This window comes from Nonomuraea maheshkhaliensis, assembly GCF_039529435.1.
In the GTDB taxonomy this organism is placed as follows: Bacteria; Actinomycetota; Actinomycetes; order Streptosporangiales; family Streptosporangiaceae; genus Nonomuraea; species Nonomuraea maheshkhaliensis.
Window position 1 is genome coordinate 1 of the sequence record NZ_BAAAMU010000001.1, and the last position, 56035, is coordinate 56035.

A 56035-nucleotide genomic window follows, 5' to 3' on the forward strand; every position below is an offset into this window, starting at 1 on the left:
GTTCAGCACGGCAACCTACGCTCGTTCACTTTTACACCGCACCTCGGACGCGACCAGATGCTCAAGAGGTCTACTGGATCTTGGAAATGCGTGAATGCGTGGTAGGTGGTGGCATCGCGTCTGGTGAGGGCGCGCGCGGGTGTACAGAACGATCCTTGCCCGAGATTGTCGTTCGCCGTCGCTACAGTCCGGTCGTGGATGACGATCTGAAGGATGGGCTCATCTGGTGGTCCACTGGCCGCGCCACCGTTGGACTGGTCGTGCGTGACGGCGTTGTGGTCGAGACTGCCCCGTATGCCCGGCGGTGGGCGAAGGGGCGCGACGCCCGCGAGATCTATCGCAAAGGGGAGCAACAGGAAGGCGTCTCTCTCATATGGGTGCCGGTGACTGAGGCTGAGCAACCATGAGGGCTGAGGTGCGCTTTTGCCCTCGGCCAACCGTACCCCCGGGTCGGTTCAGGTTCAGAGGGCGGATTGCTACTGGGCGCGGTGCTTGAGCAGCCAGTCTTCGAGAGGCTGGAGGCGGGGGTTGAGGGTGCGGATCAGGTTGAGGTCGCGGTTGCCGACGAACGTGGCTGCTGCTTCGGTGAAGAATTGGAACATGTTTCCCAGCTCTTCGGCGTCCGGGAAGCCGGCGGCGCGTAGCTGGTCGTGGGTCATGGGGCGGTAGGCGACCGGTTCCCCGAGGACCTTGGTGAAGAGGGCGGCCAACTGCCTGCCGGTGGCGTGGGTGCCGGCCAGGCCGATGGTGCGGTTGATGAAGCGGGCTCCTGCCTGGAAGATGCCGTAGGCCGTGCGGCCGATGTCCTCGGCGGCGACCAGGGCCATGACGCTGTCGCCCATCGGCAGGGTGAGGGTCGCCGCGCCGTCCGGGCCGCGGCGCGGGCTCAGGCCGGCGTGGATGAACATCTCGTAGAAGAACGAGGTCTCCAGGAATGTCGTGGGTACGCCCAGGGCGGTGAAGTAGGCGTTCGCCTCGCTCTTGGCGTCCAGGTGCGGGACCTTGTAGCCGTCGCCGATGGTGGGTGGCTCGCTGCCGAGGATCGTGAAGTGCGGGCGGGTCCTCCAACGTCGACCAGATTACGTGCTTGAGTCCGGCTGCCTTGGCGGCGCGTGCCGCGTTGGCGGCCTGGTCCAGTTCCATTTGGGCGCGGCTGCGGGTGGCGGTCTGGTCGTCGGTGAGTTGTTCGCGGTAGTTGGTGACCACGAACGCGCCGTAGGCGCCGTCGAAGGCCGTGCGTAGGCCGGCCTCGTCGTCGAGATCGACCTGTACGACTTCTGCGCCGCGGGTGGCGACCCGCTGCCGCCTGGTGTCACGCTCGGTCCGACTACCGCAGGTTCCAAGCGGCACCTCGCCCGCCGACCGTCGGAAACCTCATGACTCGATGGACTCATCCATCGCCGGTGGCCGCGGCGCGCAGAGCCGCGGCGACGACTCGCTGTCCTTGCGACGGTTCGGGCCTGGTCACGGTCAGGGTGGTGCGCCCGGACCACGCGGGGTCGTCGACCTCGACGATGGCGATCCCGGCGGGCAGGCCGGGAACGGCGATCCGGGCAACGGTGGTGATGCCGAGTCCGGCGGCGACGAAGCCGAGTCTGGCGTTCCAGTCGCGGATCCGGTGGGCGATCCGGGGCTGCGGCAACGTCGGCCACGCGCCGAACTGCGGATCGCCCCGCAAACCCGCGCCGACGATCCAGGGCTCGCCGGCCACGTCGTCCACCGTGACGCGCGACCGTCCGGCCAGGCGGTGCCCCAGTGGTACGGCGACGACGCCCATGCCGCTGTCCGTCAGGCGCTCGGTTCTCAGGTCGTGCAGGTCGTACTCGGGCAGCCCCTGGCCGACGGCGATCACGGCGACGTCGACTCCGCCGGCCCGTACCTGGCGCAGGAGCGCCGGGCTGGAGGCCTCGTGCAACTCCACGGCCAGCGCGGGGTGCTCGCCGGCGAGCGCGGCCACCGTACGCGGGATGAGCGACCAGGTCGCGGTCGGAAAGGCCCCGAGCCTCACCTGCTCGGCGAGCGTGTCAGAGAGCAGGGCCAGGTCGCGGTTCATCGCGTCGAGCTCGGCCAGCACGACAACCGCGCGGCGCGCGACCGCCTCGCCGGCCCGGGTGGCCGCCACCCCACGAGCCTTACGTACGAACAGCGGCATCCCGGCAGCCGCCTCCGCGGCCGCCACCTGCCGGGAGATCGCGGACTGGGTGTATCCGAGGAGGTCGGCCGCCGCGGTGAAGGATCCGGTTCCCACGACGGCGTGCACGACGCGCAGCGCGGGAACGGTGAACTCCGCCATGCGAGCAACCTAATCCATGCGTACTCCGCATGTCTAATATGCGGAAGACTCGTTTGTGGAATGGCTTGAGCGCCGGGATGCTGGAACCACAGAGCTGAATGGAAGGGAATGATCATGATGTCCAAGATCTGGTTCATCACCGGCGCCTCTCGGGGCTTCGGCCGCCTGTGGACGGAAGCCGCCCTGAAGCGAGGTGACCGGGTCGCGGCCACCGCCCGGGATGTCACCGCACTGGAACCGCTCGTGCGGCGGTTCGGGGACGCCGTCCTGCCGCTGGCACTCGACGTCACCGACCGGAAGGCGGTGTTCGACTCCGTGGAGCGAGCCGTCGAACGGTTCGGAGGTCTCGACGTCGTCGTCAACAACGCCGGCTACGGACTTTTCGGCATGGTCGAGGAACTCACCGAGGCCGAGCTGCGCGCCCAGATGGAGACGAACTTCTTCGGCACCGTCTGGGTCACCCAGGCGGTCCTGCCCGTGCTCCGGGCCCAGCGTTCCGGCCGGATCATGCAGGTCACGAGCGAGGGCGGCGTACGCGCCTATCCCGGGATCGGCGGATACCACGCCTCCAAGTGGGCGGTGGAGGGCCTGTCCGAATCGCTCGCCCAGGAGGTCGCCTCGTTCGGCGTCCACGTGACCGCGGTCGAGCCGGGCCCCTATGCCACGGATTTCGGCGCCAGTACGAGCATGCGAACCACCGACCGTCACCCCGATTACGCCGGCGTCCACGAAGCGACCGACAAGGAGTGGATCCTCGGCGACCCGGCAGCGACCGCGGACGCGATCTTCACGATCGCCGACGCCGAGAATCCTCCCCGGCGGATCGTCCTCGGGCACACACTTCCCGAGATCGAGGACATCTACGCCGAGCGGCTTCGTGTGTGGCGGGAGTGGGCACCGGTCACGAAGGCGGCGTTCGGCGAGCGGATCGTTCCCGAGCCTGCCTGACGAAAGCGACTCGGCTCGACCGGAAGCAGCAGCTGAGCTTCCGTGCGCGAAAGCGTCCCATCGCGAAGGGCGGCTCCTGCTTGCGAACCGGCCTGGACTCCATCCTCCTCCCAAGCCGTCGGCCCAAGACGGGAGTTCTCGATCAGATAGGCCTGGCAGGATCATCTCCATGACCGGGATCGATGACCTTTCACGGCGAGTGCTCGTGAAGGCAGACGCGACCACGGAACGGCTGTCTCCCCCCGCGACAGAGGAGGAAGTCGAAAATGCGGAGCGCATTCTGGGCTTCAAACTCCCTCCGGTGCTGGCGCGGCTCTACGGTGAAGTGGCCAACGGCGGTTTCGGCCCCGACTATCACCTCTAGCCGCTCACAGGCAATGGGCGTACCGCGGTAAGCGACTATCGCGAGGAACGTGCGACGCGGAGGTCCGGTGAGGCATCCTGGCCGGCAGAGGTCCTGCCGATCCTGGATCGGGGATGCGGCATGTACGCCGCCGTGGACTGTCGCAGTCCTGAGGGCACCCGTGTTGCTCTTCGAGCCGAACGGCATCTGCGCTGACTGGCACAGCGCGTGGTACGTCGCCGCCGAGAGTCTGACCGACTGGTTGGAGACGTGGCTCTCAGGGACGGGCTGGGACGAAGAAGATGCCGAATGCGATGACGCGCAGGAACCAAGGCCCTGGAGGATAGCTCGGCAGCGATTGTCAGAACCGGAATGATTCGGCCGCCCCGCGTTGGTTCGATGGGAGCCTTCGAGACCGTCTTCGGGGTGCTGTATCGCCTTGATGAGCCGGATCTCGCCGAGGACGATGTGCCGGAGACGCTCCAGGAGCAGCTCCCAAGCTGGCTTCTGGTCGAGGTCGCCGGAGACGATCTGGTACCGACCGGCCGAACCCTTGTAGGGCTGCATGAGGATCTGGTGGGTCTGGATCCAAGCGGACGGAACGGGCGTCCAGAGCTGCCGGTCGAATGACGGCGGTATCTGGCGGGCGGCGGGCCAGGCGTTCAACAGAGCGCCATGACGATGTGGCGGCTCGTTCCGCGGATCAGATCCAGCCTTCCTCCCAGGCGCGGCGGGCGGCGGCGTGACGGGAGCCGACGCCCAGTTTGGCCATGGCCGCCGACAGGTAGTTGCGCACCGTGCCGGGCGCAAGGTGCACCTGGGCGGCGATCTCGCCGACCGACGCCCCTGTACGGCAGGCACGCAGCACGTCGAGTTCCCGGTCGGTGAGCGGGCAGGGGCCTTCCGTCAGGGCGGATGCGGCGATGTCGGTGTCGATGTACCGCCGGCCCGCGGCGACATCGCGGACGATCTCGGCGAGCCGGGACGCCGGCGTGGTCTTGGGCACGAACCCGCTGACGCCGGCCGCCAGGGCGCGGCGCAGCACTCCCGGCCGCGCGTGCCGGGTGACCAGCACGATACGGACACCGGGCAGCGCGGCCATGATCCGTGCGGCGGCGTCCAACCCGTCGGCCGGCGGCATCTCCAGGTCGAGCACGGCGATGTCGGGGCGGTGCTCGCGGGCCAGCCGTACCGCGTCGGTGGACGTGGTGGCCTCGGCCACCACGGTGAGGTCGGGTTCCAGCGCCAGCAGCGCGGCCAGGGCGCTGCGCAGCAGGTCCTCGTCGTCGGCGATCAGCAGCCGGATCATCGCGCCTCCGCGCTCGCGTCGACCGGCAGGCAGGCGGCCACGACGAAGCTTTCGTGTTCGTGCTCCCAGGTCAGCTCGCCTCCGGCGGCCCGCAGCCGGTCGGCCAGGGTGCGCAGCCCGGTGCCCGCCCCCGAGCCGGGTGGGCCGGTCGCGCCGTCGTTGCGTACCCGCAACCGGGCCAGGCCGTTGGTGAGGCGGTAGTTGACCTCGGCGGCGCGCGCCCGGCTGTGGCGCAGCACGTTGGTGGTGGCCTCACGCACGACCAGCCCGAGCAGGTGCCGGCAGGCGTCGGGGAGCGGCCCGGTGGCCGCGGCGGGCTCGACGTTCATCTGGACCCGGATGTCGGCCGCGGCGAGCACCCGGCCCGCGTTGGCCAGCTCCGCCTCCAGCGTCGTACGGCGGTAGCCCTGCACGACGGCCCGCGTGTCCGAGAGCGCGTTGGTGGCGAGCCGCTGCACCTCCAGCATCTCCGCGGTCGCGCGGGGCGGGTCGGCCGCCGCCAGCCGCGCGGCCAGTTCGCTCTTGCGCGCGATCACCTGGAGATGGTGGCCCTGGATGTCGTGCAGGTCGGCGGCGAACCGCAGCCGTTCCCGGGTGACGGCCAGCTCCCCGTCGAGGCGCCGCGCCGCGTTCAGCCGTTCCGCGATGTCCCACGCCCACAACGAGCCGAGCGTGACCCAGGCGCTGAACGCGACCAGTCCCGGCGGGAACAGCACCGCGCGCACCGGGTCGTCGCCTCCCGCGACCGCGCCCGGCACGGCCGCGGCGGCCATCGCCACGGCGATCAGCGCCCACCGGCGCGCCCGCGGCAGGAACGTCGCGACGACCGACACCGTCATCGCCGGGGCCAGCGCCCACAGCGCGTCGTCCCGTACGGCCAGCAGAACGCCGCCGAGCGTGGCCGTACCGGCGGCACCCGCGGCCATCCACGCCAGGAGTGGGCGGCCGGGGCTCTCGCCGGGTGCGGCGGCGGGGTCGAACGCCAGCCGGCGGTGCAGCAGCACCGCGCAGCACACGGCTGTCACGGCCAGCGCGGCGGCGCCCGCACCTCTGGCCCAGACCGGTACACCGGAGGCCAGGAGCCCCGTGCCGGCCACGGCGACCAAGAAGAACGCGGTGCTGCCGGTGAGGCTCCACCAGGTGTAGCGGCGGAAGCTCCGGAGTGCCGCCGTCCCGCCGTCGGTCCCGTGGTCGCGCACGCAGTCATTGTGACAGCACGCCGCGCCGCGGGCCGGTCGCGATTTCCGCCGCGGTCAATTCATGACAGTTGTCACGAGATCGAGTGACAAAGCCACGCGCACGCCTGCGGTTTCGGCACTACTGGCCGCTGCCTCCAGCGGCCAGGCTGAGCGCGGTAGATACCCGGCCCCCGTAGGGAGGAACCGCATGGACGGCCCGCCCGCGCACCCCGATCCGTCATTCGTCACCCCATCACCCCACCAGGAGGCCTCCATGGCGAGCGTGCCCCATGGACGCCGGCACCGGGTCCGCCGGCTGCTCGACCGCTGGCCCACGGCGCTGGCGCTGGTACTGTCCGCGGTGACCTTCGGCGGCACCGAGTCGGACGAGGCGGTGGCGTCGTTCGCGTCGATCCTCGTGCTCCTGCCGTTGCTGTACCTGGTGGTCGCCAAGCTGGAAGCGCGCCGGGCGACGTGGCCGCTGCTCGTGGTCGGGCTGGCCGGCGTCGTCGCGCTGCGCGGGCTGGACGTGATCGAACCGGCCGCCGTGTTCTCCGCCGTCGCGCTGACCGTCCTGCTCTGGAGCGTCGTGGACGGGCATGTGTTCCGGTCCGGGACGTTCCGGGTGCAGGCGCTGGGGATGCTCGCCTTCGGTGCGCTCGGGCTGATCGGGCTGGCCGTGCATCCGGATCTGGGCCGTTACCTGGTGGCGGCCGGCTGGTTCTTCCATGGCGTCTGGGACTTCGTCCACCTCCGGCGGGACAAGGTGGTGGCCCGGTCCTTCGCCGAATGGTGCGGCGTCATCGACGTCGTGATCGCCGCAGAGTTGATCTTCAGGTGGTAGGGCGGGGTCGGGAACGGCGGGACAGCCGCTTTGGTTGCTCCGGGGCGCAGACGTACTCTGCGCCTTCGCGCGCCAGAGGCGCGCAACGGCGGGGCAGCCCGAGCGGAGCGAGGACCGCCACCTGGGCGGAGGACAATCCGCGAGTGAACGTGATTGACCGCTGCTGACCGCCCTGAATGGCACGCTAATGGCACGACGATCACGCCCGCCACCTCGGCACTTTCGCGCGACGCGCACACCCCCGCCCTGATCATCCCGTCTGCCGTCGACCCGCCCGAAGGGGAAGCGGGCCAGGGTCACGGGGTCAAGGTGGAGCGCCCCACTGGACGAACGACCTTGGCCCCGTGGCCCTGGTCTGCTCGGCTTGTCCCGGGTCGATGGCGGGCGGGATGATCAGGCTTCACCTCAGCCATCTACGGACATCGCCAACGAACGTAGCCTTAGCGATCATCCCGGAGCCGGAGTGCTCCCGCCGGAGGCTGCTTGTTCGGGAAGACACGGTGAGGAGCAGCGGGTCCACAGCAGTTTGTGCACCTTGACCGTGGTGGGGGTGCAAGTGACGCCCAGCCAGGGGGCTCGAATCATGATGACGGTGCCGATCGCCAGTAGCGGCACCGTCACGACAGCGCCCGCGGCCAGGCCGGACGGTGCCGCGTTGAACAGCGGGTCCAAGTGCAGAAGGGTGATCGGCGCGTCGAGGGCGGTGCTCATCCATGATTGCGCGAGCGATATCAAGATCAGCCCTGACACTGCGGCGCACCCGCGCACTATGGGGTGGGCCCGGAGTTTCATGTTTCCATGGTCCGGGCGGATTGAAGGGCTGTCCAGGTGGTGGCTCAGTGGGCAGGGAGTGTTGGGTGGGGAGTGTCGGGGACTATGCCGTGCATGTCGTTGGTGAGGGCCCAGCGGTCGTGGCCGCGCCAGGCGCCGTTGATGAACAGGAGATCAGGGGAGTAGCCCTCGTTGCGGAAGCCGTGGCGTTGCACCAATTTGATGGAGGCGTGGTTGTCGGGGCTGATCTGTGCTTCCAGGCGGTGCAGCCGTAATGTGCGGAACGCATGGCGCAATACCAGGCCGAGGCCTTCTGTCATGTATCCGCGATTGGCATAGGGCGGGAAGGCGGCGTAGCCCAGTGAGCCGTTCTGGAAGCGTCCGCGGATGATGCTGTTGATGTTGACATTGCCGGCGATGGCGCCGGTGTCGCGCAGGCAGATCAGCAGGCCGTCGGCGGATCGGCCCTCGTCGAAGCGGGCGAGGAACGTCTGGAACGCTTCCGGGGTCGCGGGCAGGTTGAGGCCGTTGCCGGCCCGGACCCCTTTGATGAACTCGTCCTGGTCGTGGCTGGTGAGACGGCGCAGGATGACTCGGAAAGAGCGCTCCAGGATTTCGCCGGATTCCGTGGCAGGCTTGAATTCATCGCTTTCTGTCACGGACGGAACGATATCGCGGGGCAGCGCTTTTCCAGCAGGTCAGTCGTAGTGGTGATAGCGGGCGGCTTTGGCCTCCTTCTCCTCGCAGAAGAACACGTCGTGGAGCGGTGTCACCGTGTAGTCCTCGTCCCCGGGGACGGTGTAACTCATGGCGGCGGCGAAGCGGGAGGCGACGATGGGCAGACCGCCGCATCTGATCACGTGGTACGGATAGCGGACCATCGGGCTGACCAGCGGCGTGACCGACGCGATCGCGTACACGAGCACCCCCGCCACCAGCGCGCGCAGCCAGTTTGGACAGAAGCGCAGCAGGGCGAGCAGGATCAGGCCCGCGAGGTAGGCCAGCCCGAACAGCAGCACGTACGTCGCCGAGAACATCATCCACGACCGCCCCCGCACCGCGATGATCACGGCGGCCACGCCCAGCGCGGGCAGGCCGGCGACGAACAGGGCCAGCCACGCGCTCGCTCGTGCAAATGACCCCATGGGTAGTGAGATGGTGGGATTCGTGGGCTGGTTCCAGGACCGGGCAGATAGGCAAGCAGTTAGGCAGGCAGTCCGGTTGTAGGCCGTCTCACTGAAGAGTTACGGCCGAGCGTTTCCCTGTGCCTTGGGGGACCGATGATCGTGGCGTCAAGGCGTTGGCGGGCCTGAGGGCATGGGTGGCGAGTCCTCGGCCGGCTGCTCTCCGCTGCCGGTCAGCTCGTCAGAGGCTCCGGTGAACTCGGCGATGGCGGCGGGGTGGCCGTCCAGGGCGGCGCGGCGGAACCAGCCGGCCGCCACCCAGGGCTCGCCTCTGCTGCGGTGGGCGCAGCCGAGCTGGTACGCGGCCTCCACATGGCCGCTGTCGCCCGCCAGGCGGTAGAAGAACATCGCCATGCTCAGATGGCCGGGGCGCTGCCGTTGGAAGTCCTGGCCGTACTGATAGGCGAGTTGGGCGGCCAGTTGCCGGTGGTGAGGGCGGTTGAGCAGCTCGGTGGCCTGAGGGTGGCCGGCCTCTTCGGCGCGGCTCAGCCACGGGCGGGCGTCTTCCGGCCAGTCGCGGAGCAGGGCGATGACGGCCAGGCGCATGCAGTCCTGGGCGTTGCGGGGGTTGCTGGCGAACAGTACGCGGATGCCGCTTCGGCCGAAGACCCGGAGGAGGTACTCCCTCGATGGTGAGGGTGAGGGTGGTGTCTCCTCCTTGTCCTCCTCCTTCTTCCTCTTCTTCTCCTCCTGCTCGTCGGTGAGTGGAGGAGTCGGGCGGGTGGGGTGGTTGTCTCGGGCCGCGCGCCACAGGTCGTGCCAGGCCTTCACGTCGTTCAGGGGTTGGATGTCCAGGCCGGTCTGCTCGGCGGCGGTTCGGCAGGCGGTGACGAAAGAGAACACCCAGGGCCATTCTGGTGCTCGCTTGCGTTTACCGGCCAAAATGTCGTGCGTGGTGCTTTCTGCCAGTTCCCTGCTGCTGTTTCGCGAAAATTTTCGCAGGTCGGACAGGGAAGGGGATCCCGCCAGTGTGACCAGCTCATTCAACTGGTCGACCAGCGTGCACAGTGCCAAGTCGCGAGGTTGTTCAGCCATCGCCCCAAGCCGGAAATGAGTGATCTTCGAGATCGGTGTGTGACGGTGGTCATATTGGCATCATCTGGCGGTCAATCTGGTGCAGATCGCATATTCAGCCTCATTTCAGATCGGTGACGACTGAGTCGCCACTCAGGATTGGGGATCTTGTTCTGGGTGGGCGGCAGTCGGGATCGGGGCTGGGGTTGGGCATGGTGGCGGGTGGGGGGCAAAGGGCGGTCTTGGGTGCGTGGTGGGCGGCGTGGACAAGGTTGATGAGCAGGGGCGCCAGGGGTGATCGGTGGGGATGTAAAGGGCTGGCGGAGAGGGTCGGATGAGGTCGGACGAAGCCGGACGCGGCAGGTCGGACGGGTTCGGGCGGGGGAGTTGGACGGGTTCGGTCAGCGCGCAGATCAGCGGCCTGTGGAGGGGACGTGATCGTGCGGGTGGATGAGGATGTCGGATGGGGTTGGACTGGGGGCGTTGGGTGGGTTGGTCGAGGGGCTTAGGGGCATTCGGTCCGGGATCGTCCGGAGTTGCGAGGGGTGGTGGACTTGTGACTCGCCGCTGCCGCAGGATCGGTGACCGCAGCCCTCTCCGCAGTGCTCACCAGCCACGTGAGTCAGGTGGGCGGAAGGGGGTGCTTCTGCTCGCAGCCGACGTTGCGCGGGGACAGCAGGTCGGGAGAGGGTGCCTTCGCTCGTGTGGTGGAGGGTGGCCGGCTCGCCTGTGGCTCGCGAGGGCGTCGGTGGGCCTCAGTGGGCGTCGGCGGGCGTCCTGGGGTGGCGGGTGAGGGTGTGCTGGAGGGCGCGGAGGGGTTAAGGGGGGAAGTGCGGATGAATCGTGCTGAATCAGGATAAGTCGGTGCTTTAGGAGGTGTAGGTGGATGAACTGCGAGTATGGGGATCGGATCTATGCCGAACCATTATGACTACTTGAACAGCAGCCACTAATCATGCTTCAGTGCCTACACTCCGCATCAAAACAGTTCAAACTGACTCGGCACTTGACCGAGTCGCACAGGATCGGGGACAGATGGAAGACCTCGCAGGTGAGGGGGGGAGGGGTCGTACCAAGCGCCAGCGGCTGGCCGGTGAGTTGCGGCGGCTGCGGGACCTCGCCGGCATCTCCGGGCGGGATCTCGCTCACCGCATCGGCATCAGCCAGTCCAAGGTGTCGCGGATCGAGTCCGGCAGCGTGGTCCCGTCGTTGCCGGAGGTGACGGCGTGGGGTGAGGCGGTGGAGGCGCCGACGCCGACGCGGGAGTTCCTCGCCGACCTCACCCAGGCGGCCTTCACCGAGATGCACACCTGGCGGGAGGCTCTGCAGCGGCAGACGCATCTGCAGGACGAGATCCGCGAGCAGGAGGACCAGGCGCACGTCGTGCGGGTGTACCAGCCGACGATCGTTCCCGGGCTGCTGCAGACCGCGGAGTACGCCCGCCGCGTCTTCTCGCTCTTCGACCCGCCCTACTCCGAGGGCGACCTGCCCATGGTGGTCGCGGCGCGGCTGCAACGGCAGCTCGCGCTGTACGACGAGAGCCGCACCTTCGAGTTCCTGATCACGGAGGCGGCGTTGCGGCTGCGGCCGGGAACGCCGCGTCTTCTGCTGGCCCAACTGGACCGGGTCGCCTCGCTGAGCACGCTGGAGAACGTCCGCATCGGGCTGATCCCGCAGGACGGTGAGGCGCTGGTCTGCCCTTCGAACGGATTCACGCTCTACGAAAGTGACGGCAGCGCGGGTGACAGTTTCGTGGAAGTCGAGGTTACGCACATGAGGTTGACCGTTCGCGATGCCGATGACATTGCCACGTACCATCGGCAATGGTCCGTGCTGGCCGCGATGGCTATTTACGACGACGCGGCGCGGCAATTTCTCGCGAAACTGAGCGCCGATATTCGTGACATGGCCCGATGACCCGCCATGCGCGCCCTCGCGGCCTCGGGGCCCGGCACTCCTGCGCCGGCCCCGGGGCCGGGGGAGGCGCCGCGGGCCGCGTACCGCGGCGTCTCCCCTGGGGGCGATCGCCTGTTACGTCAGGTCGAACTCCCCGGCGTACACGCCGGAGAGGAACGCGTCCCACTCCGAGTTGCTGAAGTTGAGCGTCGGCCCCGTCGGATTCTTCGAGTCGCGGAGCCCGACCCAGTTCTCGCCGAAGGCGACCTCGACGCAGCCGCCGCCGTGGTCGCTGAAGGTGGCCTTGCGCCACCCGGCGCCCGTCGACTCATTCCGCCTGGCCTCGTTCATTTCGTTCTCCTTTTTCTGGGGGATGCTTTGTGCGTCCCTCTGGAATTAAGGATCGAATAGCGAGTCAGAGACCGGATGAGCGGGCTGATGTAGGGCCCGTCATAGGTCCTTCATAGGTCTTTCATGACAATTCCCGAGTGGAGGAAGTGGCCGTGAGATATCAACTGCTCAATGGGATGCAGGCATTCCGGGACGACCGGCCGGTTCAGCTCGGGGAGCGGCAGCAGCGGCTGTTGCTGGCCCTGCTGCTGCTCGCCGAGGGCAAGCCGGTCACGATCGAGCAGGCCATCGACAAGATCTGGGGCGAGAAGCCGATCAGCAGCGCCCGCCCTGTCCTGTCGCAGTACGCCAGTGACCTGCGCGGCCGGCTCGGCCGCACGCCCAAGGGGACGCTCGTCCTGCCCACCCACACGACCGGCTACCTGGTGGTGGCCGAGCGGGACCAGGTCGACGTGCATCGTTTCCACGACCTCGTCGGCGCGGCGCGGCCATTGCTGCACAAGGACGACGCGCGTGCCGTGGAGCTGCTGCGGGACGGCCTGAGGCAGTGGGGCGGCGACGGCCTGCGACCCGGTGAGCCGCTCAGCGGGCTGCCGGGCCCTGGCGCGGCCAACGCGCGCACCAGGCTGCTGGAGGAGCATCGCGCCGCGGTCGTCGAGTGCATGGAGGCCGAGCTGCGGCTCGGACGCCACACCCAGGTGGTGCCCGAGATCCAGGACCTCGTGGAGAGACGTCCGCTGGACGAGGAGGCGACCCGGCTGCTGATGCTGGCGCTGCATCGCGTCGGCCGGTCGTCGGACGCCCTGGCCGCCTGCGACGAGCTGCGGCGCAGGCTGGGGCACGAGCTGGGGACCGACCCCGGCGTACGGATCAGGGACCTGCGGCAGCGGATTCTCGAGCAGGACCCCAGGCTCGAACCACCAGCCGATTCCACCGCCATCGATTCCTCTGGAGCGAACATGAGATCAGTCGCGGAGCTCGGAAAAGACGCCGCCCACCTCGTCGCCGAGGCCGTGAGAGACGGGGGAACGGCGCACCCCGAAGAGCGGACGGTGAAGGACGGCGTGTCCTGGGCCGAGGCGTCCTGGGATCGCCACTCCGTCCAGCTCCTGGAAATGGTCCGCGTCCGCTTCGCCGGGGACGCGGCCGCGACGGGCGCGCTGGCCCGCGTCGAGGCCGACCCCGTCGACCCGACGGCGCTCGCGACCCTGGAGCGGGTGCTCGTCGCCCGCCTCGGCAGCGACCGCGCCTTCCTGGAAGGCGTTGAGCGCCTGGTCAGGCGGCTGTCGCGGGCGAAGGACGGCTCGCCGTCGATCGTCGCCGACACGATCAAGAACGCCAGCGTCTACCACGCGCCCGTGCACTTCTCGGGCGACTTCACCATCTCCTGAATGCCGCGGAGGCCGGAACATGAGCCAGTCAGTCGAGGACCCTCCGATCGAGGAGGCGGGCGATAAGGCGGAGGCGGAGCAGCCGCCCCAGGCCCGACAGGACAAGGATGACAAACCGCTCAGTGAGGAGGACGCCCTCCGGGCACTCCACCGCAAGGGCGAGAGCGAGGACGAGGCCGAACGCGCGGAGGCGGCGAGGGCCGCCGCGATCGCGGCCAGTGTCATGGAACGGCTGAACGCCGACCCGTTCGGCATGCGGATCGGCACGGTGGCGCTGTTCAACGACGCGGTCAGCTTCGGCGGTGGGATGAACCTCGGCGACGGCGCACGCCGCACCGGGCAGCCGACGGCGCGGATCAGCGAGCGGCGGCTGGCCCACTGGACCGAGGGGCATCTTCCGCTGCCGCGCTTCGACGAGGCGCTGCGGATTCTGGTCGAGCGCCGGCTGCTGATCCTGGCTCTCCCGCCCGGCGGGCGGAAGGCCACAGGGGTGAACCTGCTGGTCAAGGCCGTAAGGGAGCAGGCCGTAAGAGCGCAGGCGGTAAGGGACCAGGCGGTAAGGGAGCAGGCCGTAAGAGCGCAGGAGGCAGGGCAGGCGGTGAAAGGCGGTGGGTGTCACGAAGTGCTGGACGCGTCGGCGCTGCGGGACGCGCAGTGGCGGCCGCCCGAGCGGAACAGCGGCTACCTCCTCGTCCTCGACGACGCCACGCCCGGCCTGACCCCCCATCTGATCGACGAGCGGTGGATCGACGACCTGACCGCCTGCCTGAACGAGCACGCGAGCTACCTGGTCCTGGTGACGGGCCCGCCGCGCGGGGCGCTGATGGAGGCCGAGCGTTCTGGGCAGGTGCTGACCACGCTGGGCGGGCTCGATCTCGTACGTCTCATCGAACGCCGCGTCCACGACCGCGAGCCGACCCCCGAGGAGTCGGCCGACCTGCGGCTGCGCCTCATCGAGGCGGGCGCGCTCGAACTCCTGCGCGAGGACACCCGCCCCCGCACCGCGCTGCACCTGGCCACCGTGATCCGCGAGCGGGCGGACCTGGCGGCCAAGGTCAAGGAGTTGCGCGATCCGACGGGCCGGGTGCATGACTGGTTCAGCCGTCATCGTACGCCCGAGGCCATGTGCTTCGCGCTGGCCGCCGCGACGCTGGAGGACGCCACGTACCTGACGGTCTCGGACGCTGCCGCGCAGCTCTACGATCTGCTCACGCCGGCCGCGGAGGCGCCGCCCGACCTGCGCTTCCGGGAGCGGATCGGCTCCGACCACCCGTGGATCGACGTCTCGGTGGGGTCGGGCGGGCCAGGCGACGTGGCGCCGCGGGTCCGTTATCTCAATCCGCTCGTCCGGCAGGCGGTGCTCGGGTACGCCTGGACCTATCTGGACGGGCAGCGCTCGGCGTTCCTCGCCTGGATCCGCCGGCTGGTCGCCCATCCGGACATCGGCGTACGGGCGCGCACGTCGGTGGCCGCGGGAGTGATCGCCTGGAGCGACTACGACCATGCGCTGCACCGGTTCCTGCGGCCGTGGGCCAGGCACGGCTCCGTCGTGGTGCGCCAGAGCGCGGCCACGGCGCTCGACGTCGTCGGCGGGCACCCCGACCTGGCCGAAGCCGTGTGGCTGCTGCTCGAAGCCTGGGTGGCGGAGGGGGACACGGCCGAGCAGCGCAGGCAGGGGCTGACGGCGGCCGCGGTGCTCGGCGGCGGGCTGGGTGCGGCTCAGCCGCGACGTGCGGTCAAGGCGTTGCGCGTGCTGCTGGACCGCGACGACTGGGGCACGCTCCTGCCGGTCGGTCACGCTTTGTCCGGCCTGATGGAGCGCGGGAGGGTGGCCGAGGTGCTGGCGGCGCTGGTCGAGTGGTCGCAGCCGCGGGACGCGTCGCCGATGGTGACGAAGGCGCTGGCGGCCTTCGTTTTCGTGGCCGCCCAGCCGGTCGCCCAGCCGGTCGCCCAGCCGGCGGCCCGATCGGCCGCCCGATCGGCCGCACAGCCGGCGGGAGAGGCGTCAGGACAGGGCCATCAGTCGCTGCCGCTGCTGCTGGCCGGCGCGGAGGAGCACCGGTCGCAGCTGATCGAACTGTGGGCCCGTGCCCTCGACCGCAGGCCGGCGCAGCAGCCGGCTCTGGAGACGCTGCGCGAATACGTGGACGTGCACGCGGACCGCGACGGGGCCGCCTACCGCGGTGTCCGCGACATCGTGCTCGCCGTGGCCGCCCGCTCGGGCCGGCACCGGGAGCGGCTGCACCACCACCTCGACGACTGGGCCAGGGCCGCCGGGCGTCGTGATCATCCGGCCGCGCGGCTGCTCGCCGAGCTGGGCCGTTCCTCGTACGCGAACGGAAGGACCTGACGTGGAGCTGTACACCTACAACCCGATCACGAAGAGCACCACCCTGTCGCTGCTCCTGCCCCGCATGCCCCTGCGTCCGCCCGCACCGGGGACGGCGATGGTCCTGGCTCCGCGCAAGGGCGACCTGCTGACGATCCGGCACGGCGAGTCCGTCCCCGACGCCTGGTACGGCACGTACCGGCAGGTCTACGAGGTGGACGTGACCGAGCACCGGCTGGTGCTGAGCATGCCGCTGCTCAGCAGGGATCCCGCGTTCGGCTTCCCGAGCCTGGTGCGGCTCAACTGCCGGGTCGCCGATCCCGCGGAGATCGTGCACCGCGGCATCATGGACGTCAGCGGCGCCCTGTATCTGCCGATTCAGCGGATGCTCCGCCGGGTCTCGCGGAGCTTCGACATCGGCGAGCTGCACCAGGCCGAGGACGCGCTGACCGAGTCGATGCGCACCTTCAGCGGCGACGCCGCGCTCCGGCTCCGCAACGTCACCGTCGAGGTGGTGGTCGACGGCAACGAGATCGTGGCGAGCGGGCGGGCGTACCGGGAGATCGAGCGTGACACCCGGCTCATGGAGATGCGCAGGGAGCGCCATCTGCGCATGTTGCGCAGGGACGGCGCGGAGGGGCTGATCGCCGAGATCATGGAGCGCGAGGGCCCGCGGGCGGCGTACGACATGATCGCGAACGCCGAGCGTGAGGAACGTCAGGAACTGCTGGCCGCCTGGCAGGCCGTGCTCAAGCACTCGGAGGCGGACCGGGAGCCGTGGGAGTCGCTGCAGGCCGAGCGCGCCCTGCGCGACCGCATGAACGGGGGCTCCTCGTCGCCGTTCGGCGGGATCCGCTCGACCCGGCTGCGCGGCACGCTCGCGCCGGCGCCGGCCCTGGAGGACGAGTCCCGCGGTTCCGACGGCGACGGCCGGCGCACCAGCCGGGTCCGCGGCCTGCGGCCGACGAAGATCGAGGATCCGGACAGGTGACGGAGGTCAGGGTCAGGGGCGTCGCCGTCGGCTCCCCGGGCGAGGGCACGATCTGGCACTACCGCGACGAAGGGGTCATGGCCGTAGGGGTGTGGACGGAACGGCGCGACGGGCGGGGCGAGGACGCCGAGCCGCTTTTCGCCCACCGCTTCGCGGCGGCCGAGGGGATCGTGGGCGTTTTCGACGGTTTGGGTGGGTCGGGCGCGGGGGCGGCGTGCGAACTTCGTGACGGTACGCGGCGCAGCGGGGCCTGGGTGGGGGCGCGGCTGGTCAGGTCCGGCGTGCTGTCCTGGTTCATGGACGGCGCCGCACGGACGGCGTTCATGGACAGGGCGGCGCGGACGGCGTTCGCGGACGGGGAGGCCAGGGAGACGGCCACCGATGGGGTGGCGCGGAAGACGGCCGCCGATGGGGTGGCGCGGGAGACGGTGCGGGAGACGGAGTCGTTGCGGGCGCGGCTGGTGGAGGTGCTGGCGGACGTGCCGGCGCCGCCACGCGGCAAGATCGTGAGCCGGATGCGCAGGTGGCTGCCCACGACCATGGCCGCCGCGCACTACCGGCTCGGCGGGGAGCAGGCCGAGTGCCGGGTCCTCTGGGCGGGCGACTCACGGGCGTACGCGCTGAGCCGCGGCGGCGGGCTGCAGGCGCTGACCAGGGACCACACGGACGAAACCGACTGTCTTCAGCAACTGGTGCAGGACCCGCCGATGACGAACGTGATCTGCGCCGACCAGGAGTTCACCATCGAGGAGCACGTGCTGCTGCTGCCGCTGCCGTGTGTCCTGGTGTGCGCGACCGACGGCTTCTTCGGCTACGTCGAGACGCCCGCCCATTTCGAGTGTCACCTGCTCAGCACGATGCGGGCGGCGGCGGACGAGCGGGAGTGGGCGGAGCGGCTGGCCAAGCAGGTGTCGGGGTACACGGCCGACGACGCCTCGCTGAGCCTCGCGGCCCTGGGCTACGCGGGGTTCGCGGAGCTCAGGGAGAGCTTCGCCCCGCGCTCGCTGGAGATGGAGGGGCGCTATCCGCTTGTCCGCCCGCCGGCCGGGGACGCCGTGGCCAGGGAGTGGCGGGCGCGTACGTGGGAGGACTACCGGCCGGACTACGAGCGGCTCATGCCGGTGGGGCCGGGATGAGGGCGGGCGAGGTCATCAGGGGTTACCGCATCGTCAGCGCGCCGACGAACAGCGGCGGCGGGAGATGCGTGTGGGCCTTCGCCGAACGCGACGGGCGGCCGTACTTCATCAAGCGGTTCCTGGACCCGAAACGGCCCAAGAGCGGGTCCGCGGCGAGTGTGCGGCTGCGGATGCGGGCCTGCGAGGAGTTCGAACGGCGCCACCGGGCGGTCATGAGCCGGCTGCGGCACGACGCGGCCGGCGCCGGAAACCTGGTCCTGGCCTGCGACTTCTTCCACCACGGCGCCTCGTACTACAAGGTCACGGAGCGGATCGACGCGGTCGGCACGCCGCGGCCCGGCTCGCTCACGGCCGCGGAGAAGGCGGTGCTGCTGCGTACGCTGGCGCTCAGCCTGGGCCTGCTGCACGGCATCGACCTGGTGCACGGCGACCTGAAGCCCGGCAACGTGCTGATCGTCAAGCGCCGGCAGGGCGCCTTCCACACGGCCAAGCTCATCGACTTCGACGACGCCTACGCGTCCGGCCGTCCCCCGGCACGCGAGGACATCGCGGGGGACCTGGTCTACGGGGCTCCCGAGTGGCGCCGCTACGTGCAGGGGGACGAGGACGTACGGCCGGAGGAGCTGACCACCGCGGCCGACGTCTTCGCCCTCGGCCTGCTCGCCCATCACTACCTGACCGGCGCGCTGCCGGGGTTCGGCGACCGGTTCGGCTCACCGGCCGACGCGGTGAACGCCGGGACGGCGCTGCGGCTCGACGACCGGTTGTGCGAGCCCATGAAACGGCTCCTGGCCGCGATGACGGCCAGGTCGCCCGGCGCCCGGCCGGGCACGGCGGCGTTCATGCGGACGCTCAGGGACCCCGCGGTCTGCGAACTGCGCTCCCGGTACGTCACGTCGCCGGGCTCACGAGTGCGAATCAGCATGCGAACAGAGGAGAACCAGCCATGACCTCCGTCGGCGAGTACCAGGGGAACCTGCGGTACGCGGTGGACATCGTGCTCTGCATCGACGTGACCGAGAGCATGGCTCCGGTCCTGGACACGGTCAAGAAGAGCGCCCTGACCTTCCACGAGCGGTTGAGCCAGGTGATGGGCGCCAAGGGCAAGGAGATCAGCCGGCTCCGGCTCAAGGTCATCGCGTTCCGCGACTTCGGCGACTTCGCCGAGGACGCCATCGAGGAGACCGGCTTCCTGGTCTTCCCCGAGCAGGCGGACGACTTCGACGGGTTCGTCCGGCGGCTGCGCGCGACCGGAGGCGGCGACGAGCCGGAATCGGGCCTGGAGGCGCTGGCCCTGGCCATCGACTCCCCCTGGGAGCGGGGGCTCGACCGGCGCCGGCACGTCATCGTGATGTTCACCGACGCGTCGGCGCATCCGCTGCGCTCCGCGCAGGCCGTCTCCGCGCACACCTATCCGCAGCACCTGCCCCAGGACATGGACGGCCTGTTCGAGCAGTGGGGTTACTCCGGGAGCCGGACGGCCGTCATGGAGAACTCGGCCAAGCGCCTCGTCATCTTCGCGCCCGACGTCTACCCGTGGAGCGACATCACCGAGGAGTGGAACATGACGCTGCACTTCCCCTCCACCGCCGGGCAGGGGCTGGAGGAACTGGAGCTGGACGAGATCATCGACACGATCGCGAACAGCCTGTGACCGTTCCCGGGCCGAACTGGCGGTGCGCGCTGTGTGACGTGTGGAACGCGTCCGGCGACGCCGCCTGCCTGGGCTGCGACACGCGTCGCGCGCCTGTCGTGACTCCCCGGCCCGACCTCTTCTTCGCCCCGCCGCCACGGGGGCCGGGGCCTGGACCGGGGTCGGGGTCGGGGTGGGGATCGGGAGGACCCGGGGGAGGGCCTGGGAGGGGACCGGTGCCGTGGGCGACGGTGCACGCGCCGTCGCCCGCTCCCCATCACTCCGTCCACCCGCCGCCTGTGCCCCGTCACGCCTTCCACCCGCCGCCGCGGCCCGGTGCTCCGCCGCCCGTGCCGTGGCCCGCTCCGCCGCCTCCGGCCGCGTCGCCGCAGTTCGGCGCCACGGGCTGCCTGCTGGCGATCGTGGTCGTGGGGGTGGTCTTCCTGCTGTACGTCATGGTGATCCTCGTCGCGGCCGCGTCGAAGAGCCCCTCGATGCCGTACGGCAGTCAGCGGGCGTCATGCGTGCCGTGGGCCTCGATCGACAGGTCCTGCCAGTCCTCCCAGGTCTTGAGCCGGGCGGCGTAGGCCTGCTGGATCATCGGGTAGAAGCCCTTGCCGAACAGCACCCGCACCGGCGGGTTGGCGGAGTCGACCAGCTTCAGCAGCGCCTGCGCCGCGGCGGCCGGATCTCCGGCGGGCATCTTGCCCGCCATCGCGCCGAGCCGCTGACGGAGAGCGTCGTAGGCCGGGTCGGTGGTGGCCATGTGACCGTTGGCGAGCGGGTCGGGGTTGTTGCCGTCGCGGGTGGCGAACCCGGCGGGCTCGATCATGGTCAGCTTGACGCCGAACTCGGCGACCTCGCCGGCGAGCGCCTCGTTCAGACCCTCCAGGGCCCACTTGGAGGCGTGGTAGGCGCCGCCGAGCGGCATCGCGATGATCCCGGCCGCCGACGACAGCTGGACGATGTGGCCCGAGCGCTGCTCGCGCAGGTACGGCAGCGCGGCCTGGACCACCCACACCGCGCCGAACAGGTTGGTTTCGAGCTGGTCGCGCAGTTCCCGCTCCGTCAGCTCCTCGACCGCGCCGACCTGGGCGTAGCCGGCGTTGTTCACGATGACGTCGAGCCGGCCGAAGTGCTCCTTGGCCTGCTTCACGGTCGCGAAGACGGCGGCCCTGTCGGTCACGTCCAGCTCCAGCGGGAGGATGGCGTCGCCGTAGGTGTCGGTCAGTTCCTTGAGGGCGGCGGTGCTCCTGGCGGTGGCGGCGACCTTGTCACCGCGCGCCAGGGCGGCCTCGACGAAGTTGCGGCCGAGGCCGCGGTTCGAGCCGGTGACGAACCAGACTTTCTGCATGGTGTGCTCCTCGTTTCAGGGTGACAACCCCAGGACGAGACAGCCCGGTACGGATGTGAGCCGGTCGGGATGTGATCTCCGACACCATGCCACTTTTGTCGGGAATGAGGTATCAGTGAGGGCGTGACCCGTACGGAGGAGTTCCAGGAGCTACGGCCGCTGTTGTTCGCGATCGCGTACCGGATCCTGGGCAGCGTGAGCGAGGCCGAGGACGCCGTACAGGAGGCGTGGCTGCGCTACGACGGCTCCGCGACCCGGGCCGAGTCGCCCAAGGCGTTCCTGTCGGCCACGGTGACCCGGATCTCGATCGACGTGCTGCGCTCGGCCCGCGTCCGGCGTGAGGCGTATGTCGGGCCGTGGTTTCCCGAACCGCTGCTGAGCGACCCGTACCAGGATCCCGCGCGGTCGGCGGAGCTGGCCGACTCGGTGTCGATGGCGGCACTCATCCTGCTGGAGCGGCTCAGCCCGCTTGAGCGGGCGGTCTTCGTGCTGCGTGAGGTGTTCGCGTTCAGCTATCGGGAGATCGCCGCCGCCGTGGAGCGGTCGGAGGCCGCCTGCCGTCAGCTCGGGGTGAAGGCGCGCCGCCACATGGACGCGGGTCTGCCCCGTTTCGAGGCGGATCGCCGCTCGCGCGACCGGCTCGCCGAGCGGTTCTTCGGCGCGCTCAAGGACGGGGACGTGGACGGGCTGCGGGAACTGCTGGCCGCCGAGGTGCAACTGGTCAACGACGGGGGCGGCAAGGTCGGCAGTACGATTCCGCTCTTCGGCGCGGAGAAGGTCGCACGGGTGCTGGCCGTCGCCATCCCGCCGTTCGCCCGGATCGGCGCGGCGCTGGAGACGCACGAGGTGAACGGGCAGCCGGGCGCGATCATCCGCGACCGCGACGGGCTGATCGTCATCGCCTGGGCGATCGACATCCTGGACGGACGCATCCAGACCATCCGCTCGATCGCCAACCCCGACAAGCTCGGGCATCTGGGTCCGGTCGCCGATGCTCTCGCGGTCATCCGAGAGAAGAAGCAGGCCCGCCGTGACCAGCGGACGGCGTGACTGTTGTGTCGAGGTCGGTGCGGCTCGGGGTCGAGGGCGACGCAGGAGGCGTACCTGGTCAGGAGATCAGTGCAGGAGGGCGCGGGTTTGTGCGAGGGCGTCGACCTGGGTGCGCCAGTCGCCGCCCGCGATGCCGATCACGGCGTGGCTCGCGCCCGCTTCCCGGTACGCGGCCAGGTGCTCGGCCGCTTGCTCGGGTGAGCCGGTGAGGGGGAGGCCGAGCACCTCGTCCAGCGGGCGGCCGTAGGCGCCGCTGATGCCGGCGGCGATCTCCTCCCGGGTGGGCAGGCCGTCGCCGCCGCCCAGGGCTGAGGTGCCGCCGATCGCGATGATCGGGGTACGGCGGCCGTACCCGGAGGCCAGCTCGGCCAGCCTGGCCCGGCCGGTGGCGACCTCTTCCGGCGAGATCAGGGACGGGAACCAGCCGTCTCCCAGGCGGGCGGCCCGCCGGATCGCCACCGGCGACGCGTTCCCGACCCACACAGGCGGCATCTCCACAGCCGGCGCCAACCCCATCACCGGCCCCTGCTCGCCAACCGGCCCCTGCTCGCCAACCGGCCCCTGCTCGGCAGCCGGTCCGTGCTCGGTGATCGGCCTGTCCTCTCGCGCGGAGACGGGGAGCGGGGTGGGCTTGCCTGCCACGAGGTGCGGCAGGAGTTCCAGGGCCGTGTCCGTGCGGGGGCCGCGTTCTCCGTACGGGACGCCGGCCGCGGCCCACTGCTCGGGACCGCCTCCTGAGCCCACGCCGAGGACGAGACGGCCGGCGGAGACGTACTGGAGGGAGGCGACCTGCTTGGCGGCCCACGCGAGCGGGCGGATGGCGGGGACGAACACGCTGGTGCCGATGCTGATCCGGGTGGTTGCCGCGGCGGCGGCGGCCAGGGCGACGGGGGCGTCCAGGGTCGGGCTGCCGATGGCGAGGTGGTCGCCGTGCCAGGCCCCGTCGAGCCCTGCCTGTTCGAGGTGCCTGGCGGCCTCCTGCAACGTGAGGCCGTCCCTGCGCTGCACGCCGACCCCGGGCAGGATGACGCCGATCGCGAAATTTCCCATGCGCCAACGATGCAACCTCAAGTCGGGTCGAGGTCAACGGGAAACCCGGTGGCGTTCTGGGTGGCCGAAAGCCACGATCGTCCCTATGCGAAAACCCATGACAGGTGAGCGGCGGTTCGTCGGGGCGGATGACGTGGCGCCGCTGGCGCGGGAGGTCTTCGGTCCGGGCCGGACGCCGGTGACGGTGCAGCGGGTGCGGGGCGGCACCAGCAAGGGCGTCTACCGGCTGTCGGCCGATGACGGGCGCAGCGCCATCCTCTACGTCTGGAGCCAGGACGAGGACTTCTGGCGCGCCCCCAGCGGTCAGGCCGGTCAGGGCGGTCAGGGCGGTCAGGGCGGTCAGGCCGGTCAGGCCGGTGAGGACGGTGAGGACGGTGATGGCGGTCAGGGCGTCTCCGGTCCTCCCGACGGCCGGGGCGGTCAGGGTGGGACGGTGGGGGAGCCGTCCGGGCTGGAGCTCTTCGAGGCGAGCCGGACGCGGTTCGAAGAGCTCGGGGTACGCGTGCCGCGCCTGCTCATCGCCTCCCGCGCCGGCGAGTGGCTGCCGTCGGACGCCGCCGTCGTCGAGGACCTGCGCGGCGGGACCCTGGAAGCGCGGCTGCTGGAGGACCCCGAGGGTGCCGCGCCCATGATGGACCGCCTGGCCGAGTCGCTGCGGCTGATGAGCACGTGCCGGGCGCCCCGCCACGGCCGGGTCGCCGAAATCGATCACGGCGGGCCGGAAGAGGGCGACGGCGGCGACGAGGGCTCGTGTCCTGGGGTCGTGTTGCGGTGGTCGTTGAAGGATCTGCGGGAGGCGGCCGGGCGGGTCGGGCGGATCGCGGCCGAGCGGGACGCGTTCGAGGCCGCCCTGCGTGACCTGCACGCCGCCGTACGCCCGCGACCCGATCACGGGCTCATCCACGGCGAGCTCGGCCCGGATCACATCCTGCTGGACGACCGGAACGAGCCGGTCCTCATCGACATCGAGGGCGCGTCGTACTTCGACGTCGAATGGGAGCACGTCTTCCTGAAGATCCGCTTCGGCGACCACTACGGGCGGCTGCGGCCGGACGGCCTGGACGAGCGGCGGCTGCGCTTCTACCGGCTGGCCCATCACCTGTCGCTGGTGGCGGGGCCGTTGCGGCTGCTGGACGGCGACTTCCCCGACCGTGACTTCATGACGGAGATCGCCACGCATCACACCGAGGAAGCACTCACCTTCCTGCGCACCCTCCAGTAGACCCGGCGCGGCCCGGTGGCCGGATCCGGACAGGCGTGGGCGGCAGGTATCCACAGGGCCGGCCCGGCCTCTGAGCGGGAGGACATCGGCCGAGGAGGCGGGCTACGAGGCGCGCCTCCCGCTCTTGCCGGTCCAACGGCTCCTTCCGAGGAGGACACGTGGCCATCGATCGCGCGCTGCCGGCCTATGAGCGGCTCTTCGACGTGGATCTCGACTTCATGCGCGAGGACGAGGCGAGGACGGTGTACGCGCCGGGCGCCTATCTCGCCGACCTGCTGGCGCTCATGGAGAAGGTCTTCGACCGGCCTTCGCTGCTGGAGGAGGGGCGGCGTCCGGACCTGAGGAAGATCCTCCTGGACGCGGAGAACACGTTCGCGGAGTCGCCGTACCTCGACATCGTCGTCCGGGTGCTGGAGCACCTGCTGGGAGATGACCCGTACGAGGCGCTGCGCACCGCCGCCCATCCGTTCGCGCTGCCGTTCTCCCCGCACGAGGCGGAGTTCAGGACCTATCTGGCCCACCTCAAGGTCGGCCCCGAGGAGCTCTACCGCCTCTTCGCCCCGTACGCGGACGCCGACACGGTCGCCCGGCTGTACCTGGGCCTGTCGCGCGAGGACGTCGCGAACGCGACGACCGAGGGGGACGAGGCTCGGGTCAGGAGCCTGTACGGCAATGAGCGGACCGCGGACGTCGAGGCGTTCCGGCGGGCCGCCGGGCTGAGCGCGCGTCCAGGCCGAGCAGGAGCGCATGGTGGAGGACTGGCGGCTGCAGCTCGGCACGGCCCGGAGCGACGTGGCCCAGCTCACCCACCAGGTGGTCGGCGCGGAACTCCAGCTCAAGGCGGCCCGGCGGGAGCTGGAGGTGCTCAGGCGGGAGATCGCCAACCTGGAGTCGGTCGACGCCTTCATGCGCGACAAGTTCGGCACCGCGCAGCTGTACCAGTGGATGTCCGGGCGGCTGTCCGCTATGTACTTCCAGAGCTACGACCTGGCGTACGGGATGGCCCGCGCCGCGCAGCGGGCCTACCAGTACGAACGGGGCATCCCGGAGGGCGAGGCGGACTTCATCCAGCCGGTCTACTGGGAGAGCCGGCGCAGGGGCCTGCTCGCCGGCGAGAGCCTCGCGGTGGACCTGGAGCGGCTGGGCCGGGCGTACGCGGAGAGCGACACGCGCGGCCTGGAGATCGTCAAGAAGGTGTCGTTGCTGGCGCTCGACCCGCTGGCCGCGCTGAGCCTGCGGGCCACCGGCCGGTGCGAGTTCGCGCTCACCGAGCCGCTGTTCGACCGGGACTTCCCCGGCCACTACCGGCGGCGGATCAGGACGCTGTCGGTCTCGTTCGAGGGGGCCGAGGGCCCGATCGGGCTCAACGCCACGCTCACGCAGCTCGACAGCAAGACCGTGCTGGCGGCCGATCCGAAGGCGGTCAAGTACCTGATCGATCCGAAGGGGCCGATGCCGGACACGCTGCGGGCGAACTGGCGGCCCGGCCAGCAGATCGCGCTGTCGGACCTGGAGGAGTCCAAGGAGAACAACGGCCTGTTCGAGCTGCGTTACGACGACGACCGGTACCTGCCGTTCGAGGGCACGGGCGCGGTCTCCCGGTGGCGTCTTGAGCTGTCGGCCCCCGGCGCGCCCGAGCTGCTGGACGTCGTCGTCACCGTCAAGTACGCGGCCGAGCAGGGCGGCGAGCTGTTCGCCAACGCGGTGAGAGGGATGCTCAAGCCGTACCCGGCCGCCCGTTACGTGGACGTGGCGGCCGAGTTCCCCGACGAGTGGGCGGAGTTCGTCCAGGGCGAGGGCGACTGGCTGACGCTGCCGATCGGTCCTGAGCTGCTGCCCGGCATCGGCGGCCGTCAGATCACCGGCCTGTTCCCCCGCTACGACGTCGCCGGCGAGGCGCCCGCGCGCTTCCTGCTCGACGGGGACGGGCAGCTCGCGCTCGACGACGGCGTGCTGCTGGCCACGGCGGGGCTCTCGGCCGGCGGCGCGGCCTGGTCGCTGCGGTTCGAGGGCGACAAGGCCGCGCTGACCGGCTTCGGGCTGGTGCTGACCTACCGGGCCCGCGGCCGATGAGGAGGTAGTGCACTTGCGCCCCCGCATCGCATCATTTAGGAAGATTTCCTAAAAGGAGCTGATGCGGGTGCGCGCACTCTTAGCCGTCCTCGCGCTCCTGCTGGTCGCCGCGTGCGGGCAGCAGGAGCCGGAGGAGCCGGTCAACGCCGAGGACGTGATGTTCGTGCAGATGATGGTGCAGCACCATCGGCAGGGCATCGAGATCGCCAAGGTCGGCACGTCGCGCGCCACCACCTCCGAGCTGAAGACGCTCACCGCGGCGATCGAGAGCACCCAGCAGGGCGAGGTCGAGATGATGCTGCGCTGGCTGCACTCCTGGCAGCAGCCGCTCACCCCGGCCACGGGCGCACACGATCACCACGGCGGCCAGCCGGAGACCGACGCCAAGCAGATCCAGGCGCTGAAGGCGTCGAAGAACTTCGAGTACGACCTGTGCAACCTGCTGATCGCGCACCAGGACGACGCCGTGCAGATGGCCGCCGCCGAGGTGGCGAAGGGGGTCAACCCGGGGGCGCAGCGGTGGGCGGCCCAGGTGCAGGCGTCCCGCAGAGGGCAGATCGACCTGATGATGGACCTGATCAAGAAATGACCGCCGGGCCGTAATCCTCCGCACAACCACGAACCGCAGGAAAACCGAACTCCTCATAGACGCCGCCGCCGAGAAGTGATTAGATCACTTGATATGTCCGAAGTGGCGCGGCCTACGCTTTCCGACGCTCTGACCGAGCGCATGCTGGAGCTCATCCGTACGGGAGGGCACCGGCCCGGCGACAGGCTGCCTTCGACCAGGGAGCTCTCCCAGCGCTTCGCCGTCACCACTCCCACCCTGCGCGAGGCGCTGCGCCGGCTTGAGGCCACCGGGGCCATCGAGCTGCGGCACGGCTCCGGCATCTACGTCGGGGCCGCCATCGAGCGGCTGGTCCTGCCCAACCCCAACATGCGCGAGATCCGCGCGGCCCAGCTGCTTGAGCTGCTCGACGCGCGGATCGTGATCGAGCCCCCGCTGGCCGCCATGGCCGCCGAGCGCGCCGGCCAGGAGGAGCTGGCCACGCTCAAGCAGGTGCTCGACGGGGCGGGCAGCCATCTGCGCGGCGAGGACGCCGAGCTGCACGACGCGAACATGACCTTCCACCGGGCCACGGCCCGGCTGGCGGGCAACAGCGTCCTGCACGAGGTCGTCGACTCGCTGCTCACCGTGCACGGCCCGGAGCAGCGCGAGATCCTGCAGATCTTCGACGACCGGCGCCGCGACTACGAGGAGCACGTGGCGATCCTCTCGGCCATCGAGGCGCGCGACGCCGCGCGGGCCGAAGAGCTCATGCGCAGCCACCTGGCGGACGTGAAGACGGTCATCCAGCACAGGATGCGCCCCCGATAACCCCCGATGAAAGCCCCCCGATAGAACCAAGGAGGCCGGCCCATGTTCCGGTCACGTGTGGCCACGCTCGGCGTGGCGGCGCTCGTCCTGACCGCGTGCGGTGGCAACAGCGCCGAGGCGCCGCAGAAGAAGACCGAGCTGACCCTGTACAACGACAAGGGCGCGTGGACCAAGTACTTCGACGAGATGGGCGCGCTGTCCAAGCAGCAGATCGGCCTCGGCATGAAGCCGACGGGCTACACCGACTCGGCCCAGTACCAGGCCTTCATCAAGGCGTCGTTCCGGACGAAGGTCAAGCCTGATCTGTTCACCTGGCAGACCGGGGGGATGCTGGAGGAGGTCGTCAAGCAGAAGCAGGTGGCCGACACCACGGCCATCTGGCAGGAGGCCATCAAGGCCGGCGACCTGTCGCAGGACCTCCTGCCCTACTACACCGTCGGCGGCAAGCAGTACTGCGTGCCGATGAACGTCGCCTACTGGGGGATGTTCTACAACAAGCAGATCTTCGACAAGTACGGGCTCAAGCCCCCGCAGACCTGGGACGACCTGGTCGCCACCGCCGAGACGCTGAAGAAGAACGGCGTCAAGGCCTTCTACCACACCAGCGTGCTGTTCTCCTTCGTCTGGTTCGAGCAGCTCATGGCCGGCACCGACCCCGACCTGTACGACCGCCTGGCCACCGGCAAGGCCAAGTACACCGACCCCGGCGTGGTCCAGGTGATGGAGCGCTGGAAGCAGCTCATCGACGCCGGCTACTTCATCAACCCTGGCGACAAGACCGACCCCGGCGACGTGCTGAAGAACGGCAAGGCCGCGATGGTCTCGTTCGGCTCCTGGTTCAACACCAGCATGACCACGCGGGACATGAAGGCGGGCACCGACTACGACTTCTTCGTCATCCCGAACGTGAACCCCGCGCTGCCCAAGACCTCGATGATCTTCGAGAGCGGCCCGCTGTGCTCGCTGGCCAAGGCGGCCGACCCCGAGGCCGGCCAGAAGTACCTGAAGTGGTGGACGACCGCGCAGGCCCAGGAGAAGTGGGCGACCAGCCGCGGCGACGTGAGCGCCAACCCGAAGGTGACGATCGATGACAAGGCGCTCGGCACGGTCACCAAGGACGCGGGCAGCGGCAAGTACCGCCTGGTCAACCGCTACTTCGAGGCCACGCCGCCGCCCGTGCTGACCGCCGCGCTCGACGGCTTCAGCAAGTTCGTCACCGAGCCCGGCACGTACAAGGAGGTCCTGGAGACGATCCAGAAGGCCGCCGACGAGTACTGGAGCACCCACCAGTGAGCGGGGGAACGCCTCACGGGACGAGGCCATGAGAAGCACCGCTCCCATGCTCGGCCGGTTCAGGTACGGCTACGTGGCGCCCGCGGTCCTGCTCGTCGCCGGGCTGCTCTACGCGCCGTTCGTGTGGACGGCCTACCTGAGCCTGACCCGCTACGACGGCCTTGAGCCGCCGGCGTTCGTCGGCCTGGCCAACTTCGCCAAGCTGTTCCAGGACGAGGCGCTGCTCACCTCCACCCGCAACACACTCATCTGGGTGATCGGCACCATGGTGCTGCCGGTCGGGCTCGGGCTGCTGGTCGCGGTGCTGTCGTACGACATCAAGGGCGGCGCGTGGTACCGGGTGCCGTTCATGCTGCCGTACGCGCTGAGCGGGGCGGGCCTGGCCATGGTGTGGAGCCCGATCCTGTCCCACGACGGCATCGCCAACCTCCTGCTCGGCGTGGACACCGCGTTCCTCCAGGAGGCGCCCGCCAACACGTTCGCCATGCTCGCGGTCTGGACCTGGCAGCAGCTCGGGGTGAACACGCTGCTGTTCGTCGTCGGGCTGCAGTCCATCCCCAAGGAGCCGATCGAGGCCGCGCGGCTCGACGGGGCAGCGGGCTGGCTGCTGTTCCGGCACGTGATCTGGCCGCTGATGCGGCCGCTGACGGCGGTCGTGGTCGGGCTCGCGCTGGTGGCCGGGCTGAAGACGTTCGACATCGTGTGGGTGCTGACGCAGGGCGGCCCTGGACGCAACTCCGAGACGCTCGCGGTGACCATGTACAAGGAGACGTTCGTGGCCAGCGACTACGGCTACGGCTCGGCGGTGGCCGTGCTGCTGACCGTCGTCACCGGGCTGGCGTCCTACCTCTACCTCAAGAGGCAGGTGACGGCCACATGATCAGGCGTGCCGTGCTGATCGTGCTCGGGCTGGTCTGGCTCGGGCCGACGTACCTGCTGCTCGTCAACGCCTCCAGGCCGGCGAGCTCGTACGATCCGGGCAGCGCCTGGATCCCCTCCGGCGACTTCGCCCTGTTCGACAACTTCGCGCAGGCCCTGGAGGGCGCGAACCTGTCGCAAAGCCTGGCCGGCACCGCGCTCTACAGCGTCGTCTCGCCGCTGCTCGGCGTGATCATCGGGGCGCTGGCCGGCTACGTGATCGTGGTGCTGCGGCTGCGCGGCGGGTTCTGGTGGTTTCTGCTGATCTTCGGCGGCACCGTGTTCCCCTCGCAGATGCTGCTCGTGCCGCTGTTCGTCGGCTACAGCGACGCCGGCCTGTACGACAGCCGCCTCGGCCTGATCCTCGTCTACACGGCGATCAACGTGCCGCTGGCCGCGTTCGTGCTGCGCAACTTCTACTCCGGCGTCGCCTTCTCGATCTTCGAGGCGGCGCGGATGGACGGCGCCTCCACGTGGCGCATCTTCTGGCGCATCTACCTGCCGATCTCGTTCACGGCGCTGACGGCCGTGTTCATCCTGGAGTTCACCTTCATCTGGAACGACCTCATCTTCGGCCTGACCCTCAGCCAGACCGAGGACGTGCGGCCGGTGATGACCGCCATCGCGGGCCTGATGACCGACGTCTACGCCGGCACCCCCGTCCCCGTCGGCCTGGCCGCCGGGCTGGTGGTCTCGCTGCCGACCGTCGTGCTGTTCCTCGCCACCCAGCGCCTCTTCGCCAGGGGCCTGTCACTAGGGAGTGTTCAATGACCAGCCGGTTGCTGCAGCGCAGCCTGGGAAGCCCCGACTACGACGGGATCAGGCAGGCGCTGCGCGACGACACCTCCACGCCCGTCATCAGCGTGCGCGGGCTGGAGGTGCGGGTCGCGGTGCTGCCGCTGTTCACCCACGACGGCCGCCAGGCCGTGCGCGTCTCCAGCACCGAGCCGCTGACGCACGTGCTCGTGGGCGTGGACAGCGGCTCGGGCAGGGACGTCACACTGCTGGTGCCCGAGGTGGACGCGCCGCGCGCGCTGACCCTGGAGTGCCGCGACGACGCCGGGGTGGTCGGCAGCGCGCGGATCACGGTGACGCCGCAGCGCAAGTGGAGCGTGTTCGTGGTGCACCACTCGCACCTGGACATCGGCTACACCGACCCGCAGGGCACGGTGCTGCGCCACCACCTCGACTACCTCGACTCCGCGCTGCGGCTGGCCGAGGAGACCGCGTCCTGGCCGGACGACGCCAGGTTCAGGTGGACGGTCGAGTCGTCGATGCCGGCGCTGAAGTGGCTCGACGCCCGGCCCAAGGAGATGGTCGACTCCTTCGCCGAGCTGGCCAGGGCGGGCCTGATCGAGGTGACCGCGCTGCCGTTCCAGCTGCACACCGAGGCGTGCTCGACCGAGGAGCTGCACCGGCAACTGCGCTTCATCGCCCAGTTGGAGCAGCGGCACGGCTTCACCACCAGGTCGGCCATGCACACCGACGTGCCGGGGGCGGTCGTGGGCCTGGTGGACGCGCTCAGCCAGGCGGGCGTGCGCTACCTGGCCGCCGCGCACAACTGGGCCGGGCGTTCGGTGCCCTACCTGCACGGCGGCGACAAGCTCACCCGGCCGTTCCGGTGGCGGGCGCCGAGCGGCAACGAGATCATCGTGTGGTTCACCGACACGCCGCACGGGATGGCGTACATGGAGGGCAACACGGTCGGGCTGACCGACTCCTACGAGCTGGCCGACGACCTGCTGCCACGCTACCTGTCCGCGCTGGCCACGCGGGGCTATCCGTACGGGCCCGGGACGTTCGGCTGGCAGGGGCCCGACGCGCCGAAGGAGCCGTACGAGCTGGACGTGCTGCACCTGCGGGTGCAGGGCGCCCACGCCGACAACGCGGGCCCGTCGATCGTGCCCGCGACGATCGCGCGCCGGTGGAACGAGCAGTGGGCCTTCCCGCGCCTGCGCTCGGCGGTCAACAGCGACTTCTTCGAGCATGTCGAGGAGCACTACCTCGACCGGCTCTCCGTGCACGAGGGCGACTGGACCGACTGGTGGGCCGACGGGCTGGGCTCGGGGGCGCGCCCGCTCGGGTACGTCCGCCGGGCCCAGTCGGCCCTGCGCGTGGCCGAGACGCTGCACACGCTGGCCGGTGTGGACGCCACCGAGCAGATCGACGCCGCCTACGACAAGGTCGCCCTGTTCAACGAGCACACCTGGGGCGCGGCCAACCCCTGGGAGGACGCCGAGGAGGGCGGCGACTCCGGCGGCCTGCAGTGGACCCGCAAGTCCTCCGGCGCCTACTCCGCCCAGGACGACGCGAGCGACCTGCTGCACGCCGCGGCCCGCAGGTTCGCCGCCGCGTTGTCGGAGCGGGGCACCGAGGGCGGCGCGCTGGCCTCCTTCGCCGTCTTCAACCCGGCCACCTGGGCCCGCACCGACGTCGTGCGCGCGTTCCTGCCGCGCGACGTGGTGGGCGCGGACGTGCCGATCGCGCTGGTCGACTCGCGGACCGGACGGACGCTGCCGCACCACGAGGAGCTGGTGGACCCGGCCGACTGGCCGACCAGGCCGATCGGGCGGCACGTGCACGCCGTCGTGCCGGACATACCGGGCTACGGCTACGCCCGTATCGACGTCATCCCGGGCGAGGCACAGGCGCCCGAGCCGGTCGAGCTCGACCGGGACGGCGTGATCGAGAACGAGTTCTACCGCGTCGCGTACGACGTGCGCGAGGGCTACATCAGCTCGATCTTCGACAAGCGCGCGGGCAGGGAACTCGTCAACGGCGAGGCCGCGGCCGGCTTCGGCCAGTACGTCTACGACCAGTACGCCACCGCCCCCCATTTCAACCACATGTCGGGACATGTCGGTGCGCAGGACCGCACGCTGCTCGGCGACCGCGCCATCGGTCGCAACGCCACCGTCAAGGAGGTCACGCGCACGGCCGTGGGCGAGAAGCTGGTCGTGGAGCTGCAGGGCAAGGGCGTGGACTGGATCCGCACCACGATCGAGCTGCACATCGGCGTGCCCAGGCTCGACCTGACCTACCAGCTCGCCAAGCAGGGCACCCCGGCCAAGGAGGCGGTCTTCCTGGCCTTCCCGTTCGCCGCGGGCAAGGCCACCGCTTGGGAGCTGACCGGCGGCGTCGGCGGCCCGGACGTGCCCAGAGTGCCGGGCTCGGCCGAGTACATGCTGCCGATCAGGCACTGGATCGCCTTCGACGAGCCGGGGCTGAGCATCGCGTGGGCCACGCTGGAGGCGCCGCTGGTGCAGCTCGGCACCATCCACATGCCGTACGCGCCGTTCCCGCCGACCCTCGACGAGGAGGACGGCACGGTCTACTCGTGGGCGCTCAACAACATCTGGGACACCAACTTCCCCACCCAGCAGCAGGGCGAGACCACCTTCCGCTACGCGGTGACGTCCAGCACTGTGACCTCTACGGGCACCGGCGTGCGGCTCGGGGCCGCGGCCGCCGCCGGGCTGTGCGAGCCGTTCGTCGGCGTGCTGGTCACCGACAGCCCGGACGTGTCGGAGACGTACGCGTCGGTCGACCATCCGGACGTGTTGATCACCTCGCTCGGCCACGACGGCGTCGTCCGGCTGCAGTCGCTGGCCGCCGAGCCGGTGCGGGCGACGGTGACGATGCCGGGATTCGAGCCGGCCGAGGTGAGCCTGCCCGCCTGCGGGGTGGCCGTGGTCAGGGGGACGCGTCAGTGAAGATCGTCGACATCAGGGCCACGACGGTCGCGGTCCCGCTCGAAGCGCCGCTGCGGCACAGCAACGGCGCACACTGGGGCCGGTTCGTCCGCACGATCGTCGAGGTCGAGGCCGACAACGGGCTGATCGGCCTGGGGGAGATGGGCGGCGGGGGCGAGAGCGCCGAGGCGGCGTTCGGCGCGCTGCTGCCGTACCTGAAGGACCACGACCCGTTCCAGCTTGAGGCGCTGCGCTTCAAGATCGCGAACCCGACGGCCTCGCTCTACAACAACCGCACGCAGCTGCTGGCCGCGATCGAGTTCGCCTGCCTCGACCTGATCGGCCAGCACCTCGGGGTGCCGGTCCACGACCTGCTCGGCGGGCGCGTGCGCGACCGGGTGCCGTTCGCCTCCTACCTGTTCTTCCGGTACGCCGCAGAAGGGCATCCCGAGATCCGCACCCCCGACCAGCTCGTCGAGCACACCGCGGCGCTCAAGGCGGCCCACGGGTTCACCGTGCACAAGCTGAAGGGCGGTGTGTTCCCGCCGGACCACGAGCTGGAGTGCTACCGCGCCCTGGCCGAGGCGTTCCCGGGAGACCGGCTCAGGTACGACCCCAACGCCGTGTTGTCGGTGGCCGAGGGCCTGCGCTTCGGCAAGGCCATCGAGCACCTCGACAACGACTACCTGGAGGACCCCGTCTGGGGGCTCGAAGGGCTGCGGATCGTGCGCGAGCAGGTCAGGGTGCCGCTGGCGACCAACACGGTGGTGGTCAACTTCGAGCAGCTCGCCTCCAACGTGCTGCGCAGGGGCGCCGACGTGATCCTGCTCGACACCACGTTCTGGGGCGGCATCAGGCCGTGCGTGAAGGCGGCGGGGGTGTGCGAGACGTTCCAGCTCGGGGTGGCCGTGCACTCGTCGGGGGAACTGGGCATCCAGCTCGCGACCATGCTGCACCTGGGCGCGGTGCTGCCCAACCTCACCTACTCCGCCGACGCGCACTACCACCAGCTCAGGGACGACGTGATCGAGGGCGGCAAGATGGCGTACTCGGAGGGCGCCATCTCCGTCCCGTCCGGTCCCGGGCTGGGCGTGCGGCTGGACAAGGAGCGGGTGGCCCGGTACGCGGAGCTCTACCGGGAGCAGGGCGGCTACCCCTATGACCGTGATCCGGGGCGTCCCGGCTGGTACGCCACGGTGCCCAACGAGCGCTTCGCGGACCCGGAGCGCGATATCGCACCATAATGTGTTGAATGTCTGAAGATTCGAAGCAATCCCTCGCCGACAACCTCGTCACCACCAGCCACACCCTGCCCTCCGGCCAGTCGTACACCGCGACGACCGGGACCATGGTGCTGCGCGAGGAGGTGGTCACCGACGGCAAGTTCGAGGGGCTGCGGCCCAAGGCCGAGGTGTTCGTCACCGCGTACACGCTGGACGGGGCCGAGCCGCTGAGCCGGCCGGTCACCTTCGCGTTCAACGGCGGGCCGGGCTCGTCCAGCGTGTGGCTGCACCTGGGCGTGCTCGGGCCGCGCCGGGTCGTCATGGGGGACGCGGGGGCGCTGCTGCCGCCGCCGTACGGGCTGGCGGACAACGAGGAGAGCCTGCTCCAGGTGAGCGACCTCGTCTTCATCGACCCCGTCTCCACCGGCTACTCGCGGGTGGCCGAAGGGGAGAAGACGGAGCCCTACCACGGCTTCGCCGGCGACCTGGAGTCCGTCGGCGAGGTGATCAGGTTGTGGACGACCAGGAACGGGCGGTGGATGTCCCCGAAGTTCCTGGCCGGCGAGTCGTACGGGACCGTGCGGGCCGCCGGCCTGGCCGACCACCTGCAGTCGCGCTACGGCATGTACTTCAACGGCGTCATCCTCATCTCGTCCGTGCTCGACTACATCACGGGCGAGTTCAACGACGGCAACGACCTGGCCTACGCCCTCTACCTGCCGACCTACGCGGCCATCGCCCACCACCACGGCCTGCACGGCGACCGGCCGCTGGCCGAGGTGCTGCGCGAGGCCGAGGAGTACGCCTCGGGCGAGTACCTGTGGGCGCTCACCCGGGGCAACCGGCTCACCGCCGAGGAACGTTCCGCGGCGGTCGCCAGGGTCGCCGCGCTGGCCGGGCTCAGCGAGGACTACGTGGACCGGGTCAACCTGCGCATCGAGCACATCAGGTTCTTCACCGAGGTGCTGCGCCCGCGCCGCCAGGTCGTCGGCCGGCTCGACGGCCGCTTCACCGGCTGGGACCCCGACTCCGGCCGCGAGCACTTCACCGCCGACCCCAGCATGGACGCCATCATGGGGCCCTACAGCGCGGCGCTCAACCACTACCTGCGCACGGAGCTGGGCTACGCCAACGACCTGCCGTACGAGATCCTCACCTCGCGCGTGCAGCCGTGGTCGTACAAGGAGTTCGAGAACGCGCACGTGCAGGTGGCCTCCAACTTGGGGGCGGCCATGCGGGCCAACCCGCACCTGCGGGTGCACGTGGCCTGCGGCTACCACGACGGCGCGACGCCGTACTTCGCCGCCGAGCACACCTTCGCCCACCTGCCCGTGCCCGCCGAGCTGGCCGCCCGGATCGAGTTCAGGTACTACGAGGCCGGCCACATGATGTACGTCCACGAGCCCAGCAGGCTGGCCCAGTCAGCGCACCTGGCGGCCTTCGTGCTCGGCGAGCAGGCGTGAGGCCCGGCCCAGGCGCTGCCTGAGGTTGGCGCGCAGCGCGGCGAAGCGGCCGGCGTTGTCGCGGACGACGGCGCGCTGCAACTCGGCGTCGGCCGCGTACCAGGCGGAGACCAGGCCCGCGGACCACTTGCAGGTCGTGTCCGCGGTCGCGACCTGCTTCTCGTCCTCGGTCACGGCCGGCTTGTCGAGGTCCCAGCGGCTGTCGCCGATGGCCGCCTCGGGAGCCGGGTAGGAGTGGCCCGCCTGGGTCATGCACGACTGCCAGCGCCTGACCGCCGCCGTCACCGACGGGTGCTTGGCGGCCTGCTCCAGCGTGAGCGAGTCCTGCAGCGCCAGCCACGGCCAGTCCGCCTTGCGCGCGCCCTTGTCCAGGGTGAGCGTGGCGCGGTCGAGGCAGCCGCGGTTCGCGGCGGTGCCGTACAGGCGGTGACGGGCCCGCACAGGCAGCTTGCCGGCCCAGGCGCCGGTGGTGTCGGGGGAGGGCGGCCTGGCCAGGTGGTAGCCGTGGCTCCTGGCGGCCCCGATGTCGGTGACGCCGTAACGGCGTGAGTTGCCGGGATCGATCGCGGCGATGGCGGCCGGATCCTCGGCGGGCGGCGCGACGGTGATGCCCTGCTCGCGCATGCATCGCGCGACGAGTGCGTTGTGGGCGTTGCCCAGGACGGCCCGCTGCTCGGGAGTGGTCTTGTAGGCGTCGAACGGCAGCACCAGTTGCGACACCGAGGTGACGCCCCGCGCGGGCGCCGGTGCCGCGGGCTCGTCGGCGCGGCAGGCCGCGGTGGCCGTCACGAGCAGCAGCGCGCTCGCGATCAGCCCGCGGCAGCCGGTTTCCGGCGGCCAAGCCCGGAAACCGGCACTCCCTGTATTGCTCAGTGGCACCAGATGTCGATCGCGCTGGTGCGGTTGTTGCCGACGGCGTTGTTCGCCAGGAACCCGTCGTTCGAGTTGTGCGTGAACGTGCTGTGGGCGCCGGTGTAACCCGGGTGCTGCCAGAGGGTGGCGCTGCAGCCGACCCGGTTCCTGACCGAGCTGGTCTGGTTGTTCATGCTGACCCAGGAATTGCTGAAGTCCCAGTTCAGCCAGTTGTTGTCGGCGAAGTTGGAATCGTCTTGGGTGAAGTCCCGCCAGTGGTCGACCTGGCCGCGGTTGTAGTCGTAGCCGGCGTACAGGCAGACACGACCGCCGTAGCAGGTCGAGCGGGGGCTGGCCACCGCGGCGGCTGCGGGGGCGAGCGCGGTGAACAGAGTGGCCGCGGCGATGAAGCCGGCGGCCTTCTTGGATAGCCTCACAGGTCTCTCCTCGATCAGTGAGTCGTTTCGACCTCGTAACTTAGCGTGCTGAATCGAACGCGAGTTGTACTGACTCGCCGATTCCAAAAGGGCTCCACGCCCAGCGAAGGGTCGCGTGCCCAGGCCCGCCGACTCACTCGTATCAGGCTGATGAACTGCGCCTTCACCGCATTGGCCGAAGCCTTGGCGGTGAAGGAGAAACCCGTGGCCTGCGCTCTACCTATTCGGGAAGCGCCGCCGGATTCTGCGCCAGCAATCCCCCGTCCACGCGATGCTCCGCACCCGTGATGAACGACGATCGCGGTCCGGCCAGAAACGCCACCAGTTCCGCCACCTCCTCGGGCCGGCCCACCCGGCCCAGCGGATGGGAACGGCCCCACTGCGCGATCTGCTCCTCCTGCGACAGCTCGCCGCGCCACAGGTCCGCCGCCCAGCGCAGCATGGGGGTGTCGACCGAGCCGGGGCAGACCACGTTCACCCGGATGCCGTCGGCCGCGTGGTCGAGCGCCATCGACCTGGTCAGGCCGTTGAGCGCGGCCTTGCTCGACGAGTACGCCGCCACCTGTGCCTGCGAGGAGAACGCCTGCACCGACGACATGACCACGATCGAGCCGCCGCCGCGGGCGCGCAGCTCGGGCACGGCGGCCTTGCAGGTGAGGTAGACGCCCTTGAGGTTGATGTCGAACACCTCGTCCCAGACCTCTTCAGGGGTGTCCTCGACGGTGCCGTAACGCTGCACCCCGGCGCAGGTCACCACGATGTCCAGCCCGCCGAACCTGCTCACCGCCAGGCTCACCAGATCGCGCATGTCGCCGGCCCTGCGCACGTCGGCGATCCTGCCGACGACCTGGCTGTCCTGCCCGGTGTCTTGCTCGGCGCTCTTGTCGGCGCCGCAGAACACCACGGACGCCCCGCCGTCGGCCAGCCGGTCGACCACGGCCCGTCCGATCCCCGTCGAACCGCCCGTGACCAGCGCGACCTTGCCGGCGAACTCGCTCATGCCCTTACCTCCGCGCGCAAACTCAACACCTTCGTCTCGTGGGGTTTCAAGGTCAGGGCCGTGCCGTTGGCCACGGCCGCGGCCAGGCCGTCGGTCGGCATGCCGGCGAACGGTTCCAGTCCCACGGTGTACGCCCGCCCCCACCACGGGTAGCCGGTGGACGCGCCGACCTCCTGCCACATCCACAGGTACGGCAGGACCGAGGCATCCCACTCAACCCGCATAGCGATATCCCCCGAAATTTCGTACCAACCCTTGTTAAAGCCGGTCAGATAGACGATGTCGCTCGGCGCGCCCGGCTCCGGCACCACGCTCAGATCCGTCACACCGCCGCCGTCGGCCGGCACCAGAGGCCATTCCCACGGCCCGCCCGCCCTGACCCGGCGGGCCGGCGGAGTGATCGCGCTCTCGTGCGGGATCACCCGGACGCCCTCGGGCAGCCGGATCCTGGCTCCAGGGCGCAGGAACGGCGGGCCGTACACGATGTGCTGGCCCCACATGGCGTGCAGCGGCAGGCCCGACTCGTTGGTGGCCCGCCCCTCGACCTCCAGTGCGGTCGTGCCCGAGCGCAGCCGCAGGACCTTCTCCATCCGGTACGGCAGCCGCCGCGTGCGCACGCTCAGCCGGACCGCGACCTCCTCGGGGGAGTCGGCGACGACCTCGCACTCCCACGGCAGCCCCGACACCTCGCCGTGCTGCGCCAGCCGCGCCCCCTGGTACTCGCTGGGCGCGCCCCCGTTGGGGAAGACCTCCTGCCAGCCGCCCTCGTAGTGGTCGACGAACTGGGCGACCCCGTCGGCCGCGCCGTGGAGATGGTCGCGCGGGTCGCGCAGCCCCTGCGGCGTGAGCCAGACGAAGTCCGTGTCCGTCGGCTTGTGCAGGAACTCGACCACGTCGCCGCCCTTGCCGGGCAGGACGCCCACGCGCAGCCGTTCGTTCTCCAGCGTGACCGCCCGCAGCCCGTCGATCGTGCCGTGCCGCAGCCGGGCCGCCCAGTTGCGCCTCATCCGAACGTCACGTTCAGGAATCGGGGGCGGTAGATGGAGACGTCGCGGTAGTGGTCGGTGTTGACGAAGCTGTTGACGTTGTACGACACCACGAGCCCGTCGCCGGCCACGTCGGGATGGGCGTGGGCGTTGTAGGTGAAGATGTTCCCGCTGGTCTCGGGGGTCGTGTAGACGTGCTGCTTGCCGGTGAAGGGGCCGGCGGGCGAGCACGAGGAGTAGGCCACGATGTTGGCGCTCAGCGCCTCGGTCGTGTCATGCGTGATCAGGACATATCCGGATCCGATCCGGCTGACGCTGTACTCGTTCGCCACGCCGTCCATCACCCGCGCCGAGTCGGCCTGGTCCTGCGACCAGGTGCCGTCGGCCTTGAGGTACTCCCAGCGGCCGAGCAGGCTCTGCCCCTGGACCCTGGCGATGTGCATGTACTTGGGCGAGCCGAGGTCCTCGACCCCGTACACGTAGGTGTGGCCGCCGTCCCTGAGCACGCCTGAGGCCCAGGCCACGCCGTGCCCCGACGGCAGGTCGTGCACGCTGACCGGCCGGTCGAGCCGCCCTGGCGCGAACCTGGCCACCACGTTCCTGTGCCAGCGCCAGTCCCAGGCGCCGGGGCCGAAGCGCTCGTACTCCTGGTAGGTGACCTCCACGACGCCGCCCGCCAGTGTGGCGTCACCGGCCCAGTACCAGTGGTTCTGGTCGCGCGGCGGCATCACGGCCACCGGCTTGGCGGCGGTGCCGGCATGGATGGTGGACAGCCTGCCGTTCCGTTCGACGGCGAAGGAGTTGTTCAGGAAGACCGTGCTCCCGCCCTCCTCGACCACGGGCGGGCGGCTCCCGTCGGGATTGACCCGGCCGAGGAAGGTGTCGGAGAACACCCACAGCTCCCGGCCGTCGGGCAGCTTGACCGAGTAGGTGCCGTCGGCGCCCGTCCAGTCGTCCAGGCGGCTGTTGTCGTTGCCGTAGTTGGTGAACAGGGCGGTCAGCCGGGCGTCCGTCCTGGCGCCCGTGACCGTGGGAGCACAGTCGGAGGCCGTCTGTGCGGCTTGCTGCTCCTGGACGACGGGCACGGGTTTGGGGGGTGCGGCGAGGGCCTGCTGCGGGGCGGCCGTGAGACCCAGCAACGCGATGGCCAGGGGGGCGAGGGCGGAGCGGAATCGCGTCATCACCTGTCCTAGGGGAGGGGGTTCCCTACAGTTCTAGTCATTAGATCACTTACTGTCTAGGGCCTGTGTGAGCGCCGGAGCGGGCGCGGCGAAATCCATATGACCGGAGCACGGGAGGGCGGCTACCCTGCCGGAATGGGACACGTGGAAGTCGGACATTTGACGTACGTGCTGCCCGACGGGCGGCCGCTGCTCAACGACGTGTCCTTCAGGATCGGCGAAGGCGTCAAGGCCGCGCTCGTCGGGCCCAACGGCGCGGGCAAGACCACGCTGATGCGCCTGATCGCCGGGGACCTGCAGCCCGTCGAGGGCAGCGTGGCCGGCTCCGGCGGCCTGGGCGTGATGCGGCAGTTCATCGGCAGCGTGCGCGACGGCAGCAACGTGCGTGACCTGCTCCTGGGCGTCGCGCCGCCCGAGGTCCGGCACGCCGCCGAGCGGCTCGACCAGGCCGAGCTGGCCATGATGGAGCGCGACGACGAGAAGACGCAGATGCGGTACGCGCAGGCCATCAGCGACTACACCGACGCGGGCGGCTACGAGATCGAGGTGCTCTGGGACACCTGTACGGTGGCCGCGCTCGGCGTCCCCTTCGAAAGACTGAAATATCGGGACGTGGCGACGCTGTCGGGCGGCGAGCAGAAGCGCCTGGTCCTGGAGGCGCTGCTGCGCGGCCCCGACCAGACCCTGCTGCTCGACGAGCCCGACAACTACCTCGACGTCCCCGGCAAGGAATGGCTGGAGCAGCAGCTCAGGGAGACGCCCAAGACCGTGCTGCTGGTCAGCCACGACCGCCAGCTCCTGGCGAACGCGGCCGACCGCATCATCACCGTCGAGTCAGGAAACATCTGGATTCATGGGGGTGGCTTCCGTACGTACGCCGAGGCCCGCAGAGCCCGCAACGAGCGCCTCGACGAGTTGCGCCGGCGCTGGGACGAAGAGCACGCCAAGCTCAAGGCCCTGGTCAACATGCTGAAGAACAAGGCGAGATACAACGACGGCATGGCCCCCGCCTACCACGCCGCCCAGACGCGGCTGCGCAAGTTCGAGGAAGCGGGGCCGCCCGAGGTGGCGCCGGCCGAGCAGAACATCAAGATGCGCCTGCGCGGCGGCCGCACCGGCAAGCGCGCCGTCATCTGCGAGCAGCTTGAGCTCAAGGGCCTGATGCGCCCGTTCGACCTGGAGATCTGGTACGGCGAGCGGGTCGCCGTGCTGGGCTCCAACGGCTCGGGCAAGTCCCACTTCCTGCGCCTGCTGGCGGGCGAGCAGGTCGCCCACGAGGGCGTGGCCAGGCTGGGCGCCCGCGTGGTGCCCGGACACTTCGCCCAGACCCACGCCCGGCCCGACCTGCTCGGCCGCACCCCGGTCGAGATCGTCATGACCGAGCACGCCAGGCTCAAGAACGAGGCCATGAAGATCCTGGCCCGCTACGAGCTGGCGGGGCTGATCGCCGAGCAGCGCTTCGACACCCTGTCGGGCGGCCAGCAGGCGCGGCTGCAGATCCTGCTGCTTGAGCTGTCGGGGGCCACGCTGCTGCTGCTCGACGAGCCGACCGACAACCTCGACCTGGCCAGCGCCGAGGCGCTGCAGGCCGGTCTGGAGGCGTTCGACGGCACGGTGCTGGCGGTCACCCACGACCGCTGGTTCGCCGCTGATTTCGACCGCTATCTGGTGTTCGGCTCCGACGGCACGGTCTACGAGTCGGCAGAGCCGGTCTGGGACGAGACCAGGGTGGTCAGGACCCGCTGATACCCCCGTGATGTCTCGTTGATAAAGAGTTGGTAGGTCTGGCGCGTGTCCCGCGCCAGCCGTGCCCATGCTCGGGTTATCACGGCAAAGTGATCCCGCGTAGCCGAACCGCCAGCCTCCTCGCACTCGGGGCGATCTGCCTCACCGGGTGCGCGAGCGAGGAACAGCCGGTCCAGAAGCTCAAGCCGCTCGCTCTCAAGGAGCAGGTCTCCCATATCGTCAAGTCCGCCGACGGATATGCCGTCACCTGGGCGGGCGTGCTCAGCAACGCCAACCCGTGGCACTTCGGCGAGCACGTGGTGGCCACGATCGTCGGGCACGACGCCAAGGGGGGCGAGGTGCTCAAACTGGACCAGCCGCTCGACGCGGTGCCGCCGGGCGGCACGCTGCCCTTCACCGGCCAGGCCGTCGCCACCCAGAAGCCGGCCAAGGTGACGATCCAGTACCGTCCCGCGCGGTGGCGGCCGGCCGCGCGCATTCCTTCGGCCTTTCAGCGGTTCCCGATCTCGCGGGTCCAGACAATGCGCCAGAAAGATGGCACGTACCTTATTACTGGATATGTCGGCAACCCTTATCAAGTATCGGCGAGCAGTCTGGTCGTGAACGCGATGTTGCGCGACAAAACGGGAAAGCTCATCGGCGGCGGCAGCACCTATGTGGACGACGTGAAGGCCGGCAGCCCGCCGCGTTTCATCCTCACGGTGGGCGGCCTGCCCAGGGGCTCCCAGGTCGCCAAGACCGAGATCGCGGCCAGGACCTGGGGCTCCACCGGCCGTCCCTACGAGGATCTGGCCCTGTCGGGAGCCGTTCCCGTGCACACGGTCAAACCCACCAGCGAGCCGTTCACGGTGGACCGGAGCACGCAGGTGGTGTCCGAGCACAAGCAATAAATATGTCGCGCCTATCCGGAATGTCGGGACAATTTTCCGGTTCTTCGCCTGACAAGTGATGCCTTCGGCGTGGAACCGGTAGAACTGCTAGTTACCGATCCATTACCTTCGGTCACATGACTGACCGCGTTCTGGTCGAAGCACTCCGCGCCCGTGATCCCGCAGCGCTCAGCGCGCTCTACGACGCGTACGCGGAGAGCGTCTACCGCTATTGCTGGTCCCTCCTCCTGAGCGCCGACAGCGCGCAGGTGGCGCTCCGCGACACGCTGATCGCCGCCGAGGCGCACGCCGGCGCGCTGGCCACGCCCGACCGGCTGCGCGCCTGGCTGTTCGCGCTGGCGCGCGCCGAATGCCTGCGGCGCAGAGCCACCGCGCCACCCGGCGCCGCCGAGGCGCTGGCCGAGGCGCCCGTGCCCGACGACCCCGCCGACGCCGATCTGCGCGTCATGGCCTGGAACGCGGTCCACTGCCTGCCCGTGGCCGACAGGGAGCTCCTGGAGCTCGTCCACGGGCACGAACTGCCCGCGTACGAGCTGGCCCAGGTGCTCGCCACACCGCCGCGCCAGGTGGAGCTGCTGCTGGAAGCGGCCCGCGAACGCCTGGGCGACGCGATCACCGTCGAGGTCCTGGCCAGGAAGGGCCCGTACGACTGCCCACGGCGCGCCCGCATCCTGGCCGGGTTCGGCGGCGAGCTGACCAGGGACATGCGCGAGCACCTGATCAGGCACCTGCCGCGGTGCGAGACCTGCGCGCCGCACCGCACCCGCCAGGTGTCCGCGGCCAAGGTGTACGCGCTGCTGCCCGCGCCCGCGCTGCCCGGCAGCCTGCGCGTCAGGGTGATGAGCTGCTTCGCCGACCCCGAGCTCCTGCCCTACCGCCGCTACGTCGCCAGGCGCACCAGTGCGCTGGGCGCCGCCGGGTTTCCCGTTTCCCCGCGGCGACAGGGCAGGCGGTGGCCTAAGGCGGTGGCGGGCACGCTGGCGGCGATCGCGACCGTGGTGGCGATAGCGGTGATCTTCGATCGGATCGGAAGGGAGAACGGCGGGGTGACAGGCGTCGCGACGGCCGCGTTCCCGCCGACGGGTGAGCCTCCGGGCATCCGGCTGCCCTGGCAGGGCGATCCCCACGACTCGCCGCTGAGCGTGGAGCCCATCCTCGACAGCACCACCACGCAGCCTCTGGGCGTGACCGGCACTCCGAGCGGTGCGCCGGCTCCGGCCGTGCCGTCCCAGGTCCGCTCCTCGTCCCCTGGCGCGCCGGCCACGGCGTCGTCCCCACCTGGGTCCCCACCGGGGTCCCCGCCGGGCAAGGACCCCGGCGGGAACGACGGCGCCGCTCCGGACCCCGCTCCCGTGCCGGACGGGCTCCCGTCCGGCACACCCGCGCACGATCCGCCGCCGGGCCGGCCGACGATCGGCTCACCGCCCGGCAGGCCGCCCGGCAGGCCGCACCCGCCCAGGCCCGGCACCCGTACCCCCACTCCGCGCCCGACGCCCACCCCCACACCCACACCGACCCAGACCCCCACTCCGACCGCGACACCGACGGGGACGGTCACCCCGACCCCGACGGAGGAGCCCTCGGCGACCCCGTCGCAAACGGGCAGCTGACCCCCTCGCTCGTCCGGCGCCGGGACCTCGGCTCCCGCGTCGTCCGGCGCCGGGGCCTCCGAGCAGCCGCGTCCCGACCGGCGCCGGCCCGCGAGAGCGTGCCTGTGAATAGGGAGCCTGGCAGCCTGTTCACTTTCACGTGACGTTACGTGAGTGAAGTGCCGGGAACTGTGTGCATAGAGTAACCATCTGTTTTCAGGGGGACCTATGCGCGCATTCCGGGCCGGGCTCCTCGCGGGCTGCCTGCTCGTGGCCGCCTGCCCGCCGGTCCTGGCCGAGCCGGGGCCCTCCGCGCACGACGTCAAGCAGGCCCGCCAGACCGCGCGTGAGAGGTCGAAGCAGCTCAGCCGGACGACCGCCGAGCTGGCCACCGCGCACTCGCGGCTGGAGCGGCTGGCGGCCGAGGTCGAGCGGCTGGTGGAGGCGTACAACGGGGAGATGGTCCGGCTGCGGCAGGCCGAGCAGGCGTACCAGCAGGCCAGAGCCCGGCTGGTGGCGGCCGATGGCGAGGTCGAGCGGGCCAGGCAGGCCGTGGCGCTGCTGGCCACCGAGAGCGGCGGCGGGCTCGGCACGCTCGGGCCGGTCGTCGGCATGCTCATCGACCAGGGCGGCACCGACGGGTTCCTGCACCGTGCCAGCGTGCTCGGGCACCTGAGCGGCGAGCGGGCCGCGGTCCTCGGCCGGATGCGCGACGCCCAGGAGGTGGCCGCGATCCTGCGCATCCACGCCGACAGCGCGTACGCGGCCCAGCAGGCCGCCTCGGAGCGCGCCCGGCTGGCCAAGCTCGCCGCCGAGCGGGCGGTGGCCGGGCAGCGGCGCGAGACCAGGGAGCTCACGGCGCGCAAGCAGACCCTGCAGCGCAAGGTCGACGCCGCCCGTACCCGCGCCGACCTGCTGGCCAGGCGGCGCACGGCGGCGCTGGCCGGGCTCGTCGCCGGCGGCTCGGCCATGGGCGACCTGGCTGCGAACTGGGCGCTCACCCAGCTCGGCAAGCCTTACGTGTGGGCGGCCGCGGGACCGGAGACGTACGACTGCTCAGGCTTGACGATGCGGGCGTGGGAGAAGGTCGGCGTGCGCCTCGACCACTGGACGGGCACGCAGTGGACCTCGGGCCCTCACGTGCCGCTCGACCAGCTGCGCCGCGGCGACCTGCTCTTCTTCGCCCACGTCACCGGCGACCCCTCGACCATCCACCACGTCGGCATCTACGTCGGACGCGGTCAGATGGTGCACGCGCCGCAGACCGGCGACGTGGTGCGGGTCGCCTCGATCTGGCGCGGAGACCTGGTGGGCGCCACCAGGCCCGCCGCCGCGTGAGGCGTCAGTGGTGGCCTTCCTCCTTGGCGCGCCGGAACGAGCGCTCGATCTCGGCCTCGGCCTCGATGCGGCCGACCCAGTTGGCGCCCTCGACCGACTTGCCGGGCTCCAGGTCCTTGTAGACCTCGAAGAAGTGCTGGATCTCCAGCCGGTCGAACTCCGACACGTGATGGATGTCCTGGATGTGATGCATCCGGGGGTCGGTGGACGGCACGCAGAGCACCTTGTCGTCACCGCCCTTCTCGTCGGTCATCCGGAACATCCCCACCGCGCGGCACGTGATGTAGCAACCGGGGAACGTCGGCTCCTGCAGCAGCACCAGCGCGTCCAACGGGTCGCCGTCCTCACCGAGGGTGTTCTCGATGAAGCCGTAGTCGGCGGGGTACTGCGTGGAGGTGAACAGGAGCCGGTCAAGCCTGATCTTCCCGGTCTCGTGGTCCACTTCGTACTTGTTCCGTTGCCCCTTGGGAATCTCAACGACAACGTCGAACTCCACCGCGGTTCCTCCGCTCAGGCCCCCGGGAACCCCCGGTTGGGCGTTAATGTCTCGTAGGCGAACACAGGAGAGAGGGCAGGCGACGTGGCGCGGCGCGACCAGTGGGTGATGCTGACCACCCTCGCCGTGCTCCAAACCCTGACGATCGTCACCGGCGTCTACGCGATGACCACCGACTTCAGCCTGAGCGCGCTGACGAGCGGATCGACACCCACCGGCCCGACGGCGTCGTCACCGGCGGAAGGCTCTTCCCCCGTCCCCGTGGTCACCTCCGGGCCAGTGCTGGCCCAACTGCCGGTGAAGCCCGGAGACGGACCTCTCCCGACTAAGGGTACTTTGACGCGCCAGCTCACCGGCGCCCTGGGTGACAAAGCGCTCGGCGGCCGGGTGGGCGCGGTCGTGATCGACACGGTCACCGGCGAGCAGATCTTCGCCTCCAACGCCGACCTGGCCATCACCCCCGCGTCCACCACGAAGATCGTCACCTGCGCCGCGGCCCTGGCCGCGCTCGGCCCCGACACCCGCCTGTCCACCCGCGTCGTCCAGGGCCCCAAGCCCGGCACCGCGATCCTCGTCGGCGGCGGCGACCCCCTCCTCGCCGGCCCCGCCGCCAAGGGCGACGACTATCCGAAGCAGGCCAGCCTGATCACCCTCGCCCGCCGCACCGCCGCCACGCTCAAGGCGCAGAACATCCGCAAGATCACTCTTTCGTACGACACCTCCCTCTTCTCCGGCACCCCCAAGGCGCCCGGCTGGAAGAGCAACTACATCCCCGACGGCGAGGTGGCCCCCGTCTACGCCCTCACCATGGACGAGGGCAGGCAGGACCCCCGCTTCCGCAGCCCCCGCGTCGCCGACCCGCCCCGCTACGCCGCCGCGGCCTTCGCCCGGCTGCTCGCCAAGCAGGGCATCGCCGTCGCCAAGTCCGTACGCCAGGCCAAGGCCCAGCCGGGGGCCGCCGAGCTCGGCAAGGTCGACTCCGCCCCCCTCTACGCCCTGGTCGAGCACACGCTCACCCGCAGCGACAACGATCTCGCCGAGGCCCTGCTGCGCCACGTCGCCATCAAGCAGGGCAAGCCCGCGACGTTCGACGGCGGCGCCGGCGCCGTGATCGCCGTCCTGCGGCGCCTCGGAGCCGGCCAGAACGTCGCGCTGTCCGACGGCAGCGGCCTGTCCATCCGCAACCGCATCAGCCCCAACGCCCTGGCCAAGGTCCTCGCCCTGTCCGGCTCGGCCGCCCACCCCGAACTGCGCGCCGTCGCCTCCGGCATGCCGATCGCCGGCTTCTCCGGCACGCTCGGCAACGGCCGCCGCTTCACCAGGAGCGACAGCAAGGGCCAGGTCGGTCTCGTACGCGCCAAGACCGGCACCCTCAACAACATCAACACGCTGGCCGGGATGGCCACGACGAAGGACGGGCGGCTGGTCACGTTCGCCTTCATGGCCGACCGCGTACCCCTCAACGCCGAGCCCGTTCTCGACCGGCTGGCCGCCACCGTGGCACGTTCCTGACGCGCTCCTTCGCAGCCGTGGGGAGAACCACGTACGGTGGACGGTATGCAGGTGATCGACTGGGATCTGGCCGTCACGACCGGCACGCGCCTGGTGCGCCCCGGTCCTCAGGTGAGCCGGGAGGAGGCCAGGCAGGCCGTCACCGAGCTCCGCACCCTGTCGCGCGAGGCCGAGGGGCACGTGCGCGAGTTCACGAAGATTCACACCGAGACCGCGCCGCAGCCGGCCACCATCGTGGACCGGCCCGGCTGGATCAAGGCCAACGTCGAGGGTTTCCGGGTGGTGCTCGAGCCCCTGACCCAGCGCATGGGCAGCGGCGACAACCAGCCGCCCGCCATCGTCACGGCCGTGGGGTCCCGCATCACGGGCGTCGAGGTGGGCGCCGTCCTGGCCTTCCTCGCCTCGCGCGTACTCGGCCAGTACGAGCTGTTCCTCCCACCCGACCCCACGGGCAAGGAGGCCGCCGGCCGCCTGACCCTCGTGGCCCCCAACATCGTCCACGCCGAGCGCGAGATGGGCGTCGACCCCCACGACTTCCGCCTGTGGGTCTGCCTGCACGAGGAGACCCACCGGGTGCAGTTCACCGGGGTCAAGTGGCTGCGCGAATACGTGCGCGGGCAGATGACCGAGTTCCTGCTCGCCTCCGACCTCGACCTGCCCACCCTGCTCGAACGGCTGCGCAACGCCGCCGACACGGTGGCCGACGTGGTGCGCGGCGGCGAGGGCAACCTCATCGACGCCATCCAGTCGCCCGGCCAGAAGGAGATCCTCGACCGCCTGACCGCCGTCATGACCCTCGTCGAGGGCCACGGAGACTACGTCATGGACGCGGTAGGCCCGTCGGTGGTCCCCTCGGTGGCCGACATCCGCGCCAAGTTCGCCCAGCGCCGCGAGGGCGGCTCCCGCCTGGACCGCACGGTGCGGCGGCTGCTGGGGATCGAGGTCAAGATGAAGCAGTACGCGGAGGGCTCGGCCTTCGTCCGCACGGTGGTGGACCGGGTGGGGATGGACGGCTTCAACAAGATCTGGACCTCCCCGCAAACCCTCCCCACGACCCCGGAAATCGCCGACCCCACCCTCTGGATCACCCGAGTGATCGGCACCCCAGCCCTCCCCGCCTAGCACCACGGTCTTCGGCACCCCACCCCGCTTCCCCGTCCGATCCGACGTCCGCCTCATTCGCCCCGCGCCGCGTCGGCGGGGTGTGGTGCGGTGGTGCCCCGCGCTGGTGTACGACGCCCGGCTTGCCCGTGTCGGTGTTGCCCACCCCCCCTACGCCCCTTCACCGCCCTTCCCGGCGACGCGGCTCAAGGAGTCTGCCGTCGCGTTGGGGGATGGGGGCGCGGGAGAATGGGGGTGTGGGGCCGCATCCGGCTGTTGCCGACGTTCGCAGGGCAGTGCGTGAGGCGCTGGCCGACGTGCCGGCGGGCGCGCTCGTGCTGGTCGCGTGCAGTGGCGGGGCCGATTCGCTGGCGTTGGCCGCCGCGCTCTCCTTCGTCGCACCCCGTGCGCGCCTGCGCGCGGGGCTGGTCACCGTGGATCACCAGCTGCAGGAGGGGTCGGCGCAGCGGGCGGAAGCGGTGGTGAAGGTGGCCCAGGGCATGGGGCTGGAGCCTGCCGAAGCGCTCACCGTCACCGTGGGCGCGCAAGGAGGACCCGAGGCGGCGGCGCGGGAGGCCAGGTACGCGGCGCTGACCGAGGCGGCCGACCGGCTGAAGGCGGAGACGGTGCTGCTCGGCCACACCAGGGACGACCAGGCGGAGACGGTGCTGCTGGGCCTGGCCAGAGGCAGCGGCCCGCGGTCGTTGTCGGGCATGGCCGCCAGGTCAGGTCGTTACCGGCGACCCCTGCTCGACCTGCCCAGAGCCACCACCGTGGCCGCCTGCCAAGCCTTGAGCCTCACCCCCTGGGACGACCCGCACAACGAGGACCACCGCTACACCCGCGTCCGCGTCCGCCGTACGGTGCTGCCGGTGCTGGAGGCGGAGCTGGGCCCGGGGGTGGCGGAGGCGCTCGCGAGGACGGCGGGGCTGGCGAGACAGGACGCGGACGCGCTCGATGAATGGGCCGATTCGGCGTACCAGAATTGCGCTCTTAGCGATATCGGCGGGTCGATAAAGGTGACCGTGGCCGAGGTGGAAAAGCTGCCCGACGCCGTCAGGCGGAGGGTGCTGAGGCGGGCCGCGCTCGCCGCCGGCGCCCCGTCCGGCGCCTTGTCGGCCACCCACGTCATGGCCGTGGACCGGCTGGTCACGGACTGGCGCGGGCAGAAAGCGGTGGACCTGCCCGGGGGTCTGTCCGCCGTCCGGCGATATGGCACCCTGATATTCGCCATCAGTCCCATCGCGTAAGGAACCACACGTGGACGCAGCCGACATGGGCAATGACCTGGAAAAGGTCCTCATTCCCGAGGACGAGCTCCAGGCCAAGATCAAAGAGCTCGCCGGCCGGATCGACGAGGACTACGCGGGCCAGGACGTCCTGCTCGTGGGTGTGTTGAAGGGCGCGGTCATGGTGATGGCCGACCTGGCCAGAGCGTTGCACGTGCCGGTGCAGATGGACTGGATGGCGGTGTCCTCGTACGGCGCGGGCACCAGGTCGTCCGGCGTCGTCCGCGTGCTGAAGGACCTCGACACCGACATCCTCAACCGCCATGTGCTCATCGTCGAGGACATCATCGACTCCGGCCTGACCCTCCACTGGCTGCTGGAAAACCTGAAGTCGCGTAATCCTGCCTCGCTGGAGATCTGCACCGCGCTGCGGAAACCCGACGCGGTGAAGGTGCCCATCGAGGTGAAATACGTCGGCTTCGACATTCCCAGTGAGTTCGTGATCGGTTATGGGCTCGACTACGCGGAGCGATACCGGAACCTGCCGTTCATCGGCACTCTGGCGCCGCACGTATATAAGTAGGACTCTCCGCGATGGCCGGGAACATCGCGCAACGTGACGTACGTTGATAGGGCAAGACCGGTGTAGCGGGCGGGTCCCTCCGTGCGCCGTGCCGGTGTACCTTCAGACTCCGGGAGGGTGACCTCGCGTCCCCTTCGGGTAGTCAGAAGTCGCGGTGTCGGATGCCGCGGCCCCGGGCCAGCCCGGGGTTCCAGGCCATGGTCAGGAAGGGACGGGCCCGCAAGGGGTTCCGCATCGGATGGATCTCAAGCGATTTACACGTGGGCCACTGCTGTGGATCCTGGGCATCGTCGTGCTGCTCCTGCTCGTCACCCAGCTCTGGAGTGGCGGCGGAAATTACAAGACGGCCGACACGTCCTTGGTCCTTCAGCAGATTCGCGCCGGAAACGTCAGCAACGCCAAGATCGTTGACAAGGACAACCGGATCGAGGTGACGCTGACCAACCCCGTTCCGGTCAAACCGGGTGACGCGCCGACGAAACTGATCCAGTCCGACTGGGTCACCGGTTACGGCGCCAAGCTGACCGACGAGCTGCAGGCTCAGGTCGTCGCGGGCAAGACGAAGAGCTTCACGACCGAGGTGCCGCAGGAGAACATCCTGCTCAGCCTGCTGGTGAGCTTCCTGCCGATCGTCATCATCGTGCTGATCTTCCTGTTCATCATGAACCAGATGCAGGGCGGCGGCTCGCGAGTGATGAACTTCGGCAAGTCGAAGGCCAAGCTCATCACGAAGGACACCCCCAAGACCACCTTCGCCGACGTCGCCGGCGCGGACGAGGCCATCGAGGAGCTCCAGGAGATCAAGGAGTTCCTCCAGGCCCCGGCCAAGTTCCAGGCGATCGGCGCCAAGATCCCCAAGGGCGTGCTGCTGTACGGCCCGCCCGGCACCGGCAAGACGCTGCTGGCGCGCGCCGTCGCCGGTGAGGCCGGGGTGCCGTTCTACTCGATCTCCGGTTCCGACTTCGTCGAGATGTTCGTCGGCGTCGGCGCCTCGCGCGTGCGCGACCTGTTCGAGCAGGCCAAGGCCAACGCCCCGGCGATCATCTTCATCGACGAGATCGACGCCGTCGGCCGCCACCGCGGCGCCGGCCTGGGCGGCGGTCACGACGAGCGCGAGCAGACGCTCAACCAGCTGCTGGTCGAGATGGACGGCTTCGACGTCAAGGGCGGCGTGATCCTCATCGCCGCGACCAACCGGCCCGACATCCTCGACCCGGCGCTGCTGCGTCCTGGCCGCTTCGACCGGCAGGTCACCGTCGACCGTCCCGACCTCGAGGGCCGCAAGGGCGTCCTGCGGGTCCACGGCCGCGGCAAGCCGTTCGCCCCCGACGTCGACCTCGACGTCATCGCGCGCCGCACCCCCGGGTTCACCGGCGCCGACCTGGCCAACGTGATCAACGAGGCCGCCCTGCTCACCGCGCGGGCCGACCAGAAGCTGATCACGATGGACACCCTTGAGGAGTCGATCGACCGTGTCATGGCAGGGCCCGAGCGCAAGACGCGGGTCATGTCCGACAAGGAGAAGAAGATGATCGCCTACCACGAGGGCGGTCACGCACTGGTGGCGCACGCGCTACCCAATTCCGACCCGGTCCACAAGATCACGATCCTGTCCCGTGGCCGCGCCCTCGGATACACGATGACGCTGCCGATGGAGGACAAGTTCCTGGCCACCAGGTCCGAGATGATGGACCAGCTCGCGATGCTGCTCGGCGGCCGCGCGGCGGAGGAGCTCGTCTTCCACGAGCCCACCACCGGCGCCTCCAACGACATCGAGAAGGCCACCGCCGTCGCCCGCCGCATGGTGACCGAATACGGCATGAGCGAGCAGCTCGGCGCCCGTAAGTTCGGCAGCGGCCAGGCGGAGGTCTTCCTGGGCCGCGAGATGGGCCACGAGCGCGACTACTCCGAGAAGATCGCCTCCACGATCGACGAGGAGGTCCGCCGGATGATCGAGACGGCGCACGACCAGGCCTGGGACATCCTGGTGCAATACCGCGACGTGCTCGACAACCTGGTGCTGGAGCTCATGGAGAAGGAGACCCTCTCCCGCGCCCAGGTGCTGGAGATCTTCGCGCCGGTGGTCGTCAAGGAGCACCGCCCGTCCTACGCGGGCTACGGCAAGCGGCTCCCCTCCGACCGCCCGCCGATCCTGACGCCGAAGGAGCAGTCGGCCAACGGCTCGCTCACCGCGGGGCATCAGGGCGCACTGCCGTCAGGGGACAGTGCGTGACACAGCACGACGTCGACCTGGGGCGGATCGAGAAGGCCGTACGCGAGATCCTCTACGCCATCGGCGAGGATCCCGATCGTGACGGTCTGATCGAGACGCCCGCCCGGGTCGCCCGCGCGATGGCCGAGCAGTACTCCGGGCTCGGCCAGACGCCGGAAGAGGTGCTCACGAAGGTCTTCGACGTCGATCACGACGAGATGGTGCTCGTGCGCGACATCGAGGTCTACTCGACCTGTGAGCACCATCTGGTCCCGTTCCACGGCCTGGCCCACGTCGGCTACATCCCCAACACCAAGGGCCAGGTCACGGGCCTGTCGAAGCTGGCCCGCCTGGTCGACGTCTACGCCCGCCGCCCCCAGGTGCAGGAGCGCATGACGTCCCAGATCGCCGACGCGCTGATGCGCGTGCTGGAGCCGCGCGGAGTGATCGTGGTGGTGGAGGCCGAGCACCTGTGCATGACCATGCGCGGCGTACGCAAGCCGGGCGCGAAGACCGTCACCTCCGCCGTCCGCGGCAGTTTCCGCAGCAGCGACAGCACCCGATCCGAGGCGATGGCGCTCATCCTGGGCCGCTGAGGACGAACGGGGTACCCACGATGTCAGCAAGTGTGGGGAAGCGCCTAGGCTTGGCCCATGACTAGCGTGCCCATCAGCGTGCCGGGAGGTGCGGAGCGGTGCCTCGTCATGGGCGTGGTCAATGTGACGCCCGATTCGTTCTCCGACGGCGGCCTGTGGTTCGACGAGGCGGCCGCCATCCAGCACGGCCTTGAGCTGGTGCGCGAGGGCGCCGACATCGTCGACGTGGGCGGCGAGTCCACCCGTCCAGGCGCGGCCAGGGTCTCGCTCGAAGAGGAGCTGGCCAGGGTCGTCCCGGTGATCAGGGCGCTGCGCTCGGAGGGCGTTGCGGTCAGCGTCGACACGATGCGCGCCGAGGTGGCCAAGGCCGCGGTGGAGGCGGGCGCCCAGCTCGTCAACGACGTGAGCGGCGGTCTGGCCGATCCCGAGATGCCGCGCGTGGTGGCCGCGACCGGCGTCACCTACGTCGTGATGCACTGGCGCGGCCACAGCCATGACATGGACACCCGCGCCGTCTACGCCGACGTGGTCACGGAGGTGCGCGAGGAGCTGAGCAAGCGAGTCGACCTGGTGCTGGCGGAGGGGGTCACGGAGGAGCAGATCGTGCTCGATCCCGGTCTCGGCTTCGCCAAGAACGCCGAGCACAACTGGGCGTTGCTCGCGGGCATCCCTGAGCTGACGGAGCTGGGTTATCCGTTGCTCATCGGGGCGTCGCGCAAGCGTTTCCTGGGGCGGCTGCTGGCCGACGCCGACGGCACGCCCCGGCCGTTCAGCCGCAGCGACGACGCCACGCTGGCCGTGACCGCGCTGGCCGCGCAGGCCGGCGCGTGGTGCGTACGCGTGCACGAAGTAGGTCCCAATGCCGATGCCGTGCGCGTGGCAGCCGCATGGAAGAGAGCCGGAGCCAACACATGAGCGTCGACACCGCCGCCATCGAGACGGTCAACCAGGAGTTCTACACCGCGATCGAGAGCGCGGACCTGGACAAGATGACGGAGATCTGGGCCGAGGACACCACCGACGACCAGGTGAGCTGCGTCCATCCGGGCTGGACCCTGCTGACGGGCCGCTCCGAGGTGCTGCGGTCGTGGGCCCTGATCATGGCCAACACGACCTACATCCAGTTCGTGCTGACCGACGTCAACACGACCGTGCTGGGTGACGTGGCCGTCCTGACCTGTGTGGAGAACATCCTGACCGCGGGCGAGGAGGGTGAGGCCAGTTTCGCCGCGGGCAAGGTGGTGGCGAGCAACGTCTACCTCCGCACCCCGCAGGGCTGGCGCCTGTGGATGCACCACGGCTCGCCGGTGCTGCAAGGGGATGACGACGAGGAGGAGGAAGGCGAGCTTGAGCCCTGATCGCATCACTCTCAAGGGCCTGCGGGCCAGGGGGAGACACGGCGTGCTCGCCGCCGAGCGGGAGCTCGGGCAGGAGTTCGTGGTGGACGCGACGTTGTTCCTCGACACCGCGCCGGCGGCGGCCGGCGACGACCTGACCAAGACCGTCCACTACGGGGAGCTGGCGCAGGCGCTGGTCGAGGTGGTGGAGGGCGAGCCGGTCGAGCTGATCGAGACGCTCGCGCAGCGCCTGGCGGACGTGTGCCTGGCGGGCGAGCCGGTGCGTAAGGTCGAGGTGAGCGTGCACAAGCCGGCGGCGCCGATCCCGCTGCCGTTCGACGACGTGATCGTGACGATTGAGCGGAGCCGCGGATGAAGGTCGTGCTCTCTCTCGGCAGCAACCTGGGGCACCGGTTCCAGACGTTGCAGGGTGCCGTGGACACCCTTTTCGACGCACCGGGGCTGGAGTTCGTCAAGGCGTCCCCCGTCTACGAGACCGACCCCGTAGGAGGGCCGGAGGGGCAGCGGCCCTTCCTCAACGCGATCGTGGTGGCCGAGACGACGCTCGCGCCGCGCACCCTGCTGGAGCGGGCCCAGAGCGTGGAGAACGCCTTCGGCCGCGT

55 protein-coding genes and 1 pseudogene (1 of these 56 cut by a window edge) are annotated in these 56035 nt (G+C 70.2%); 37 read left to right on the forward strand and 19 right to left on the reverse strand.

Annotated elements, in window-relative coordinates:
• The first annotated feature begins 194 nt into the window (after positions 1-194).
• Entirely contained in the window at positions 195-407 is a 213-nt protein-coding gene (locus ABFX54_RS00005; protein ID WP_346100748.1) for a hypothetical protein, read from the forward strand.
• 69 nt (positions 408-476) lie between these two features.
• Here ABFX54_RS00005 and ABFX54_RS00010 read toward each other — a convergent pair whose 3' ends face one another.
• The 3 genes and pseudogenes from ABFX54_RS00010 to ABFX54_RS00015 form a co-directional block, all read right to left on the reverse strand.
• On the reverse strand, positions 477-1043 hold the full coding sequence (locus ABFX54_RS00010) for an NmrA family NAD(P)-binding protein (protein ID WP_346101061.1): 567 nt from the start codon (positions 1041-1043) through the stop codon (positions 477-479).
• Between the two features lie 10 nt (positions 1044-1053).
• Positions 1054-1350: pseudogene (locus ABFX54_RS56800) on the reverse strand (NmrA family NAD(P)-binding protein); the annotation flags it as partial.
• A gap of 40 nt (positions 1351-1390) precedes the next feature.
• The gene (locus tag ABFX54_RS00015; RefSeq protein WP_346100749.1) at positions 1391-2293 is read right to left on the reverse strand and encodes a LysR family transcriptional regulator; all 903 of its coding nucleotides are present in this window, start codon (positions 2291-2293) and stop codon (positions 1391-1393) included.
• 114 nt (positions 2294-2407) lie between these two features.
• On the opposite strand from ABFX54_RS00015, the gene ABFX54_RS00020 reads away from it, so the two are divergent.
• From ABFX54_RS00020 to ABFX54_RS00030, 3 genes are all read left to right on the forward strand, one after another.
• Positions 2408-3241, forward strand: coding sequence for an SDR family NAD(P)-dependent oxidoreductase (locus tag ABFX54_RS00020; protein WP_346100750.1), 834 nt, complete (start codon positions 2408-2410; stop codon positions 3239-3241).
• A 169-nt stretch (positions 3242-3410) separates the two neighbouring features.
• A complete protein-coding gene (locus ABFX54_RS00025) occupies positions 3411-3605 on the forward strand; it encodes an SMI1/KNR4 family protein (protein WP_346100751.1) in 195 nt (64 codons plus the stop codon).
• Positions 3606-3983: 378 nt separating this feature from the next.
• Entirely contained in the window at positions 3984-4214 is a 231-nt protein-coding gene (locus ABFX54_RS00030; protein WP_346100752.1) for a hypothetical protein, read from the forward strand.
• Between the two features lie 73 nt (positions 4215-4287).
• Here ABFX54_RS00030 and ABFX54_RS00035 read toward each other — a convergent pair whose 3' ends face one another.
• Positions 4288-4893 carry a response regulator transcription factor gene (locus tag ABFX54_RS00035; RefSeq protein WP_346100753.1) on the reverse strand — a complete coding sequence of 202 codons (606 nt, stop codon included), beginning with the start codon at positions 4891-4893 and terminating at the stop codon, positions 4288-4290.
• Entirely contained in the window at positions 4890-6092 is a 1203-nt protein-coding gene (locus ABFX54_RS00040) for a sensor histidine kinase (RefSeq protein ID WP_346100754.1), read from the reverse strand. The genes ABFX54_RS00035 and ABFX54_RS00040 overlap by 4 nt, the downstream gene beginning before the upstream one ends.
• A gap of 187 nt (positions 6093-6279) precedes the next feature.
• Here ABFX54_RS00040 and ABFX54_RS00045 point away from each other — a divergent pair, with 187 nt between their 5' ends.
• Entirely contained in the window at positions 6280-6915 is a 636-nt protein-coding gene (locus ABFX54_RS00045) for a hypothetical protein (protein ID WP_346100755.1), read from the forward strand.
• A 447-nt stretch (positions 6916-7362) separates the two neighbouring features.
• Here ABFX54_RS00045 and ABFX54_RS00050 read toward each other — a convergent pair whose 3' ends face one another.
• The 4 genes from ABFX54_RS00050 to ABFX54_RS00065 all read right to left on the reverse strand — a co-directional run bounded on the left by ABFX54_RS00050 (position 7363) and on the right by ABFX54_RS00065 (position 9713).
• Positions 7363-7665 (reverse strand): hypothetical protein, encoded by a 303-nt coding sequence (locus ABFX54_RS00050; protein ID WP_346100756.1) that lies wholly within the window; start codon positions 7663-7665, stop codon positions 7363-7365.
• Positions 7666-7751: 86 nt separating this feature from the next.
• Positions 7752-8345: a GNAT family N-acetyltransferase gene (locus ABFX54_RS00055; protein ID WP_346100757.1), complete on the reverse strand. Its 594-nt coding sequence runs from the start codon at positions 8343-8345 to the stop codon at positions 7752-7754.
• A gap of 39 nt (positions 8346-8384) precedes the next feature.
• The gene (locus ABFX54_RS00060; RefSeq protein WP_346100758.1) at positions 8385-8831 is read right to left on the reverse strand and encodes a hypothetical protein; all 447 of its coding nucleotides are present in this window, start codon (positions 8829-8831) and stop codon (positions 8385-8387) included.
• Between the two features lie 147 nt (positions 8832-8978).
• Positions 8979-9713, reverse strand: coding sequence for an SEL1-like repeat protein (locus tag ABFX54_RS00065; RefSeq protein WP_346100759.1), 735 nt, complete (start codon positions 9711-9713; stop codon positions 8979-8981).
• A 1206-nt stretch (positions 9714-10919) separates the two neighbouring features.
• On the opposite strand from ABFX54_RS00065, the gene ABFX54_RS00070 reads away from it, so the two are divergent.
• The gene (locus tag ABFX54_RS00070; RefSeq protein WP_346100760.1) at positions 10920-11801 is read left to right on the forward strand and encodes a helix-turn-helix domain-containing protein; all 882 of its coding nucleotides are present in this window, start codon (positions 10920-10922) and stop codon (positions 11799-11801) included.
• 114 nt (positions 11802-11915) lie between these two features.
• Here ABFX54_RS00070 and ABFX54_RS00075 read toward each other — a convergent pair whose 3' ends face one another.
• The gene (locus tag ABFX54_RS00075) at positions 11916-12131 is read right to left on the reverse strand and encodes a DUF397 domain-containing protein (protein WP_346100761.1); all 216 of its coding nucleotides are present in this window, start codon (positions 12129-12131) and stop codon (positions 11916-11918) included.
• 176 nt (positions 12132-12307) lie between these two features.
• Here ABFX54_RS00075 and ABFX54_RS00080 point away from each other — a divergent pair, with 176 nt between their 5' ends.
• The 6 genes from ABFX54_RS00080 to ABFX54_RS00105 are packed head-to-tail and all read left to right on the forward strand — an operon-like array spanning position 12308 to position 19632.
• Positions 12308-13522, forward strand: coding sequence for an AfsR/SARP family transcriptional regulator (locus ABFX54_RS00080; RefSeq protein WP_346100762.1), 1215 nt, complete (start codon positions 12308-12310; stop codon positions 13520-13522).
• Between the two features lie 19 nt (positions 13523-13541).
• Positions 13542-15872, forward strand: coding sequence for a hypothetical protein (locus ABFX54_RS00085; RefSeq protein WP_346100763.1), 2331 nt, complete (start codon positions 13542-13544; stop codon positions 15870-15872).
• Position 15873: 1 nt separating this feature from the next.
• Complete coding sequence (locus ABFX54_RS00090; RefSeq protein ID WP_346100764.1) at positions 15874-16842, forward strand: hypothetical protein; 969 nt, start codon at positions 15874-15876, stop codon at positions 16840-16842.
• Positions 16839-17978, forward strand: a complete 1140-nt coding sequence (locus tag ABFX54_RS00095; protein ID WP_346100765.1) for a hypothetical protein — start codon at positions 16839-16841, stop codon at positions 17976-17978. The genes ABFX54_RS00090 and ABFX54_RS00095 overlap by 4 nt, the downstream gene beginning before the upstream one ends.
• On the forward strand, positions 17975-18928 hold the full coding sequence (locus ABFX54_RS00100; RefSeq protein WP_346100766.1) for a protein kinase domain-containing protein: 954 nt from the start codon (positions 17975-17977) through the stop codon (positions 18926-18928). Before ABFX54_RS00095 ends, ABFX54_RS00100 begins: the two co-directional genes overlap by 4 nt.
• Positions 18925-19632 (forward strand): vWA domain-containing protein, encoded by a 708-nt coding sequence (locus ABFX54_RS00105; protein ID WP_346100767.1) that lies wholly within the window; start codon positions 18925-18927, stop codon positions 19630-19632. The genes ABFX54_RS00100 and ABFX54_RS00105 overlap by 4 nt, the downstream gene beginning before the upstream one ends.
• A 286-nt stretch (positions 19633-19918) precedes the next feature.
• Here the strand turns inward: ABFX54_RS00105 and ABFX54_RS00110 are convergent, their stop codons facing one another.
• Entirely contained in the window at positions 19919-20068 is a 150-nt protein-coding gene (locus tag ABFX54_RS00110) for a hypothetical protein (RefSeq protein ID WP_346100768.1), read from the reverse strand.
• Positions 20069-20119: 51 nt separating this feature from the next.
• Positions 20120-20965 (reverse strand): SDR family NAD(P)-dependent oxidoreductase, encoded by an 846-nt coding sequence (locus ABFX54_RS00115; protein ID WP_346100769.1) that lies wholly within the window; start codon positions 20963-20965, stop codon positions 20120-20122.
• 123 nt (positions 20966-21088) lie between these two features.
• Between ABFX54_RS00115 and ABFX54_RS00120 the strand changes: the two genes are divergently transcribed.
• Positions 21089-22015 carry an RNA polymerase sigma-70 factor gene (locus ABFX54_RS00120; RefSeq protein ID WP_346100770.1) on the forward strand — a complete coding sequence of 309 codons (927 nt, stop codon included), beginning with the start codon at positions 21089-21091 and terminating at the stop codon, positions 22013-22015.
• A gap of 66 nt (positions 22016-22081) precedes the next feature.
• On the opposite strand, the gene ABFX54_RS00125 is transcribed toward ABFX54_RS00120, so the two are convergent.
• Positions 22082-23065 carry an LLM class flavin-dependent oxidoreductase gene (locus ABFX54_RS00125; protein ID WP_346100771.1) on the reverse strand — a complete coding sequence of 328 codons (984 nt, stop codon included), beginning with the start codon at positions 23063-23065 and terminating at the stop codon, positions 22082-22084.
• An 85-nt stretch (positions 23066-23150) separates the two neighbouring features.
• On the opposite strand from ABFX54_RS00125, the gene ABFX54_RS00130 reads away from it, so the two are divergent.
• The 10 genes from ABFX54_RS00130 (at position 23151) to ABFX54_RS00175 (ending at position 36327) form a co-directional block, all read left to right on the forward strand.
• Positions 23151-24287, forward strand: a complete 1137-nt coding sequence (locus tag ABFX54_RS00130) for a phosphotransferase (protein ID WP_346100772.1) — start codon at positions 23151-23153, stop codon at positions 24285-24287.
• Positions 24288-25034: 747 nt separating this feature from the next.
• Positions 25035-26360: a Tc toxin subunit A-related protein gene (locus ABFX54_RS00135; protein ID WP_346100773.1), complete on the forward strand. Its 1326-nt coding sequence runs from the start codon at positions 25035-25037 to the stop codon at positions 26358-26360.
• A gap of 67 nt (positions 26361-26427) precedes the next feature.
• Positions 26428-26949: a DUF305 domain-containing protein gene (locus ABFX54_RS00140; RefSeq protein ID WP_346100774.1), complete on the forward strand. Its 522-nt coding sequence runs from the start codon at positions 26428-26430 to the stop codon at positions 26947-26949.
• Between the two features lie 93 nt (positions 26950-27042).
• Positions 27043-27738: a FadR/GntR family transcriptional regulator gene (locus tag ABFX54_RS00145; protein WP_346100775.1), complete on the forward strand. Its 696-nt coding sequence runs from the start codon at positions 27043-27045 to the stop codon at positions 27736-27738.
• Positions 27739-27780: 42 nt separating this feature from the next.
• Complete coding sequence (locus ABFX54_RS00150) at positions 27781-29031, forward strand: ABC transporter substrate-binding protein (RefSeq protein WP_346100776.1); 1251 nt, start codon at positions 27781-27783, stop codon at positions 29029-29031.
• 28 nt (positions 29032-29059) lie between these two features.
• Complete coding sequence (locus ABFX54_RS00155; RefSeq protein ID WP_346100777.1) at positions 29060-29911, forward strand: carbohydrate ABC transporter permease; 852 nt, start codon at positions 29060-29062, stop codon at positions 29909-29911.
• On the forward strand, positions 29908-30720 hold the full coding sequence (locus ABFX54_RS00160; RefSeq protein ID WP_346100778.1) for a carbohydrate ABC transporter permease: 813 nt from the start codon (positions 29908-29910) through the stop codon (positions 30718-30720). The genes ABFX54_RS00155 and ABFX54_RS00160 overlap by 4 nt, the downstream gene beginning before the upstream one ends.
• Positions 30717-33662: a glycoside hydrolase family 38 N-terminal domain-containing protein gene (locus ABFX54_RS00165; RefSeq protein ID WP_346100779.1), complete on the forward strand. Its 2946-nt coding sequence runs from the start codon at positions 30717-30719 to the stop codon at positions 33660-33662. Before ABFX54_RS00160 ends, ABFX54_RS00165 begins: the two co-directional genes overlap by 4 nt.
• Positions 33659-34885 carry an enolase C-terminal domain-like protein gene (locus ABFX54_RS00170; RefSeq protein WP_346100780.1) on the forward strand — a complete coding sequence of 409 codons (1227 nt, stop codon included), beginning with the start codon at positions 33659-33661 and terminating at the stop codon, positions 34883-34885. Before ABFX54_RS00165 ends, ABFX54_RS00170 begins: the two co-directional genes overlap by 4 nt.
• Positions 34886-34893: 8 nt before the next feature.
• Positions 34894-36327: a S10 family peptidase gene (locus tag ABFX54_RS00175; RefSeq protein WP_346100781.1), complete on the forward strand. Its 1434-nt coding sequence runs from the start codon at positions 34894-34896 to the stop codon at positions 36325-36327.
• Here ABFX54_RS00175 and ABFX54_RS00180 read toward each other — a convergent pair.
• From ABFX54_RS00180 to ABFX54_RS00200, 5 genes are all read right to left on the reverse strand, one after another.
• Positions 36286-37116: a hypothetical protein gene (locus ABFX54_RS00180; protein WP_346100782.1), complete on the reverse strand. Its 831-nt coding sequence runs from the start codon at positions 37114-37116 to the stop codon at positions 36286-36288. The two genes, ABFX54_RS00175 and ABFX54_RS00180, sit on opposite strands and share 42 nt — an antisense overlap.
• An 80-nt stretch (positions 37117-37196) precedes the next feature.
• Entirely contained in the window at positions 37197-37616 is a 420-nt protein-coding gene (locus ABFX54_RS00185; RefSeq protein WP_346100783.1) for a peptidase inhibitor family I36 protein, read from the reverse strand.
• Between the two features lie 220 nt (positions 37617-37836).
• Positions 37837-38616: an SDR family NAD(P)-dependent oxidoreductase gene (locus ABFX54_RS00190; protein WP_346100784.1), complete on the reverse strand. Its 780-nt coding sequence runs from the start codon at positions 38614-38616 to the stop codon at positions 37837-37839.
• Positions 38613-39623: a DUF4432 family protein gene (locus ABFX54_RS00195; RefSeq protein ID WP_346100785.1), complete on the reverse strand. Its 1011-nt coding sequence runs from the start codon at positions 39621-39623 to the stop codon at positions 38613-38615. The genes ABFX54_RS00190 and ABFX54_RS00195 overlap by 4 nt, the downstream gene beginning before the upstream one ends.
• Positions 39620-40783, reverse strand: a complete 1164-nt coding sequence (locus ABFX54_RS00200) for a glycoside hydrolase family 183 protein (protein WP_346100786.1) — start codon at positions 40781-40783, stop codon at positions 39620-39622. The genes ABFX54_RS00195 and ABFX54_RS00200 overlap by 4 nt, the downstream gene beginning before the upstream one ends.
• A 135-nt stretch (positions 40784-40918) precedes the next feature.
• Here ABFX54_RS00200 and ABFX54_RS00205 point away from each other — a divergent pair, with 135 nt between their 5' ends.
• From ABFX54_RS00205 to ABFX54_RS00220, 4 genes are all read left to right on the forward strand, one after another.
• Positions 40919-42529 carry an ABC-F family ATP-binding cassette domain-containing protein gene (locus tag ABFX54_RS00205; RefSeq protein WP_346100787.1) on the forward strand — a complete coding sequence of 537 codons (1611 nt, stop codon included), beginning with the start codon at positions 40919-40921 and terminating at the stop codon, positions 42527-42529.
• 89 nt (positions 42530-42618) lie between these two features.
• A complete protein-coding gene (locus tag ABFX54_RS00210; protein ID WP_346100788.1) occupies positions 42619-43419 on the forward strand; it encodes a hypothetical protein in 801 nt (266 codons plus the stop codon).
• Positions 43420-43535: 116 nt separating this feature from the next.
• Positions 43536-45029 carry an RNA polymerase sigma factor gene (locus ABFX54_RS00215; protein ID WP_346100789.1) on the forward strand — a complete coding sequence of 498 codons (1494 nt, stop codon included), beginning with the start codon at positions 43536-43538 and terminating at the stop codon, positions 45027-45029.
• A gap of 207 nt (positions 45030-45236) precedes the next feature.
• Positions 45237-46346, forward strand: a complete 1110-nt coding sequence (locus ABFX54_RS00220) for a C40 family peptidase (protein ID WP_346100790.1) — start codon at positions 45237-45239, stop codon at positions 46344-46346.
• Positions 46347-46350: 4 nt separating this feature from the next.
• Here ABFX54_RS00220 and ABFX54_RS00225 read toward each other — a convergent pair whose 3' ends face one another.
• Positions 46351-46842: an inorganic diphosphatase gene (locus ABFX54_RS00225; protein ID WP_043615308.1), complete on the reverse strand. Its 492-nt coding sequence runs from the start codon at positions 46840-46842 to the stop codon at positions 46351-46353.
• A gap of 84 nt (positions 46843-46926) precedes the next feature.
• Here ABFX54_RS00225 and dacB point away from each other — a divergent pair, with 84 nt between their 5' ends.
• The 10 genes from dacB to folK all read left to right on the forward strand — a co-directional run.
• Positions 46927-48354 carry a D-alanyl-D-alanine carboxypeptidase/D-alanyl-D-alanine endopeptidase gene (gene dacB, locus ABFX54_RS00230; RefSeq protein ID WP_346100791.1) on the forward strand — a complete coding sequence of 476 codons (1428 nt, stop codon included), beginning with the start codon at positions 46927-46929 and terminating at the stop codon, positions 48352-48354.
• A 45-nt stretch (positions 48355-48399) separates the two neighbouring features.
• Positions 48400-49476 carry a zinc-dependent metalloprotease gene (locus tag ABFX54_RS00235; RefSeq protein ID WP_346100792.1) on the forward strand — a complete coding sequence of 359 codons (1077 nt, stop codon included), beginning with the start codon at positions 48400-48402 and terminating at the stop codon, positions 49474-49476.
• 212 nt (positions 49477-49688) lie between these two features.
• Positions 49689-50705 (forward strand): tRNA lysidine(34) synthetase TilS, encoded by a 1017-nt coding sequence (tilS, locus tag ABFX54_RS00240; RefSeq protein WP_346100793.1) that lies wholly within the window; start codon positions 49689-49691, stop codon positions 50703-50705.
• 10 nt (positions 50706-50715) lie between these two features.
• The gene (gene hpt, locus ABFX54_RS00245) at positions 50716-51267 is read left to right on the forward strand and encodes a hypoxanthine phosphoribosyltransferase (protein WP_346100794.1); all 552 of its coding nucleotides are present in this window, start codon (positions 50716-50718) and stop codon (positions 51265-51267) included.
• Between the two features lie 238 nt (positions 51268-51505).
• The gene (gene ftsH / locus ABFX54_RS00250) at positions 51506-53500 is read left to right on the forward strand and encodes an ATP-dependent zinc metalloprotease FtsH (RefSeq protein WP_346100795.1); all 1995 of its coding nucleotides are present in this window, start codon (positions 51506-51508) and stop codon (positions 53498-53500) included.
• Complete coding sequence (gene folE / locus ABFX54_RS00255) at positions 53497-54075, forward strand: GTP cyclohydrolase I FolE (protein WP_106243473.1); 579 nt, start codon at positions 53497-53499, stop codon at positions 54073-54075. Before ftsH ends, folE begins: the two co-directional genes overlap by 4 nt.
• A gap of 57 nt (positions 54076-54132) precedes the next feature.
• A complete protein-coding gene (gene folP, locus ABFX54_RS00260) occupies positions 54133-54990 on the forward strand; it encodes a dihydropteroate synthase (protein ID WP_346100796.1) in 858 nt (285 codons plus the stop codon).
• Positions 54987-55433 carry a nuclear transport factor 2 family protein gene (locus ABFX54_RS00265; RefSeq protein WP_346100797.1) on the forward strand — a complete coding sequence of 149 codons (447 nt, stop codon included), beginning with the start codon at positions 54987-54989 and terminating at the stop codon, positions 55431-55433. The genes folP and ABFX54_RS00265 overlap by 4 nt, the downstream gene beginning before the upstream one ends.
• The gene (gene folB / locus ABFX54_RS00270) at positions 55396-55788 is read left to right on the forward strand and encodes a dihydroneopterin aldolase (RefSeq protein ID WP_106243479.1); all 393 of its coding nucleotides are present in this window, start codon (positions 55396-55398) and stop codon (positions 55786-55788) included. Before ABFX54_RS00265 ends, folB begins: the two co-directional genes overlap by 38 nt.
• A protein-coding gene (gene folK / locus ABFX54_RS00275; protein ID WP_346100798.1) for a 2-amino-4-hydroxy-6-hydroxymethyldihydropteridine diphosphokinase crosses the window boundary here: on the forward strand, positions 55785-56035 show its 5' portion. 253 nt of this gene lie beyond the right edge of the window; only the first 251 of its 504 coding nucleotides appear in the window; the start codon lies at positions 55785-55787; the stop codon falls past the right edge of the window. Before folB ends, folK begins: the two co-directional genes overlap by 4 nt.

Coding starts and splice junctions, on each gene's coding strand:
- ABFX54_RS00015 (WP_346100749.1), bottom strand. CDS start 2,293: ATGGCGGAGTTCACCGTTCCCGCGCTGCGCGTCGTGCACGCCGTCGTG.
- ABFX54_RS00020 (WP_346100750.1), top strand. CDS start 2,408: ATGATGTCCAAGATCTGGTTCATCACCGGCGCCTCTCGGGGCTTCGGC.
- ABFX54_RS00025 (WP_346100751.1), top strand. CDS start 3,411: ATGACCGGGATCGATGACCTTTCACGGCGAGTGCTCGTGAAGGCAGAC.
- ABFX54_RS00030 (WP_346100752.1), top strand. CDS start 3,984: ATGGGAGCCTTCGAGACCGTCTTCGGGGTGCTGTATCGCCTTGATGAG.
- ABFX54_RS00035 (WP_346100753.1), bottom strand. CDS start 4,893: ATGATCCGGCTGCTGATCGCCGACGACGAGGACCTGCTGCGCAGCGCC.
- ABFX54_RS00045 (WP_346100755.1), top strand. CDS start 6,280: ATGGACGGCCCGCCCGCGCACCCCGATCCGTCATTCGTCACCCCATCA.
- ABFX54_RS00060 (WP_346100758.1), bottom strand. CDS start 8,831: ATGGGGTCATTTGCACGAGCGAGCGCGTGGCTGGCCCTGTTCGTCGCC.
- ABFX54_RS00070 (WP_346100760.1), top strand. CDS start 10,920: ATGGAAGACCTCGCAGGTGAGGGGGGGAGGGGTCGTACCAAGCGCCAG.
- ABFX54_RS00075 (WP_346100761.1), bottom strand. CDS start 12,131: ATGAACGAGGCCAGGCGGAATGAGTCGACGGGCGCCGGGTGGCGCAAG.
- ABFX54_RS00080 (WP_346100762.1), top strand. CDS start 12,308: ATGCAGGCATTCCGGGACGACCGGCCGGTTCAGCTCGGGGAGCGGCAG.
- ABFX54_RS00085 (WP_346100763.1), top strand. CDS start 13,542: ATGAGCCAGTCAGTCGAGGACCCTCCGATCGAGGAGGCGGGCGATAAG.
- ABFX54_RS00100 (WP_346100766.1), top strand. CDS start 17,975: ATGAGGGCGGGCGAGGTCATCAGGGGTTACCGCATCGTCAGCGCGCCG.
- ABFX54_RS00105 (WP_346100767.1), top strand. CDS start 18,925: ATGACCTCCGTCGGCGAGTACCAGGGGAACCTGCGGTACGCGGTGGAC.
- ABFX54_RS00110 (WP_346100768.1), bottom strand. CDS start 20,068: ATGACGTACAGCAGGAAGACCACCCCCACGACCACGATCGCCAGCAGG.
- ABFX54_RS00115 (WP_346100769.1), bottom strand. CDS start 20,965: ATGCAGAAAGTCTGGTTCGTCACCGGCTCGAACCGCGGCCTCGGCCGC.
- ABFX54_RS00125 (WP_346100771.1), bottom strand. CDS start 23,065: ATGGGAAATTTCGCGATCGGCGTCATCCTGCCCGGGGTCGGCGTGCAG.
- ABFX54_RS00130 (WP_346100772.1), top strand. CDS start 23,151: ATGCGAAAACCCATGACAGGTGAGCGGCGGTTCGTCGGGGCGGATGAC.
- ABFX54_RS00135 (WP_346100773.1), top strand. CDS start 25,035: ATGGTGGAGGACTGGCGGCTGCAGCTCGGCACGGCCCGGAGCGACGTG.
- ABFX54_RS00145 (WP_346100775.1), top strand. CDS start 27,043: ATGTCCGAAGTGGCGCGGCCTACGCTTTCCGACGCTCTGACCGAGCGC.
- ABFX54_RS00150 (WP_346100776.1), top strand. CDS start 27,781: ATGTTCCGGTCACGTGTGGCCACGCTCGGCGTGGCGGCGCTCGTCCTG.
- ABFX54_RS00155 (WP_346100777.1), top strand. CDS start 29,060: ATGAGAAGCACCGCTCCCATGCTCGGCCGGTTCAGGTACGGCTACGTG.
- ABFX54_RS00160 (WP_346100778.1), top strand. CDS start 29,908: ATGATCAGGCGTGCCGTGCTGATCGTGCTCGGGCTGGTCTGGCTCGGG.
- ABFX54_RS00165 (WP_346100779.1), top strand. CDS start 30,717: ATGACCAGCCGGTTGCTGCAGCGCAGCCTGGGAAGCCCCGACTACGAC.
- ABFX54_RS00175 (WP_346100781.1), top strand. CDS start 34,894: ATGTCTGAAGATTCGAAGCAATCCCTCGCCGACAACCTCGTCACCACC.
- ABFX54_RS00190 (WP_346100784.1), bottom strand. CDS start 38,616: ATGAGCGAGTTCGCCGGCAAGGTCGCGCTGGTCACGGGCGGTTCGACG.
- ABFX54_RS00195 (WP_346100785.1), bottom strand. CDS start 39,623: ATGAGGCGCAACTGGGCGGCCCGGCTGCGGCACGGCACGATCGACGGG.
- ABFX54_RS00200 (WP_346100786.1), bottom strand. CDS start 40,783: ATGACGCGATTCCGCTCCGCCCTCGCCCCCCTGGCCATCGCGTTGCTG.
- ABFX54_RS00205 (WP_346100787.1), top strand. CDS start 40,919: ATGGGACACGTGGAAGTCGGACATTTGACGTACGTGCTGCCCGACGGG.
- ABFX54_RS00215 (WP_346100789.1), top strand. CDS start 43,536: ATGACTGACCGCGTTCTGGTCGAAGCACTCCGCGCCCGTGATCCCGCA.
- ABFX54_RS00220 (WP_346100790.1), top strand. CDS start 45,237: ATGCGCGCATTCCGGGCCGGGCTCCTCGCGGGCTGCCTGCTCGTGGCC.
- ABFX54_RS00235 (WP_346100792.1), top strand. CDS start 48,400: ATGCAGGTGATCGACTGGGATCTGGCCGTCACGACCGGCACGCGCCTG.
- tilS (WP_346100793.1), top strand. CDS start 49,689: ATGGGGGCGCGGGAGAATGGGGGTGTGGGGCCGCATCCGGCTGTTGCC.
- ftsH (WP_346100795.1), top strand. CDS start 51,506: ATGGATCTCAAGCGATTTACACGTGGGCCACTGCTGTGGATCCTGGGC.
- folP (WP_346100796.1), top strand. CDS start 54,133: ATGACTAGCGTGCCCATCAGCGTGCCGGGAGGTGCGGAGCGGTGCCTC.
- ABFX54_RS00265 (WP_346100797.1), top strand. CDS start 54,987: ATGAGCGTCGACACCGCCGCCATCGAGACGGTCAACCAGGAGTTCTAC.
- folB (WP_106243479.1), top strand. CDS start 55,396: ATGACGACGAGGAGGAGGAAGGCGAGCTTGAGCCCTGATCGCATCACT.